Here is a 57,671-nt window from a genome sequence, read left to right on the forward strand (position 1 = left end):
GTCGATGGCGGCATCACCAGCATCGATCTGCCGACGACGGTCAAGGCCTTCAATCTGAGCCCTGATGGCAAGCTGGCCGGCGTGCTGCATGATGGCGTGGTCAGCCTCGTGGACCTGGTCGCCGGCACCGTGCTGAAGTCGACGGGCACCGGCGGCACGCAAACGGAAGTATTCGTCACCAACGACGGCGTGGTCTTTCTCTCGGGCCAGACGCTGTCTTCCTCGGCGCGGCCGGCGGTCGCCGTGATCAATGCCCGCACGGGGCAGGCTTTGCCTGCGCTCGATTTCGGCGCCGGCGGCGGCTTCTACGGCGTCCTGCGCGGCGCGTTCGCCGTATCGAAGAGCAAGGTCTTTCTCGCGCCGGCTGGCAGCTCCAGCCTCTCGTATTTCACCTTCGATCCGCAAACGAATGCCATCCTGACCAGCGGCAATGTTTATAGCGATTACTACATGACGTCGCCGTTCTTCCTGTCGCCGAAGGAAGATCTGCTGTTTTCCGCAAACGGTTCGTATTTCAATACCGAAACGCTGAAATATGTGGGGCACTTCATCCTTGGTAATGGCAACAGCGGCCAGAGCAACACCATGCTGTCGATGAGCTATTCGCCCACCACGGCGGAAGTGCTGCTGATGGAAAGCTCGCTTGAGTACGTTTCTTCGGGCTACGATACGACGTACCAGACCAGCTACAAGAAATATAGCGGCGAATTGCTGTTCCCTGCAGGCAGCGTCAGCCTGCCCGTGATCGGCGGCGAAGCCAGCTATGGCCTTGGCGTCTTCCATACATCGGCCGGCGAGTCGCTCGCGGTGGTGCAGACGGGCGGCGCGCAGAAGGGTTACGCGCGCGCCAAGTACTACCTCGTGTATCGCTGATCGCATGCAAACGGCGGCGCGTCCGCCGTGCAAGATGTGATATTTTAGAAGGCGGCGGGATGGCCAACACCATCCCGGCCGCCTTTTTTCATATAGACAGGAGAACTCCGGATGCCAACCATCAAGCGCACACGCCTTGCCACCGCCCTGCTGCTGGGAGCCTTCGCGGCCTCGGCCATGCCTGCCCACGCCGAACTGCAAGCCACGGGCGAGCCGCCCGCCGCGAAACAGCAATGGAAGGCTGTCACGGTGGCCGAGGGCGTGCGCCAGCCATGGGGCATCGCCTGGCTGGGCGAGGGCCGTGCGCTGGTCACCAGCAAGCAGGGCACCTTGCATCTGCTGAATGGAAAGACTTTTACCGACGTGGCGCTGGAGGGCATGCCCAAGGTGTTTACGGGCGGGCAGGGCGGCTTGCTCGATATCGTGCTGCACCCGCAGGATGCGGCCAAGCCGAACCCGCGCGTCTATATGACGGTGTCGACAGGCACGAATGACGCCAACCGCACGACCCTCGTGCGCGGCGTGTTCGACGGCAAGAAGGTGACGGGCATCCAGACCCTGTTCAAGGTGGCCACGGACAAGAGCGGGGGCCAGCATTTCGGCTCGCGCCTGCTGTGGCTGCCGGACGGCACTTTGCTGATGAGCGTGGCCGATGGCGGCAATCCGCCGCTGCGCATCGGCGACCGCCTGGCGCGCGAGCAGGCGCAAAATCTGGCCACGCACCAGGGTTCCATCCTGCGCCTGACGGAAGACGGCAAGCCGGCACCGGGCAATCCGCTGGCGGCCAAGGGCGCCTTGCCGGAAATCTGGTCGTACGGCCACCGCAATGTGCAGGGCCTGGCGCTCGATCCCGTCTCCGGCCGCGTGTGGGCCACGGAACACGGTCCGTATGGCGGCGACGAGCTGAACCTGGTGGTAGCGGGCGGCAACTACGGCTGGCCCCTGCAAAGCTACGGCGCCGATTACACGACGCACGAACCCGTGGGCAAGCATGAGGTGGCGGGCATGATCAATCCGAGCGTGGCCTGGGTGCCGTCGCCGGCGCCGTCCGGGCTGGCCGTCTATACGGGCGACAAGATTGCCGCCTGGCGCGGCAGCATCTTCAGCGGCGGCCTGGCGGCCAAGGATATCCGCCGCATCGCCGTCGATGCGAACGGCAAGGTGACGGGGCAGGACCGCCTGGCCATCGGCGCGCGCGTGCGCGACGTGCGCCAGGGGCCGGATGGCTACCTGTATGCGCTGACGGACGAAGACAATGGCCGCTTGCTGCGCATCGTGGCGCAGTAGCACGGCAGGCGCCGTCTTCCTTTAAGATGGCGCCTTTATTCAAGACAAGGTGGCGGCATGGCCCGTGATACTTATGCATACCGGCACGTTGCCGTCGAATCGCGCGCCATCCATGGCCGTGTGGAAATCCGCCCCGTGCCGGGCCAGGCTTTTTCGCCCGAACTGGCCGTGCAGTGCTCGCGCCGCCTGGCCGACCTGCAGCGCTATCCGCTGGGCAGCCGCTTTTTGCTGTTCGCCAAGCTGACGGACCGCCTGGGCGGCACACCTTTCCTGTATGCGTATCACGGCGATGCGGACGTCCTGATGACGCCGGCCGAAGTGACGAAATTCCTTGGCGAATTTCGCCGCGGCCGTATCTGAGCCAGCTTTTTCGCTAGGCCTTGCAGGCAGCGCTGCCTGCCGCCAACTGCGGCGCGGTGCGCGGCTTGCCGAAGACGGCGATCGTCACGGCGCAGCCCAGGGCGAACAGGCCGCCCACCACCATCGCGCTGGCTACGCCCAGCCGGTCGACGGCCATGCCGCCCAGCAAGGCGCCCGACGCCAGCGACACCTGCACGATGGCGACAAACAGCGCGCTGCTGCCTTCCATCAGTTCCGGCGCCGCCTTGAACATCCACGTTTGCACGGCGATCGGCATGGCGCCGAAACCGAAGCCCCAGATGGCCACCAGCAGCATGGCCGTGACCGAGTGGCTGCCGAACGCGGCCAGGGCCAGGGTGGACAGGCCCAGCACGGCGCCCGTCACCATCAGCGCGGCCCGCTCGTAGCGGCCGGCGGCCCAGCCGCCCACGAGGTTGCCGATGAAGCCGGATGCGCCATAGACGAGCAGCATGGCGCTGACCGTGCCGGCGGCCAGGTGCGAAATCTGCGTGAGGAAAGGCGCGATATACGTGTAGGCAGCGAACTGGCCCGTGAACAGCATGGCCGTGGCGATCAGGCCCAGCCTGGCCTTGCGGATGCCGAAAATCATCGGCAACTGGCGCAAGCGGATGGCTTGCGTCGGTGGCAGTTTGGGCAGCAGCAACAGCTGGCCGATGAAGACCAGCACGGCAATGGCGCTGGCCGCGCCGAAGGCGACGCGCCAGCCCACGAGATCGCCCACGAGCGCGCCGGCCGGCACGCCCGCCACCGTGCCCAGCGAGACGCCGGCAAAGATGATGGACATGGCGCGCGACGCATGCTGCGGCGCCACCAGGCGCGGGCCGATGGCGCTGCCGATGGCCCAGAAGCCGCCCACGCCCACGCCCAGCATGGCGCGGCCCAGCAGTATCCAGCCAAACGAGGGCGCCAGCGCCACCAGCAGGTTCGACGCGACCAGCAGCGCCGTGAGCGCCAGCAGCACGATGCGGCGGTCGAGGCGGCCCGAGCCGACGGTGACGAAGATGGCGGCAAATGCGGCAACGATGCCGGGCGTGGTGATCATCAGTCCCGCCTGGCCCTTGGTGATGGCCAGTTCGGCAGCCATGGCGGGCAGCAGGCCGACGGGCAAGAATTCGGACGTGACGAGGGCGAACGCGCCGATGCCGACCGACAGGACGGCCAGCCAGGGCGCGACGGTGGTATCGTCGCTGGGGGCCGCCGTGGCGGATGGGGAAGCAGGTGGTGTGTGCATGGTGGGTCCTGAAAAGCCGAGAGGTTTTTAACCGGTCGGTATATAATCAGGGAAGGCAGACATTGTTGTCAATAATTTTTTACCGAACGGTATGAAACAAGATAAAAAAGACGAAACCGTCAAGGCGAAAACGGGCCGTCCACGCACCTTCGATGCGGACGAAGCGCTCGATTGCGCCATGAAGGTATTCTGGGAAAAGGGCTATGAAGGCAGTTCCCTGCCGGAATTGACGAAAGCCATGGGCATGAACCGGCCCAGCCTGTATGCCGTCTTCGGCAACAAGGAGCAGTTGTTCCACAAGGCGATCGAGCGCTACAGCGACACGCGCATGCAGTTTTTCGACGCGGCGCTGGAGCAGCCGACGGCGCGCCAGGTGGTGGAAGCCCTGCTGACGCAGTATGTGGATGCGCAGACCATGCCGGACGGTCCGCACGGCTGCATGGGCGTGAATGCGGCGCTGGCCTGCAGCGACGACGCCTTGCCGATCCGCGATGAATTGTTCGCGCGCCGGCTGCGCGGTGAAATCAAGTTGCGCGACCGCTTGCGGCGCGCGAAGGAGGAGGGGGACTTGCCGCCCGATTCCTGTCCCGAGCAGCAGGCGCGCTTTGTCGTGACCCTGTCGCAGGGCATGGCCATCCAGGCGGCGGCGGGCGTATCGCGCGAGCAATTGCAGCAGATGGTGGGCTTGTTGCTGCGCAATTGGCCGCTGTAGCTAGCCGCTGGGGGCGATGGTCTTGGCCAGGTCGCTGGGCGCCTTGCGCCGCCAGGCGGCCGTCAGGGCGGCGGCCAGCATGTCCAGCTCGGCATCCGCCAGGCGCACCGTGATGCCGGCCAGCCGTTCGCCCCACCACAGCTTTTCGCAGCCGGACGGCGTGATGACGGTGGCGATATGCGCCGCTTCCGCATCGAGCAGCACGTTGATGTGCTCGTCGTCGGGCAGGGTGGCAAAGATCTTCCCGCCCACGCGGAAGGCCGGACGGTCGTGGTGTTCTTCCTCGGTGGCGTCGGGAAACGACAGTGCCAGATAGCGTAGTTCTTCCAGGTCGACCATTCCTCTTTCCCCCAGTTCGGATAGATAGCAGCGTGACTACATTTTGCCATGCTGTTTCGCCCCGTGGTGCAGCGGCATGCGAAAAGAAATGCGCAAGATGCGACAACGGCACGCCCGGTTGTGGTGCTTGCGCGACAGGTGCGCAGGCGCGTTCAGGGCCCTGGCGCCCGTGCGGCGCGGCCGTCCAGGCCGTTTTTCCCGCTTGTCGCGCGATTGTCATAAAAATATCTTACATGGCTAAAAGAAAAATACTTTTCTTCCAAGGAATTTAAGATAGAATAGACTCAACGTTTCACCTGACCCGTCAATTGTCTGGCCTTGTCCCGGGAACCCGAACCCTTTCCAGGACGCTTGCAGTGCCGCCATGGCACGCCGCAAGTCCGCGCAGTTTTGCGGAAGCCACGCCCCCGACCGCTCATTCCTGCACTTTCCCGCGCTATGCCGACACGCCTCAATGCAGCGTGTATTCAGCTCAAGCGCTCTCACGCCTGCTGCGCCCGTTGAATACTTACTGATTGGATATCCATCATGAAAAACTTGCCTAAAATCGCTTTGTCCCTGATCGCCGTTGGTGTGTTTGCCCACGCGAACGCCAGCACCATCACCGTCTCCACCGGCTACTCGAACGCAGGCGCGCAAGCTTCCGCCGCCGCCTACCAGTCCGTGGTGAATGCCGCCGTGGCCACGCCGGGCGCCGGCTATGGCACGACGACGATTGCCAGCTACAACAATGTCACGAATAGCAGCCTGTTCGGCAGTGGTTCGAACGTCGCCTTCAAATCGGTGATCAACTTCGGCGTTAGCGCGGCCAATGCCGGCGCCTGGAGCTTCCGCAGCGGCGTCGATTTCGGCAATGGCGGCGCCCTGTTCCTCGATGGCGTGGCGCTGGACTTCAAGAGCAGCGACCTGTGGTGGGCCGGTAACTACAATAGCAGCAGCCAGTTCCTCGCCGGTTCGAGCACCCTGTCGGCAGGCAACCATACCTTGAGCATCTTCGGCCTGGAAGGCTGCTGCGATGGCGGCCAGCAAGTCCAGTTCAAGGCAGGCAACGGCAATTTCACCAGCTTTTCCAGCACCGATGGCCTGGTGTCGGCCGTGCCGGAACCGACCACCTACGCCATGCTGCTGATCGGCCTGGGCCTGCTGGGCTTCACGGCGCGCCGCAAGCAGGAAGCCAAGTTCTAAGCGCAGGTTCCATGCAGCGATATTGCGCGCGCCGCTCGGCGCGCGTGAAAAAGCCCGCCGCTCCGTCAGGATGCGGCGGGCTTTTTTTTATGTGCGCACTGTCAGTCGCCGCTGTCGTCGTCTTCGTCGGCGCCCTTGGCCGCCTTGCCGCGCTCGGCGTCGACGGCGCGCTGCAGGCTGGCCGCATCGCGGAAGAAGGCTTCCGTCGTGTGATTCGGGCTCAGGCGCAGTGCGGGCGGGTAGATCACGGACATGTAGGCCTCGTCGGCCAGGCGGCCGCTGATCTGCAGGTTGCTCAGCAGGATCAGGGTCGAGCCCACGATGGCCAGCACGACGGCCACGAGGCCGAAGCGGCGCGGATGCTGGGGTTTGATCGTGCACAAATGGTAGTAGATCATCACGCAGACAATGACGATGAACATATGCCGTCCGTAGCGCGTCAGCATTTCCAGCGACAGCGCATACGCGGCCACATTGCTGCCCAGTTCCCACACTTCCATGGCCAGCAAGCCGCAACCGATGATGAACAGGTGGCGGCCGAAGCGCGCCACATGGCCGAACAGGCGGTTTGCCACGGCCCAGATCGACGCCCACACGAGGCCGCCGGCCAGCGCGTAGGCGATGATCATCAGGTAGGAAATCGGGTCGAACGCATCCGCGTCGCCCAGCCAGTTGCTGAAGGCGGCCGAGGCGCCGATCATGGCCAGGCCGGCGATGGCGGGGCGCAAGCCTTCCCAGTCGTGCCGGGTGGTGTCGCTCAGTTCGGGCGCCACGCGATGGTCGCTGGCGCGCACGCGCAGGCGCGTATGGCCCAGGCGCACGATGCTGTTGCCGCTCAAGGCCACTTGCAATTGCCGCTGGCCCCGGTGGATCACGCCATTCTGGCTGCCCAGGTCGCGCAGCAGCAGGCCGCCCGCACCGTCGTCCTCGACGATGGCGTGGCGGGCTGCCGCATGCGCATCGTCGAGGATGAAGTCGTTGTCGTAGCCGCGCCCGATGTGGATCGGCAGCGCATCGATGCGCTGGCGCTGCTGCACCTCGCCATTCTCGGCCAGGATTTCAAGGTAGTAGGGCGGCTTCATGGCTTGCGCGCGCCGGTGGTGGCGGGCGCGCGCGACAGCGCCTCGAGGAAGGTGCGCGTGACGCGCATGCCGTTGGCGTAGGACACGCCGCGCGCGTCGATGCGGCTTTGCAGGCTCATGAGTGGCTCATCGGTGCTGGCGGCCAGCAGGGCAAAGTCGTACAGGCCGGTAAACTTGCGGTAGGCGCGCACGCACAGCACGGCGCGCAGGGGCAGGGTGGCGTTCTTGACGAACTGTTCGGTGCAATGGGGCCCCGTCAGGTGCACGCTTTTATAGCTGCCGAAACTTTCATTCTTGAACGAGGTACTGGCCAGCTCGGAGAAGCGCAGCGCGCCCAGTTCGCTGCTGCGCAGGAATTCGTGGCGCATCGACACTTGCCCCGTCTGCAGGGCGCCGGAGATGAAGATGGCCGATTCCATGGCGCAGCTGGTGTTGTCGAGCATATAGGGTTTGTCGGACTTGACGTTGGAGCGGCCCCAGCAGCGCATCTGGTCCGATTCGCGCACGGGCACGCGGTACGGTCCCATGGCTTTCAGGCTCAGGGGCGTGTCGAGCAGGCGCGCCAGCATGACTTCCTGGTGCGCCAGCAGCTGCGCCGTCACCAGCGGCTTGAAGTCTTTCGGCGGCTTGCCTTGCTGGGCCACCCTGGCCAGCAATTGCTGGGCATAGCGGGCCGGCACGAGAAAACTGACCAGTTCGCCATCGAGGCGCTTCGACACATTCACGCCGGCCACGTCGCCGCTGGCCGTCACGCTGGGGCCGCCGCTCATGCCGGAATTGATCGGTCCCGTAAACATCAGCTGGTCATAGAAGCTGCGCGTGACGACGCCGTTGTACGAGCCTTCCGAGATGGCGAAGCCCAGGTCCAGCGGATTGCCCATCGAATACAGATACTGGCCCTGGGTCAGGGGCGCCAATGGTTCCGGCATCTTGAAAAAGCCCGTGCCATGGCGGTTCACGCGCAGCACGGCCAGGTCGTGCAGCACGTCGACGGCCAGCAATTCCACATTGCCGCGCTGGCCGCCCGTGTCGACCCATTCGCCCACGTAGGTGTCGGGATCGAGGGCGAATTGCGACACGACATGATAGTTGCTCACCACCAGGTCGCCCGTGCCGATCAGGAAGCCGGAACCCACGGACGATTGCGTGCGGCCATTTTTCAGCAGCACGCGCACTTGCAGGATGTCGGCGCGCGCGGCCGTGTACAGCTTTTGCGCGGCAGACGAGGGCGGCGGCAGGGCCGCATGTTCGGTGGCGGCGGGCGCGGCGGTGGCCGGCGGCGGCTTGATGGGGGGAGTCGAAGCGGTGGTGGCCGCGGCTGGCGAAGGCGCCGGGGCCGCGTGCGCGCCTGCGGCAGCGCACAGGCTGGCCAGCAGGAAGGCGAAGTTAGATAATTTCATGCATCCTTTGTGCGTGGGCAGGAGCGGGGCCGGCGCGGCGCGGCATCGCGCACGCGCCAGCCCGGGGGATTACAGGGCGCCGTCTTCCAGCGCCGGCGCCGTCTCCGGCGTCATCATGTGACCGAGCTTGCTTTGCTTGGTGTTCAGGTAGTGCTGGTTGAAGGCGTTGCGGTTGACCAGCAGGGGCACCCGTTCGGCCACCGTGATGCCCAGCGCTTCCATGGCGGCGATCTTGCGCGGGTTGTTCGTCATCAGGCGCAGGCTGTGGATGCCGAACTGGGCAAACATGGGCTTGCACAGGGTGTAGTTGCGCGCATCGGCCTTGAAGCCCAGCTGTTCATTCGCCTGCACCGTGTCGGCGCCCGCCTCTTGCAGGCGGTAGGCGCGGATCTTGTTGATCAGGCCAATGCCGCGCCCTTCCTGGCGCAGGTACAGCAAGATGCCGCGGCCTTCCTCGGCGATGCGTTTCAGGGCGCCTTCGAGCTGGGCGCCGCAGTCGCAGCGCTGGGAAAACAGCACGTCGCCCGTCAGGCACTCGGAATGCACGCGCGCCAGTACCGGTTCGCCGTTGCCGATATCGCCCAGCACCATGGCCAGGTGTTCCTTGCCCGTGGCGTGCTCGACAAAGGCGTGCAGGGTGAACTGGGCCCACGGCGTCGGCAGTGCGCAGGAAGTCGTGTAATCCAATTCGCCTGTCGCCAGGAGGTCTGCGCCGCTTTGCATGGTTGTGCTCATATAGGTAATTGTCAAAAATAAAAGGCGCGCCTGACCACTCCGGTGCCGGCGCGCCCTGTCATCATACCAAAAAGCAGGAGAAGCCATTTCCCCTGGCTGAGATTTGAAGGCTGGAATGCCTGGTGATATTCCTCTAATTGCGGCCGGATCCGCCTTTTGCAAGGCGGCTGGCCTTGCCGAAGCCCCGCTCCACCAGCAACAGCATGCCGCCGAAGATGGACAGGTTCTTCAGGAAATTCGTCAGCTGGTCCTGGATGTGGGCCGCGTCCGCGCTCCAGAACGCGTGGAAGATCACGGTGGTCGGAATCAGGAACAGCGCCAGGGCCAGCGCCGCCCAGCGCGCCTGCCAGCCCGTGATCAGCAGCAAGCCGCCGCCCACTTCCAAGGCGATCACGCCGACCAGCAGGATGTTTGCCAGCGGCAAGCCCTGGCTGGCCATGTAGCCGGCCACGCCCGCAAAGCCGCCGATTTTCAGCAAGCCCGAGACAAAGAACAGCACGCCAAGGGCGGCACGGCCCAGGGGCAACAGGATATCGGTATTGTTTTTCATGATGATTTTCTTTTTCTTTATTTGATTGATGCATTATTTAGGCAAGTCGAACAGCAGGAATTCCGCATCTTCCGCCTGGGTCAAGGTCACTGCCGCTTCCTGCGTCAGTTTCAGCGCATCGCCCGCTTTCAGTGGCGTGCCGTTGACCACCAGGCTGCCGCGGATCAGGTGCACATAGGCGAGGCGGCCTTCTTCCAGCGCATGTTTGGCCTGTTCGCCTTCCTGCAGGATGCTGGCGTAGATGGCCGCATTCTGGTGGATCAGCACGGAACCCTGGCGGCCGTCGCCCGAAGCGATCAGGCGCAGCTTGCCCCGTTTGCTGTCTGGCGAGAAATGCTTCTCTTCATAGCTGGGCGGAATGCCCGTCACGTTCGGCTGGATCCAGATCTGCAGGAAGTGCAAGCCATCCGTGTTCGAATGGTTGAACTCGCTGTGGCGCACGCCGCTGCCGGCGCTCATGCGCTGTACGTCGCCGTAGTGCAGAACGGAACCGGTGCCCATGCTGTCCTTGTGTTCGAGCGCGCCGTCGAGCACATACGAAATGATTTCCATGTCGCGGTGGCCGTGCGTGCCGAAACCCTGGCCGGGAGTGACCCGGTCTTCATTGATCACCAGCAAGGGGCCAAAGCCCATGTGCAGCGGATCGTGGTAGCTGCCGAAGGAAAAGCTGTGGTGGGAATTGAGCCAGCCGTGGTTGGCGGCGCCGCGTTCTTCGCTGTGACGAATCTGTAACATGGTGAACTCCGTTTCTGGTAAGTGAATGTGCGATAATTTCGAAGGACCGTTGCCTGGCACTTGCCGTGGCGCTGATTCTGCCCTTCGCTGTATGATGGAGAAAGTATAGGCGCCCCTGTCCAGAAAGAAAAACGGAAAATCTACCGTACTATGATCGAAAAAATCGAATGTTAAGACTGAGCCTGGAAGCCTTGCAAATCGTCGACGCCATCGACCGCCGCGGATCGTTCTCGTCGGCCGGCAAGGAGCTGCATAAAGTCCCGTCCACCATTTCCTATACGGTGGCCAAGCTGGAAGACGACCTGGGCGTGCAGGTGTTCCAGCGCAACGGTCCGAAAGTCATGCTGACGGCGGCCGGGCAGGAATTGCTGAAAGAGGGCCGCTATCTGCTGAAGGCGGCGCAGGACCTCGAGCACCGCGTGCGCAGGGTGGCGTCCGGCTGGGAAACGGAATTGTCCATCGGTATCGATTCCATGTTTTCCGCCGTGGCCCTGGCCGACGACGTGCGCGCTTTTTACGCGGTGGCGCAGCAGACGCGCTTGCGCCTGTCGCAAGACACCCTGTCGGGCACCTGGGAAGCGCTGCTGGACCGGCGGGTCGACTTGCTGGTGGGCGCGCCCGGCGACGGGCCCGCGGGCGGCGGCTATATCGCGCAGCCGATCGGCATGCTCGACTTCGTGTTCACCGTGGCGCCCACGCATCCGCTGGCGCAGGTGGCGGAACCCCTGTCGCGCGGCCACCTGCAGCAGTACCGGGCCGTGGTCGTGGCCGATTCGGCGCGCCAGATGGCGCCGCGCACCGTGGGCTTGTTGCTGGGGCAGGACGCCTTGAGTGTGCCCAACATGCAGGTCAAGTTCGACTACCAGGTGCTGGGGCTGGGTTTTGGCTTCCTGCCGGGACCGTGCGCGCGCGCCGCCATTGCGCGCGGCTTGCTGGTGGAAAAGGCCGTGGAAGAGCCGAAACCGTCGGAAACGTTTTACCTGGCGTGGCGTGTGGGCGAGGATGGCGCCGCGCTGCGCTGGTGGATGGCGCGCATGCGCGAACCGGATGTGTTTGCCCGCCTGGCGCTGCATCTGCCGGGCCGTGCCTGACGCCGCACCCAGCCATTCTGCGTAGGTCTTAAAATGTTGACATACGCCAACATTTTTAAGTTACCATATTCACAGTATTTCCAGTCTTTCCCGCCCGACCTCCATGCCCCATAGTGGGATTTTGATGATTACACACACTGCAGCGCTCCTGATATGTTCCCCCGACCTGGTCCTGGCGTGGGGTTGCCATGCTTGAGGCGAAGGTTGCGCTGTGCCTGCGCCTGGCCCAGGATGCCCGTGAACAGGCGGGGCCGCAGCAGGCCGCTACCCTGGCGCGGCTGCAGGAAGAGCTGGAACGGCTGCGCGGCGCCAGCCGGCCCGTGGTGCGCGTGGCGCCGCCCGACGCCTTGCTGGAAATCGACCCGGACGGCTTCCTGATTGGCTGGAACCATGGCGCCGAACAGATGTTCGGCTATTCCGAACTGGAAGCGCTGGGCCAGCACATCCTGTTTTTGTATCCGGAAGACGACGCGGAAGCGAGCGTGCTGGAGCTGCATTTCACGCAGGGCGACGTGGCCACCGACGTGCGCCGGCGCAAGAAGTCGGGCATGGTGACGTGGCTGCGCATGCACCGCCACGTGATCCACGACCAGGCAGGCAAGGGCTGCGGCATGGCCGTGCGCCTGTCGGCCATGAGCGAACCGCTGTCCGACGTGGACAAGGTGAGGTTGCACGCGCGCATCATCGAAGACAGCGAGCAGGCCGTGCTGATCACGGATGCGGAAGAGCGCATCGTGTCCATCAACAGCTCGTTTAGCCGCATCACCGGCTATTCGCCGGCCGAAGCCATCGGCCGTACGCCGGATTTGCTGCGTTCGGGCGTGCACGATCCCGATTTCCGCGCCAAGGTGCGCGCCGCCATGCGGGGCCACGGCTCCTGGCGCGGCGAGATCATCGGCAAGCGCAAGAATGGCGAGCTGTTCCCGCAAGACGTCACCATCAGCGTCGTGCGCGATGAATTCGGCGAAATCAGCCATGTGTTTTCCCTGTTTTCCGATATCTCCGTGCACAAGGATGCCGAGGCGCGCATGCAGCGCATGGCCAACTACGACAGCCTGACGGGCTTGCCCAACCGCTGCCTGCTGAACCAGCTGGTGGACCAGGGCCTGGCCGAAGCGAAGCGCCAGGGCACGCATGGCGCGCTGATGGTCATCGACATCAGCCGCATCGGTTCCATCAGCGACACCCTGGGCCATGAAGTGGGCGACCAGCTGGTGATCGCCATCGGCCAGCTGTTCCGCGGCGCCCTGCGCGACGCGGACATCCTGGCGCGCGTCGACAACAGCAAATTCGTCGTGGCCCTGCTGCATATCGAAAAGCGCGAGCACGCGGCGAACGTGGCGCAGAAACTGCTCAACCTGTTAGAGGCGCCGATCAATATCGATACGCACGCCCTGCACGTGGGCGCCAGCATCGGCATCACCGTGTATCCGGAAGACGGCCTGGAAGCGCCGGCCCTGTTCCGCTTTGCCGACGTGGCCGTGGCCAAGGCAGGGCAGACCATCGAATCGACCTTCCTGTTTTACCGCGAAGACATGAACCGGCGGGCCAAGGAGCATTTGCGCCTGGAAAGCGAAATGCGCCTGGCGCTGGGCGACAAGGAGCTGGAATTGCATTACCAGCCCAAGGTGAGTCTGGCCAGCGGCCGCATCGTGGGCGCGGAAGCCTTGCTGCGCTGGAAGCATCCGATGCGCGGCATGGTCTCGCCCGGCCTCTTCATTCCCGTTGCCGAGGAAACCAGTCTGATTCTGGAACTGGGCACCTGGGTGCTGGACGAGGCTTGCCGCCAGATCCGCAGCTGGGAAGACCGGGGCCTGCACATGCCGGCCATCGCCGTCAACCTGTCGGCGCGCCAGTTCGACGAGCAATTGCCGGCGCGCATAGCGGCCGTGCTCGAACGCTACCAGGTGCGGCCCGAGCAGATCATGCTGGAAATCACGGAAAGCCTGTTGATGCGGGGCGCCGACAAGGTGATCGACATCATGAACCAGCTGGTGGCCATGGGCCTGGCGCTGGCGCTCGACGATTTCGGCACCGGCTATTCCAGCCTTGCCTACCTGAAGAAATTCCCCATCAGCACTCTGAAAATCGACCGCTCCTTCGTCATCGGCTTGCCCTTCGAGGAAAACGATTGCGCCATCGCCCGCGCCATCGTCACCATGGCGCAGCAGCTGCGCCAGGAAATCGTCGCCGAAGGGGTGGAAACGGCCGAGCAGATGCGTTTCTTGCGCGAACTCGGTTGCGACCAGCTGCAAGGCTATCTGTTCAGCCCGGCCGTGCCGGCGTCGGAATTCGAAGTGATGCTGGGCGAGGGCCGGCAGCTGCGCCTGGAAGCGGTGGCGTAGCGCCTGGCAGCCTGGCCACGGCGCTGGCGCCGCACGACGGCGCGCTAAATGCGCAGCATCCCGCGAAAGCCCCGGCCCGCGTAATACGATTCGGCGCCATTGTGATACACGAATACCTGCTCATAGCGGCGGTCGCAGAACAGGGCGCCGCCCAGCGCCCGGATGCTGGCCGGCGTGGCTATCCAGCTCGAGGTTTTCCGGTCGAACGGTTCCAGTTCCTGCAGCTGGCGGTACTGCGCCTGCGTCAGCAGCTCGATGCCCATCGCTTGGGCCATGGCCATGGCGCTGCCGGCCGGCTTGTTGGCCTTGCGCGCGGCCAGGGCCGCCGCATCGAAACACAGGCTGCGCCGGCCGATCGGGCTTTCTGCCGAGCAGTCGCAAAACGCGATGGCGCCCGTGTCGCTGGCGTGCGCGATGACGTCCGGTTCGCCGCCCGTGTCTTCCATCTGCTGCAATACCGCCAGGCTGGCGGGGTGAAGGGCCAGCCGCGCCAGCACGCTGTCCCACGTCCAGCCCGGATGGCGGTGCATGTGGCGGCCGAAGCGCGCCTGCAAGGTGTGGATCAAGTCATCATGCATGGCGCGGCTCCCTGAAAGTGCAACGATATCGACGATATGGCCGATTATAGAACGCGATGCGTGCCAGCGGCGCTCATCCCAGCTTCACCTTTTCCAGCAGGTAATCGAGCATCACGCGCACCCTGGCCGGCACTTGCAGGCCCGGCCCCACGAAGACGGCGTGCACGAGTTCCCGGTCGCCCGGATTGTAGTCCTGCAGCACGGGGAGCAAATCGCCGTGCTCGATGTCGCGCAGCACGTGCTGGCGTGAAAAACGTCCCAGTCCCATGCCCGCCAGCACCAACTGGCGCATGCTTTCGCCATCGCTGACGCAGGTATTGCCCTGCGGCGCCACCTGCAGCGCTCCGCCCGCGCCATCGAGGAAGGGCCAGGTTTCGTTCTGGCAGCGGAAATTGAAGGCCAATAAATTGTGTCCGGATAATTCCTGCGGCGTGCGGGGCAGGCCGTGCTGTGCCACGTAGGCGGGCGACGCCACCACCAGCATCGGCTCTTCGCCCAGCTTGCGCGCCACCAGGTTCGATTCCTTCAGCTTGCCCGTGCGGATGGCGATGTCGGTGCGGTCTTCCAGCAAGTCGACGACGGCGTCGCTGACCACCACGTCGAGCACGATGTCGGGGTAGCGGCGGGCGAACTCGGGCAGGATGGGCAGCAAGTGGCGCACGCCGAACGGCACGAAACAGTTGATGCGCAAGCGTCCGCGCGGCGCCGCACCCTGCGCCGCTTCGCGCTCGGCCCCGTCGATATCGTCGAGGATGCGCTTGCACTGGATAAAAAAGGCGTCGCCCTCAGGCGTGGTATGCAACTGGCGCGTACTGCGCTGCAGCAAGCGTGTGCCGAGCCGCGCTTCCAGCCGGCTGACCAGCTTGCTGACGGCCGACGGCGTCAGGGCCAGGCGGCGCGCGGCGGCGGAAAACGCGCCCGTTTCCACCACGGCCACGAAGACGCCCATCTCGAATGAACGGTTGATGTCTTGCCGCGCCATTATTGAATCCATTTCACAGGTGTTTCCATTATTAGAGTCTATATCAAAAGTACTTCGCTCGATACACTGGCTGGCTTGAACCATTGCTGGAGCCACCATGACCACCATCACCCCTGATTCCACCGCCGCGGGCAAGATGCCGCCCGGCGTACTGGCGCTGGCCGTCGGCGCCTTTGCCATCGGCGTTACCGAATTTATCGTCGTCGGCATCCTGCCGGCCATCGCGAAGGATTTGCATATTTCCATCGAATCGGCCGGCTCGCTGGTCAGCCTGTATGCGCTGGCGCTGGCCATCGGCACGCCGCTGCTGGTGCTGCTGATGTCGCGCCTGCCGCGCAAGACAGCCTTGCTGGGCCTGATGAGCGTGTTCCTGGCCGGTAACCTGCTGGCCGCCTTTTCCCACACGTTCGAGCTGTTGCTGCTGGGACGAGTCATCACGGCCGTGGCGCACGGCACCTTCTTTGCCATCGGCGCTACCGTGGCGGCCAGCCTGGTCAGCAAGGAGCAGGCGGGCAGGGCGATTTCCGTCATGTTTGCCGGCTTGACCCTGGCCATGGTGATCGGCGTGCCCTTCGGCAGCTTCCTGGGCAACCTGATGGGCTGGCGCTTGCCCTTCTTTGCCGTGGTGGTGCTGGCCGCGCTGGGCCTGGCGGCCATGGCGCGCTGGCTGCCCGCTGGCTTGCAGCAAGGCAAGGGCGGCAAGGCCATGACGCAACTGGCGGCGCTCGGCAGCGGCCCCATCCTGACCATGATGGCCGTCACCACGTTCGGCTTCGGCAGCAGCTTTGCCGCATTTACCTTCATCACGCCCATCCTGACGGATGTGACGGGCTTTTCCGCCACCATGGCCAGCGCCTTGCTGATCGTGTTCGGCATCGCCACCTTTGCCGGCAACCTGGCGGGCGGCTACCTGACGAGCCACCTGGGCTGGCAAAAGGCCTTGCGCGTGATGCTGCTGTTGCTGGCCGCCACGCAAGTGGGCGTGGCCCTGAGCATCAGTTCGCAGTGGATGATGACGGTGATGCTGTTCGTGTGGGGCGTGTTCGCCTTCGGCCTGTCGCCCGCCCTGCAAGCCGGCATGCTGGCCACGGCCGAGCGCTACACGCCGCGCGCCGTCGATTTCGCCTCGGGCCTGAATATTTCCGCATTTAATCTCGGCATTTCACTCGGTTCCATGCTGGGTGCGCTGATGGTGTCGCGCCAGCTGATGGCGTCGTCGCCGTGGGCCGGCGTGGCCGCCGCGCTGCTGGCCCTGCTGCCGCTGGCCTGGCTGGCGCGCCGTAACCTGGCGTCGCACGTGGCTGGCGCGGCCGTGCATTGAGATTCAGGTATGCACGGCGGCGGCTGGCGCCGTGTTCTTCATGCGCTGCGCCATGTAGGAACTGCCCATCGATGCCGCCATGATCATGGCGATGGCCAGCCATTGCGCAGTGTCCAGGCGTTCGTCGAGCAGGATGAACGCCAGCATGGCGGCCACGGCCGGTTCCATGCTGCTCATGATGCCGAACGCTTGCGGCGTCAGCCGCTTCAGGGCCACCATTTCCAGCGAGATCGGTATCGCGCTGGAAATGAGCGCGACACCCAGGCCCACGGCCAGCACGACGGGCGAGAGCAGGGCGGTGCCGCTGTGCGCCACGCCCACGGGCACTACCACCAGCGCGGCCATGGCCAGACCCAGCGAGACGGAGTGTCCCGCATGCAAATGGCTGGCGCGCTTGCCGAAGATGATGTAGGTGGCCCAGCAGACGGCGGCCGCCAGCGCAAACAGCACGCCGGTGGGGTCCAGGTTGCTGATGTCGTGGCCTAGCGGCAAGAGCAGCGCCAGTCCCGCCACGGCCAGGGCCACCCAGACGAAGTCGAGCGGACGGCGCGAGGCCAGCAGCGCCACGGCCAGCGGGCCGGAAAATTCGATGGCCACGGCGATGCCGAACGGTATCGTGCGCAAGGCCATGTAGAAGCACAGGTTCGTCAAGCCCAGCGCCCCGCCGTACAGGGCCACCGTGCGCAGGTCGGCGCGGCTCAGCTGCCAGCGCCACGGGCGCCAGAACAGCAACAGCAGCAGCGCGGAAAAGCCCACGCGCACGGCCGTCGTGCCTTGCGCGCCCACCAGCGGAAACAGGCTGTGCTTGGCCCACGACGTGCCCAGACCCAGGCAGGTGACGGAGCCGAGGATGGCCAGCAGGGGAATCAGCGAGGAATAGCGGCGTAATGGCATGGTGATAAAAGGCTTGATATCGGAATGGTGAAAGTTTATTGTGTCTGATCCGATATTTGCACTCCATTTTGACCATCATGACGCAACTTTCGCTCACGCCTGCCCCCGCCCTCGATGCCTTCGACCTGGCCATCCTGGACATCTTGCAGCGCGATAACACGACGTCGCAGCGCGAAATCGCCCAGGCCGTGCACTTGTCGGCGCCGGCCGTGCAGCGGCGCATCCGCCGCTTGCGCGAAAGCGGCGTGATCCGCAACGAGGTGGCCGTGCTCGACGCGAGCCGCCTGGGCCGTCCCCTGATACTGACGGTGGAAGTGCATTTGCACGACGAGCATCCGCTGCGCACGGCCGGCATGCGCGCGCGCATCATGGCCGAACCGGCCATACAGCAGTGCTACGGCATCACGGGCGAGGCCGATTACCTGCTGGTGATCACGGCCAGCAGCATGGCCGAATACGAGGCGCTGACGGAGCGCCTGTTCGGCGGCGACGACAATATCCGGCGCTACCGCACTTCCGTGGCATTGACCTGTCTCAAGATGGGCTTGCACGTACCGTTGGTATAGCGCAAAGGCCACGCAAATGACCATCTCCAAAAAAACACTGGCCGCGGTGACGGCAGCCATGCCCGCCAGCATGGCTGCCGCCGTGGCCGGTCATGGCTGGGTGCGCGCCGACGGGGGCGCATCGGATGCTGCCGTCTACCGCCTGCAGGGCCAGGGCGCTGCGCCCGACCTGTACCTGAAGCATGGCGTGGAGGCGGCCGCCGCCGACATCGCCGATGAAATGGCGCGGCTGCGCTGGCTGGCGCCATACCTGCCCGTGCCGGCTGTGCGCCAGTTCGCCCGCGTGGCAGACCCGGAGCAGGCATGGCTGCTGATGACGGCCATGCCGGGCACAACGGCGTCCGCAGTGCTGGAAGCGAACCCTGCGCTGGGGCCCGCCGTGGTCGACGCGCTGGCGGCATTCCTGCGCCGCATGCACGCGGTCCCGGTGCGCGACTGCCCCTTCGATGCGGGCCATGCCCTTCGGCTGGCCCAGGCGCGCCAGCGCATCAATGGCGGCCTGGTCGATGCGGACGATTTCGATGCCGAACGGGCAGGCTGGACGGCGGAACAGGTGTGGGCGGCGCTGCACGGATCTCTGCCCTTCGTACCCGACCTCGTCGTCACGCATGGCGACTTCTCGCTGGACAATATCCTGATGCAGGAAGGCGCCATCGCCGGCTGCATCGACGTGGGCCGGGCCGGTGTTGCCGATCGTTACCAAGACCTGGCCATCGTCTGGCGTAGTCTCGGTGAGTTGGACGCCTCGCTGCAGCAAAGGTTGTTGCGGGCCTATGGGATCGTTGATGCCGATCAAGGCAAGCTGCAGTTTTACTTGCTGCTGGACGAGCTGTTCTGAGGACGAGCCGGCAGGCAGCCGCTTGCGCTCTGGCATCATCGGCGGGAATGAATCTGGCATATCCAGTTACCGTATTCGACGGCAACGATGACGTGAGGCGGGGAAGCGCGCTGCCGCGGCGTGGGCGCCGGGCGGCCATGTCACTGGTCGGATTCGTCGCGCCCGGCGTCGCGTTCCCGGCAGCTCAATGAGGCGTAATGGCCCTTGGGCAGTCTGGTCTGGATGGCAACGTCGTTCAGTGCACGCCGGATATCGACGGGGTCGGTCACGGTGCAGCGCTGGGCGCGGGCAAACGCCTGCAGCTTCTGCGTGCTGCCATGCACCTTCACGGTGACGCCGGCGCCGGGGCTGACGCAGCAGCCTATGTATTGCGTGATGTATTCTTCCTCGATGAGCACCAGTTCATGTCCCATGAAGCTGGCGGGCTTCTTGAGCAGGTAGTAATCGGTGTAGTCGGCGCGCTGGTCGGGGCGCTTGCCGATGTAGCCTTCGCGCATGTAAGCCTGGATGGCCTTGCCGGAAGTGCCCACCCGCTGCGTCGTGCCCTTTTTCAGGTGCAGCGCCTGGAGCAGGCCGCTTTCGAGCCCAGTATCGGTAACGGCAGCAGTGGCTGCGGCGAAGGCGCTGGCGCAGCAGGCGGCCAGTAAAAGCGAGCCGGTCAGGCGGCGCGTGCGTTTCCATTCAGTCATGGGAGTAGTGATTCCTTGCATACATTGCATACGTGAAGAGACGGGAAGCGCAGTGTAGCCCACGCCGGCCTGGACGCGTGGCACAATGCGTGATCCGCACGCCACGTGCCACTCACCACAGGATTTTCATGACCCGCGCCATCCTCGACGAAAGCCAGATCCATCCCGCCGCCCGCCCCTTGATCGGCAGCAGGCATGCGGACATCGTGCGTGCAGTGCAGACGGCCATTGCCGCGCACCAGGTGGTGGTGGTCGGCATGGCGCTCAACCCGTTTCCGCGCAAGGCGCGCAAGATCCTGGACGTGCTGGGCACCCCTTACCAGTACTTGCAATACGGCAGTTATTTGAGCCAGTGGCATCGCCGCAATGCGCTCAAGATGTGGACGGGCTGGCCCACGTTCCCCATGATTTTTGTCAACGGCGTGCTCATCGGTGGCGCCAGCGAGCTGCAGACGCTGGTGGAAAATGGCCAGTTCAGCGCCATGCTGGCGAAGAAAGTGCGCGAGTTTTAAGCGCTGCCTTACTCGCCCGGCCGCCACGGCGACTTGCGCGTGCGCAAGGGATCAAGCAAGCTGCGCAAATCGTTGTGGTCGAGCTCATACATCAGGGCAATCAGACTGCCCAGTTCGCCCGAGGGAAAGCCCTCGCGCGCGAACCAGCCCAGGTAGTGGCCGGGCAAATCGGCCAGCAGCCGTCCCTGATATTTCCCATATGGCATTTCGCGCGTGACCAGCAGCGCCAGTTTTTCTGAATTCATGGTGGTGACCCCGTGTTGATCGGCCCAGTGTAGCAGATCAGTAAATTGTTGACTTTGGCGCAATTATCTTCTGCCTGATGAGGTATTTTTCGTCACAAAGAAAACCCCGATACTGCATGCCAACATCTTTTATCGGAGTTTGCCATGCCCATTGCCTTGCTCGCGCTGACCCTCAGCGCATTTGCCATCGGAACCACCGAGTTTGTCATCGTGGGGCTGTTGCCCACGATCGCCGCGGACCTGGGCGTCAACCTGCCGTCGGCCGGCCTGCTGGTCAGCCTGTATGCGCTGGGCGTCGCCGTCGGCGCGCCCGTCCTGACTGCCTTGACGGGCAAGATCCCCCGCAAGACTCTGCTGCTGTCCCTGATGGTCTTGTTTACCCTGGGTAACTTGCTGGCCTGGAAGTCGCCCGGCTACGAAACCCTCGTCATCGCCCGCATCCTGACGGGGCTGGCGCATGGCGTGTTCTTTTCCATCGGCTCGACCATCGCCACCTCGCTGGTGCCGAAGGACAAGGCGGCCAGCGCGATTGCCATCATGTTTACGGGCTTGACCGTGGCCCTGGTGACGGGCGTGCCGCTGGGCACCTTCATCGGCCAGCATTTCGGCTGGCGCGAAACTTTCCTCGCCGTCTCTGCGTTGGGGTTGATCGCCTTTGTCGGCAGCCTGCTGTACGTGCCCTCGACCATCCAGCACAGCAAACCGGCATCCCTGCTGCAGCAAGTGCAGGTGCTGGGCCAGCCCCGGCTGCTGCTGGTGTACGCCATGACGGCCGTCGGTTATGGCGGCTCCTTCATCGCCTTTACCTACCTGGCGCCGATCCTGCAGCAAGTGTCGGGTTTCAGTGCCGGCGCCGTGGGCGTGGTGATGCTCGTGTATGGCGTCTCCGTGGCCTTCGGCAATATCTGGGGCGGCAAGCTGGCCGACAAGAAAGGTCCTGTCAGCGCCCTGAAACTGATCTTTTTGCTGCTGGCGGCCGTGCTGCTGCTGTTGACCTTCACGGCGCCGCATCCCGTCCTCGTCGTCGTGACCGTGCTGCTTTGGGGCGCCGTGGCCTTCGGTAATGTGGCAGGCCTGCAAGTGTATGTCGTGCAGCAAGCCGAACACTTCACGCCCCGCGCCGTGGACGTGGCTTCGGGCCTGAACATCGCTGCTTTTAATCTGGGCATCGCCGGCGGCGCCTGGGGCGGCGGCCTGATCGTGGAGCACCTGGGCCTCGTGCACACGGGCTGGATCGGCGCGCTCGTCGTGCTGGGTGCATTCGGCTTGACGGCCCTGAGCGGCCGCCTGGACCGTCTCAATCCCATTCCCGTGCGCACGGGCGGCGAAAAGTCGCTCCATGCCGTGGGCCACTAAGCTGGTCTGAGATTGGCCGGGGCCGCAGCGTCCCGGCTGGCCTGGTCTGTAAATAAGTTGCTGGCAGAAAACAGCAGAACGGATGAGCACAGGGTTTAGAATAGGGCTCACCTTCCTCCAGCCCATATTCCTCATGTCCGAAACCGCCACTTCCCCCTTGCGCCTGCGCACCGATATCAATCCGAAACCGCTGGGCGTTGCCCTGTTGCTCATCGTGCTGGGCGCATGGTACCTGGCGCAAACGGTCGGCATCAACCAGGCCGCGCTGTACGTGGTGGGCGCCTTGCTGGGCATCACCTTGTATCACGCGGCCTTCGGTTTTACGTCCGCCTGGCGCGTCTTCATTGCCGATGGCCGCGGCGACGGCTTGCGCGCGCAAATGCTGATGCTGGCCGTCGGCGTGGCGCTGTTTTTCCCCGCGCTGTCGGCCGGCACCCTGTTCGGCACGCCCGTCGCGGGCCTCGTCTCGCCGGCCGGCACTTCCGTGATCTTCGGCGCCTTCATCTTCGGCATCGGCATGCAGCTGGGCGGCGGCTGCGCTTCCGGCACCTTGTACACGGTGGGCGGCGGCAGCACGCGCATGCTCATCACCCTGGCCGCCTTCATCGTGGGTTCTGTGATCGGCACGGCGCACATGCCTTTCTGGACGTCCTTGCCGCAACTAAAACCCATTTCCCTCGTCACGACCCTGGGCCTGGCGCCCGCGCTGGCGCTGAACTGGATCGTCTTCGCATTGATCGCCGGCATCACGGTGTGGGTGGAAAAACGCCGCCATGGCAAACTCATCACCCCAGCATTGCGCCCGGCGCACGCGTCGCCCTGGCTGCATGGCCCATGGCCGCTGGTGGCGGGCGCCATCGCCCTCGTCGTGCTGAACTTCGCCACCCTGGCGCTGTCGGGCCGCCCATGGGGCGTGACGTCCGCGTTTGCCCTGTGGGGTGCGAAAGCGGCGTCCGTGGTCGGCATCGACACGGCCAGCTGGGCCTACTGGTCCACCAAGGCCAACGCTGCCGCGCTGGCTGCGCCGTTGACGCAAGACAAGACTTCCGTGATGGACATCGGCATTGTGCTGGGCGCCATGCTGGCAGCGGCGCTGGCCGGCCGCTATGCGCCCGTGTGGCGCATCCCGCGGCGCTCGCTGATCGCCGCCATCGTGGGCGGCTTGCTGCTCGGCTATGGCGCGCGCCTGGCCTACGGCTGCAATATCGGCGCGTATTTCAGCGGCATCGTCTCGGGCAGCCTGCACGGCTGGCTGTGGCTGGTCTGCGCCTTCCTCGGCAACGTCCTCGGCACGCGTTTGCGTCCGTGGTTCGGCCTGGAAGTGGAAAAAGTCAAGCCGAGCGGCTGCTGAGGCCGGCGTCAACAGGGGCTTTGCTGTATATTTCTGCCCCTGTTCATCTTTGCCGCCAGCGCAATACCCATGTCCCCCACCATCCTGTTTGCCGTCGTCCTTGCGTATTTCCTGATCCTGCTGGGCGTGGCATGGCGCACGTCGCGCCATGCCACCAACGACAGTTTTTTCATCGGTAACAAGGACAGCAACTGGATGCTGGTGGCCTTCGGCATGGTGGGCACGACCCTGACGGGCGTGACCTTCATCAGCGTGCCGGGCGCCGTGGGCAGCAACGGCTTCGGCTATATCCAGCTGATGATCGGCTATGTGCTGGGCTACCTGGCCATCACTTTCATCCTGCTGCCGCTGTACTACCGGCTGCAGCTCACGTCCATTTACCGCTACCTGGAATTGCGCCTGGGACGGCGCTCCTACCAGAGCGGGGCGGCGTTCTTCATCGTCTCGCGGCTGCTGGGCGCCACGGCGCGCTTGTACCTGGTGGTCAATATCCTGCAGGCCACGATACTCGACAGCTTCGGCGTGCCGTTCTGGCTGACGGCGTGCGTCGTGCTGCTGCTGATCCTGCTGTACACGTATGACGGGGGCGTCAAGACCATCGTCTGGACCGATACCCTGCAAACGGCGTGCATGCTGGCCGGCCTCGTCATTTGCAGCGTGTTCTTGCTGCGCGAGATGGACCTGTCCCTCGTCGACAGCCTCGAGCGCATGCGCGCACAGGGCCTCACGCGCATCTTCACCGTGGACCCGGACAGCCCCGCCTATGTGTGGAAGCATATTCTTGCCGGCATGTTCATCACCATCGCCATGACGGGCATGGACCAGGAAATGATGCAAAAGAATATCTCCGTGCGGACCTTGCGCGACTCGCAAAAGAATATGCTCAGCCTGACCGTGGTGCTCACGGGGGTGCTGCTGCTGTTCCTCTTCCTGGGCGGCTTGCTGCACCTGTATGCGCCGCTGGCCGGCGTGACGGCCACGGGCGACAAGCTGTTTCCCACCGTGGTGCTCGGGCACTTCCCCGCCGTGGTGCAGCTGATCTTCTTCATCGCCCTCATTTCCGCCCTGTTTCCCAGCGTGGACGGGGCGCTCACGGCCTTGACGTCCACCTTCTGCATCGACATCCTGGGCCTGCAGCGGCGGGCGGATTTGAGCCCGGCCGTGCAGATGCGCTGGCGCCGCAAGGTGCACCTGGGCTTTGCAGCGCTGTTTCTGATCCTGATCATGGCTTTCAAGTGGCTCGATGATCCCAGCATGATAGGCGTGATCCTGAAGCTGGCCAGCTATACCTATGGTCCGCTGCTGGGCCTGTTTGCCTTCGGTCTGTTGAGCAAGCGGGGCGTGCGCGACCGCTGGGTGCCCCTGGTGGCCGTGGCCGGACCGCTGCTGTGCGCGCTGGTCGAGCAGGAGCAGGCACGGCTGTTCGATCACTACCGCATCGGCCTGGAATTGCTGATCCTGAACGGCGCCCTCGTGCTGGGCGGCCTGTTCCTCATTTCCACGCCGCCGGGGCCGGCTGGCCGGGGCGCGCAATACTTGTCAAAATAAGACGAATCCCAAGACGATCGTGGCCATTTTCAGCTATATTGGTTTCCTTTAGGTACATAACCTCACGGAGCATCAATGTCACTCAACCCCTTTCCGCCGCTGCGCCGCGGTTTCGGCGCATTCTGGCGCGCGCTGGACGCCACCCGCCGCGCGGTCATCAACCTGATTTTCCTGCTGATCGTCATCGCCATCCTGATCGCCATCTTCGGCGGCGGCGCCAAGCCCCTGGCGGACAAGACCACCCTGGTGCTGGACCTGCAAGGCCCGCTGGTCGAGGAAACCCCGGGCGGCGTGCGCGAGGCCGTGCTGGCCAATGTCAGCGGCGAAGTCAAGAAAAGCGTGCAGCTGCGCGACGTGCTGGCGGTGCTCGACACGGCGTCCAAGGACAAGAACATCGGCTCCATGGTGATCCTGCTCGACGAGCTGCAGGGCGGCGGCCTCGCTTCGCTGCGCGAAGTGGCGGCCGGCGTGGAGCGCTTCCGCGCCACGGGCAAGAAGGTCACGGCCTGGGGTTCCAGCTACAACCAGCGCCAGTACCTGGTGGCGGCCAAGGCCGACGAAGTGTTCGTGCACCCGATGGGCGGCGTCATGCTGGAAGGCTTTGGCCGTTACCGCAATTACTACCGCGATGCGCTCGACAAGGTGGGCGTGACGGTGAACCTGCTGAAAGTGGGCACGTATAAAAGCGCGGCCGAGCCTTTCATCGCCAACGGCCCGTCCGACGCGGCGGCCGAAGCGGACCGCTACCTGAACAGCGGCCTGTGGACGACGTACACCACCGACGTGGAAAAATCGCGCAAGCTGCCGGCCGGCGCCATCATGCAGACGATCGACAACCTGCCCGCCATGATGACGGCGGCTGGCGGCGACCTGGGCAAGCTGGCCCTGGACGGCAAGCTGGTCGACGGCTTGAAGACGCGCGATGAACTGCGCCAGTTCATGATGGCGCGCGGCGCCAGGAATACGGAAGGCACGAACTTCCGCCAGGTCAATTACATGGACTATCTGGCGCGCCTGCGCCCCGTGCACGTGGGCGACGCCGTCGGCGTGGTCATCGCCTCGGGCGAGATCGGCGACGGCATCGCGCCACCGGGCGCCATCGGCGGCCTGTCCACCTCGCGCCTGATCCGCCAGGCACGCGAAGACAAATCGATCAAGGCCGTCGTGCTGCGCATCGACTCGCCGGGCGGCAGCGCCTTCGGCTCGGAACTGATCCGCCGCGAACTGGAACTGACGCGCGCTGCCGGCAAGCCGGTGGTCGTCTCGATGGGCAACGTGGCCGCTTCGGGCGGTTACTGGATCAGCACCTCGTCCGATGAAGTGATCGCCGATGCGGCCACCATCACCGGTTCCATCGGCGTGTTCGCGATTCTGCCGACGGCCGACAAGGTGGTGGAAAAGCTGGGCATCCACACGGCCGGTTCGCCCACCACGTGGCTGGCCGACGCGGGCAACCCCTTGCGTCCGCTCGATCCCCGTTTTGCGCAAGTGATCCAGGGTTCGATCAACCACGTGTATGGCGACTTCCTGAGCCTGGCCGCCAAGGCGCGCAAGACCACGCCGGAAAAGATCAATGAAGTGGCGCAGGGCCGCGTCTGGACGGGCTTGCAGGCGAAAGACCGCAACCTGGTCGACCGCATCGGCAGCTACGGCGATGCGCTGGCTTCCGCCGCCAAGCGCGCCAAGCTGGGTGCCGACTACCGCGTCACCTACCTGGAACAGGAAACGTCGAACGTGGACCGCCTGATCGGCATGTTCGGCTCCAAGGCCATGGCTTCGCTGGGACTGGGCGAGCACGTGAAGCTGGGCCTGGCCAGCACGGGCTTGCCGGCCGACGCGGCGCTGGGCATGGCGCGCGACCTGAGCTGGCTGTCGGGCATCACGCGCGAACAGAAGCCGTTCATGGCCCTTACGCACTGCCTGTGCGAGGTGCCGCTGGGCGGTAAGTAACACCTGACCAAATCTGCTGCGCTCGATGATTTGCGGCCTGCGATGCTCACTGTGCTCAAGCACAGTTCCGCTTCTCGGTCACAACTCATCGTCGCTCGCGACGATTTTGTCAGGCGTTACACGGCAATATGGATGACACCCCCAAGCCGGCTTCGCCCGGCTTGTTTCATATGCAGGACAGAGATGAGGAGCAAGGCATGGCAAGCGACATGAGCGGAGAAACTGGCACGGCGATCACCATCCGCCCCTGCGTGAAGGGCGACGAGCAGGCGCTGGCGCTGGTGGGGCAAGCGACCTTCCTGGAAGCGTTTGCCGGCATCCTCGATGGCGCCGACGTCATCGCCCATTGCCAGCGCCAGCACGATGCGCAGTTGTACCGCGACTGGCTGGCGCTGCCGGCCATGCGGCTGTGGCTGGCCGAGGCCACACCGGGCGGCGCGCCCGTCGGCTACCTGGTGCTCAGTCCCGCCAGCCTGCCGGTGGCGGACCCGCGGCCGGACGACCTGGAAATCAAGCGCATCTACCTGCTGCACCGCTTCCAGGGCCAGCGCGTGGGCCAGCGCCTGATGCAGGCGGCGCTGAGCCAGGCGCGCGCCAGCGGGGCGGGAAGGGTGCTGCTGGGCGTGTACGCGGAAAACCGCGATGCGCTGGCGTTCTATGCGCGCTGCGGCTTTGCGCCGCTGGGCCGGCGCACCTTCCGCGTGGGCCGCACCGACTACCAGGACGTCATCCTCGGCATGACCGTGTAAAACCGGGTAAGGAATTGCTGCCATCCGTTTCTGCCCGGGTACCCGCGCGGCGCCAGTGTCAAGGCCGCCAGCAGGATTTTTGTAGCGAGTTTGTATCGACATGCCAGCCGCCCGCCGTGTGCCGCGGCTGCGCCCCCCGGCCCCGCAAGCCTGATTTTTCCTCCGTTCCCCCTTGGCTGCCGTGCCGCGTCCGCCTGCGGGCCGCCCGCGGCCCTTGGGGGTGCCTGTGTAATTGTTTCAAATGGAAATGAAACAGAAACATGACTATGCTAGAGTCGTTTCACGATGGGAGCGTGGCTTTTTCAGCTGATCTTCAGCTCTTGACTCCCTGACGCTTTGTAGCTGTATCACCCCCGAAAAACGGCCGTCCGGCCTGAGTGTGTTCCACCTCGGCCGGCGCCACAGACTCGCCGTGCCAGCGGCCTATAAAAGGATAAGCGATGGATTCGCAGACAGCACCCAATACCCCACGGCGCAGCCGCCGCTCGAAAATCGTCGGCAGCGTCATCGCGCTGGCAGTGATGGCCGCGCTGGGCGGCGGTGCCTGGTATCTGACCCATTCGGGCGCCAGCGCGCCGGGCGGCGCCGGCATGGCCGGACCCGGCGGCCCTGGCGGGCCCGGTGGCGCCGGCGGGCGCCGCGGCGCGCCCTCGACCACCGTTGGCGTGGCCACGGCCGTGAAGTCCGACCTGCCCGTGGTGCTCGATGCGCTGGGCACCGTGACGGCGGCATCCACCGTGACGGTGCGCCCGCAGGTGTCGGGCATCCTGAAGGAATTGAAATTCAAGGAAGGCGGCATGGTCAAGGCGGGCCAGGTGGTGGCGCAGATCGATCCGGCCCAGTTCGAGATGGCGCTGATGCAGGCCACGGGCCAGCGCCAGCGCGATGAAGCGCAGCTGGAAAACGCGCGCCTGACCCTGAAGCGCTATCAAACCCTGCTGGGCCAGGACTCCATCGCGCGCCAGGACGTCGATACGCAAGCCGCGCTGGTGAAACAGCTGGAAGGCACGGTCATGACGGACCGCGCGGCCGAAGGCACGGCCAGGCTGAACCTGGGCTACACCAAGGTGGTCTCGCCGATCAGCGGCCGCGCAGGCCTGAAGGTGGTCGATATCGGCAACCTGGTGAACACCAGCGACGCGGGCGGCGTGGTGGTGGTGACGCAGCTGTCGCCCATCGACGTGCAGTTCTCCGTGCCGCAGGATAAGGTGCAGACCATCCAGGAACGCCTGAATGGCGGCACGGCCCCGGCGGCGCTGGCGCTGGACCGCACGCGCACGCACACGCTGGACACGGGCAGCCTGAGCGCGCTCGATAACCAGGTCGACGTGCAGACGGGCACCGTGCGCGCCAAGGCCCGCTACGCGAACGACAAGATGGCCCTGTTCCCCAGCCAGTTCGTCAACGTGCGCCTGGAACTGGGCAATATCACGGGCGCCGTGCTGGTGCCCGTGACGGCCCTGCGCCACAGCAATAATGGCGATTTCGTGTATGTGCTCAAGGCCGACAAGACCGTCACCGTGCGCATGGTCACGCGGGGCCAGGCCACCACCGACATGGTGGAAATCCGCGCCGGCCTGGAAGCGGGCGAACAAGTCATCACGGAAGGTGCCGACCGCCTGAAGGAAGGCGCGAAAGTCACCCTGGCCGGCGACAAGCCGGCCGGCGCGCGCGGTGCCGGCGCGGGCGGCGCCACGGGCGCGAACGGCGAACGCCGCCACCGCCGCCAGCAGGCTGACGGCGCGGCCAGCGCATCGGCTTCCGCTTCCGCACCGGCATCCGCGCCAGCGGCGGCGCCGGCGAAGGGCGCAGCGCAATGAGTCCATCGACTCCGTTCATCAAGCGCCCCGTCGCCACGGCGCTGCTGATGCTGGCCATCGTGCTGGCGGGGCTGGTCGGCTTCAAGTTCCTGCCGCTGGCCGCCTTGCCGCAGGTGGACTTCCCCACCATCCAGGTGCAGACCCTGTACCCGGGTGCCAGTCCGGAAGTGATGGGGCAGACCGTCACGGCGCCGCTGGAACGCCAGTTCGGGCAGATGTCGGGCTTGCAGCGCATGAGCTCCACCAGCGCGGCCGGCGTCTCCATCATCACCTTGCAGTTCACCCTGGGCCAGACCCTGGACGTGGCCGAGCAGGAAGTGCAGGCGGCCATCAACGCGGGCGGCTCGCTGCTGCCCACTGACTTGCCGGCGCCGCCCGTGTACGCGAAGATCAACCCGGCCGACGCACCCGTACTGACCCTGGCCATCACCTCGGACACGATGCCGCTGACGCAGGTGCAGAACATCGTCAACACGCGCCTGGCCCTGAAGATCAGCCAGGTCAACGGTGTGGGCCTGGTGTCGCTGTCGGGCGGCCAGCGTCCCGCCGTGCGCATCCAGGGCGACACCAAATTGCTGGCCTCGTACGGCCTGGGCCTCGACAGCCTGCGCACGGCCATCGCGGCGGCCAACGTCAACAGCGCCAAGGGCAGTTTCGACGGTCCCACGCGCTCGTTCACCATCAACGCGAACGACCAGCTGGTGACGGCGGAAGACTACAAGCGCCTGATCATCACCTACAAGAACGGCGCGCCCGTGCGCCTGTCCGACGTGGCCAATGTCGTCGACAGCGCGGAAAACACGCGCCTGGGCGCCTGGTCGGGCAAGCAGCCGGCCATCATCCTGAATGTGCAGCGCCAGCCTGGCGCCAACGTCATCAAGACGGTCGACGCCATCAAGGCCCTGCTGCCGGAGCTGCAATCGAGCCTGCCGGCCGCCATGAAGCTCGACGTGCTGAGCGACCGCACGACGGGCATCCGCGCTTCCGTCGAACACGTGGAAATGGAACTGCTGCTGTCCGTGCTGCTGGTGGTGCTGGTGATCTTCGCCTTCCTGCACAGCCTGCGCGCCACGGTGATCGCCAGCCTGTCCGTGCCGATTTCGCTGATCGGCGCCTGCGGCGTCATGTATCTGCTCGGCTACAGCCTGAACAACCTGTCGCTGATGGCGTTGACGATCGCCACGGGCTTTGTCGTCGATGACGCCATCGTCATGATCGAAAACATCGCGCGCTACATCGAAGAGGGCGAAACGCCGATGGCCGCCGCCCTGAAGGGCGCGTCGCAGATCGGCTTTACCATCATCTCGCTGACGGTTTCCCTGATCGCCGTGCTCATTCCCCTGCTGTTCATGGGCGACGTCGTGGGCCGGCTGTTCCGCGAATTTGCCATGACCCTGGCCATCACCATCCTGATTTCCGCCGTCGTCTCGCTGACCCTGGTGCCGATGATGTCGGCGCGCTGGCTGAAGAGCCACGCCGACGAGAAAATCAGCGCCACGGGCCAGCGCATCCAGGCCTTCCTCGATAAGGTCATCCATCAGTACGACCATGCGCTGGTGTGGGTGCTGAAACGCCAAGGACTGACCCTGCTGGTGGCCCTGGCCACCCTGCTGCTGACCGTCATCCTGTACATCACCATTCCGAAGGGCCTGTTCCCCACGCAGGACACGGGCCAGCTGCAGGCGCGCATCGAAACCTCGCAAGCCGTCTCGTACGAACGCATGGCCACCCTGCAGCAGGCGGCGGCCAGCGCGCTGCTGGAAGACCCCGATGTCGATACCTTGAGTTCCCTGGTCGGCGTCGACGCGGCCAACAACACCATGCTGCACACGGGGAGCATGCTGATCAATCTCAAGCGTTCGCGCAGCGATAGCCAGGACGACATCATGGAGCGCCTGCGCAACCGCGTGGCCAAGGTAGCCGGCGTGACCCTGTATCTGCAGCCGACGCAGGATCTCACCATCGATGCGGAATCGGGCCCCACGCAATACCGCGTCTCGCTCGAAGGGGCCGACACGGCCACCGTCACCGAGTGGGCCGGCAAGCTGGCGGCGCGCATGCGCGAAAAATCGCAGCTGCGCAACGTGGTCACGGACGCGGGCGCCACGGGCGCCGCCGTCGTCGTGGCCATCGACCGCGACAGCGCCGCGCGCATGTCCGTCACCACGGCCACCGTCGACGACGCGCTGTACAACGCCTTCGGCCAGCGCATCATCTCGACCATCTTCACGGAAACCAACCAGTACCGCGTGATTCTCGAAGCGCAGCCGGGCATCGTCACCACGCCGGCCGACCTGTCGGACCTGCAGGTGCGCACGGGTTCCGGCAAGTCGACGCCGCTGTCCGCCTTTGCCAGCGTCAGCGAAAAACAGGCGCCGCTGCAGATCACGCACGTGGCGCAGTACCCGGCCACGACGCTGGGCTTCGATACGACGCAGGGCGTGGCGCTGGGCAGCGCCGTCGACGCCATCCGCCAGGCGGCGAAGGACATCGCCTTGCCGCCATCGGTGAGCCTGACCTTCCTGGGCGCGGCCGGCGCATATGAAAACTCGCTGTCGAACCAGCTGTGGCTCATTCTGGCCGCCGTCGTCTGCGTGTACATCGTGCTGGGCGTGCTGTACGAAAGCTACATCCACCCGCTGACGATCCTGTCGACCCTGCCGTCGGCCGGCGTGGGCGCCTTGCTGGCGCTGATGATTTCCGGGCAGGACCTGGGCGTGATCGGCATCATCGGCATCATCCTCCTGATCGGCATCGTCAAGAAGAACGCCATCATGATGATCGACTTCGCCATCGAGGCCGAGCGCGACGAGGGCAAGAGCCCGCAGGAAGCCATCCACCAGGCGGCGCTGCTGCGTTTCCGCCCCATCCTGATGACCACCCTGGCGGCCCTGTTCGCGGCCGTGCCGCTGATGCTGGGCTGGGGCGAGGGCGCCGAGTTGCGCCGCCCGCTGGGCCTGGCCATCTTCGGCGGCCTGATCGTCAGCCAGGTGCTGACCCTGTTCACCACGCCCGTCATCTACCTGGGCTTCGACCGCCTGGGCCAGCGCTTTGCGGGCAAGCCGAAGCCCCCTGGCGTGAACCTGGACAAGCCGGCCGATAATGCGGGGAGCGCCGCGTGAACCTGTCCGAACCGTTCGTCAAGCGGCCCATCGCCACCGTGCTGCTGACCATCGGCATCGCGCTGGCGGGCATCGGCGCCTTCTTCGTGCTGCCCGTCTCGCCGCTGCCGCAGGTCGACTATCCGACCATTTCCGTCAGCGCCAGCCTGCCCGGCGCCAGTCCCGTGACCATGGCCACCTCGGTGGCCACGCCGCTGGAGCGGCGCCTGGGCGTGATTTCTGGCGTCAACGAGATGACATCGTCGTCGGGCACGGGCTCGACGCGCATCAACCTGCAGTTCGACCTGAACCGCAAGATCGATTCGGCCGCGCGCGAAGTGCAGGCGGCCATTTCCGCCTCGCGCGTGGACTTGCCGGCCACCTTGCGCAGCAATCCCACCTACCGCAAGGCCAATCCGTCCGACGCGCCCGTGATCATCCTGGCGCTGACGTCGAAAACACGCACGCCGGGCCAGATCTACGATGCCGTATCGAACCTGGTGCAGCAGAAAGTGGCGCAAGTCAAAGGCGTGGGCGACGTGGAACTGGGCGGCGGCTCGCTGCCGGCCGTGCGCGTGGAACTGCTGCCTTACCAGCTCAATCACTATGCCGTGTCGATGGAAGACGTGCGCGCGGCCATCCAGGCCACGAATGCCAACCGGCCCAAGGGCGCGATCACGGGCGACGAACGCAGCCTGCAGATCTACTCGGGCGCCAGCACGGCTTCGGGCGGGCGCAGCGCGGCCGACTACCGCAGCCTGGTGGTGGCCTGGCGCGACGGCGCCGCCATCCGCCTCGACGACGTGGCCGAAGTGGTCGACGGCGTGGAAAACACGAATACCCTGGGCCTGTTCAACGGCGACCCGGCCGTCATCGTGCTGATCACGCGCCAGCCGGGTGCCAACGTCATCGCCACGGTGGACGGCGTGCGCGCGCTGCTGCCGCAACTGCAGGCGCAGCTGCCGGGCGACATCAAGCTGCAAGTGGCGTCCGACAGCACCAATTCCATCCGCTCGTCGCTGCACGAGATCGAATTCACCCTGATCCTGTCCATCGTGCTGGTGGTGCTGGTGGTCAGCGCTTTCCTGCGCAGCGTGCGCGCCACCATCATCCCGGCCGTGGCCACCATCGTTTCCCTGCTGGGCACGTTCGGCGTGATGTACATGCTGGGCTTTTCCCTGAATAACCTTTCCCTGATGGCGCTGACCGTGGCCACGGGCTTTGTCGTCGATGACGCCATCGTGGTGCTGGAAAATACGCAGCGCCACATCGAGGCGGGCATGGACCGCTTCAAGGCGGCCCTGCTGGGGGCGCGCGAAGTGGGCTTCACGGTGCTGTCGATCAGCCTGTCGCTGGTGGCCGTCTTCATCCCGCTGCTGTTCATGGGCGGGCAGGTGGGACGCCTGTTCCGCGAATTTGCCGTCACCCTGTCGGCCGCCGTCATGATTTCGCTGGTCATTTCGCTGACCACCACGCCGATGATGTGCGCCTGGCTGCTGAAGAGCGGGCAGCAGCACAAGCCGCCCGGCGCCGTCGCGCGCTGGTTCGAACGGGGTTTCGAGCGCATGCTGAAAGTCTATGAGCATTGCCTGGACTGGGCCTTGTCCAGCGCCGCGCTGGTGATGACCATCCTGGTGTTCGTCGTCGGCCTGAACGTGTACCTGTTCGCGGCCGCGCCCAAGGGCTTCTTCCCGCAGCAGGATACGGGCCAGATCAACGGCGGCATGCGCGCCGACCAGAGCATCTCGTTCCAGGCCATGCAGGGCAAGCTGCGCCAGCTGGTCAACATCATCAAGGACGATCCGGCCGTCGCCACCGTCGTGGGGTTTACGGGCGGGGGCAGGGCAGGGGGCGGCTTCATGTTCATCGATTTGAAACCCGCTTCGCAACGCACGGACAAGGGGCAGGCCGTGATCGCGCGCCTGCGCCCGCAGCTGGCCAAGGTGACGGGCATTTCGCTGTTCCTCAACCCCGTGCAGGATTTGCGCATGGGCGGGCGCTCCAGCAATTCCACCTACCAGTACACCCTGATCAGCGACAACCAGGCGGACCTGAAGAAATGGGCGGCGAAACTGGCCGACCAGATGAAGCTGCAGCCGGCCCTGATCGATGTCGATACGGACCAGGCGGAAAACGGCGTGGAAACCTTCGTCTCCATCGACAAGGACCGCGCCACGGAACTGGGCGTGCAGGTGCGCGACATCGACAATGCGCTGTACAACAGCTTCGGCCAGCGCCAGGTGGCGACCATCTACGATGAGCTGAACCAGTACCACGTGATCATGGAAGTGGCGCCCCGCTATGCGCAAAGCCCGGAAGCGCTGCGCTCCGTGTACGTGCCGGCATCGAATGCGGCGGCCGTCGCCGCCACCGGCGCGACGGCCACCACCAGCGCCGTCGCCGCGACGACGTCGAATACGACGGCGGCGCGCGATCCGTCCAGCGGCACGGCGCTCTCGACCTCGCTGGCGACGATGGTGCCGCTGTCGTCGTTCAGCAGCTTTGCCGAAAGCTCCACGGCGACCTCGATCAACCACCAGGGCGGCGAGCTGGCCACCACCGTGTCGTTCAATCTCAGCGACGGCTATCCGCTCAGCGACGGGCAGGCGGCCGTGGCCCAGGCCGAGTCGGAAATCGGCATGCCGGTGAATGTGCGCGGCAGTTTCCAGGGTTCGGCAAAGAGCGCGCAGGACAGCAACAAGGAGCAGCCGTTGCTGATCCTGGCGGCCATCGTGGTGATCTATATCGTGCTGGGCATCCTGTACGAAAGCCTGGTGCATCCCGTCACCGTGCTGTCGACGTTGCCGTCCGCGGGGGTGGGCGCCGTGCTGGCATTGCTCCTGTTCCGCATGGAGTTTTCCATCATCGCCCTGATCGGCGTGTTCCTGTTGATCGGTATCGTCAAGAAAAATGCTATATTGATCATCGACTTCGCGCTGGAAGCCGAGCGTTCGCGCGGACTGACAGCGGTGGAGGCGGTGCGCGAGGCTTGTTTGCTGCGTTTCCGCCCCATTCTGATGACCACCCTGGCGGCGGCGCTTGGCGCCTTGCCGCTGGCGATCGGTTTCGGCGAGGGGTCGGAGCTACGCCAGCCCTTGGGGGTCGCCATCATCGGCGGCCTGATTGCCAGCCAGTTACTCACATTGCTGACCACCCCGGTGGTCTATATCCTGCTCGACAAGCTGCGCACGCGCAGCGCCGACGAGCAGCAATTGAGCCGCATTCCTGGGCCAGATAACCCGAGCACACAATCATGAAGCAAGTAAAACCTGTCGTATCCGCCGTTCCCGCCCGCCATTTGCTGGCAGTGGCAACGGCCACCGCTTTCCTCCTGCTGGCTGGCTGCGCCGTCAGCCCCGCGTATGAAACGCCGACGGCCGCCGCGCCGCAAACGTTCAAGGAGGCGGCCGGCTGGCAGCCGGCCGTGCCCGCCGACACCCTGGAGCGGGGCCCCTGGTGGACCCTGTTCGGCGACGCGCAGCTGAACCAGCTGGCCGACAGCATCGACATCTCGAACCAGAACGTGGCGGAAGCCGTTGCCTCGTACGAGCAGGCGCGCGCGCTGGTGCGCGAACAGCGCGCCTCGCTGTTCCCCACCGTGAGCCTGACGGGCAGCGGCGCCCGTTCCGGTGGCGGCGGCGAGCAGCAGACGAACAACAACTTCAAGGCCGCCATCGGCGCCTCGTGGGAACCGGACATCTGGGGCCGCCTGCGCGCCGGCGTGACGGGGGCGGACGCCAGCGCGGCCGCCAGTGCCGCGGACCTGGCCGCCGCGCGCCTGTCGGCGCAGGGCGAGCTGGCCACCAATTATTTTTCGCTGCGCCAGAGCGATGCGCAGATCGCGCTGCTCAACGCCACCATCGACGGCTACAAGCGCGTGCTCGACATCACCAGCAACCGCTTCAATTCCGGCATCGCCGCCAAGTCCGACCTGCTGCAGGCGCAGACGCAGCTGGCCAATGCGCAGATCGACCTGTCGAGCCAGACGCGCGCGCGGGCCCAGCTCGAACACGCGATTGCCATCCTGCTGGGCAAGGCGCCGTCTGACTTCAGCCTGGCCGTGGCGCCGTGGACCCTGACCGTGCCCGAGGTGCCGCTGGGCGTGCCGTCGACCCTGCTGCAGCGCCGTCCCGACATCGCCGCCGCCGAACGCCGGGTGGCCGTGGCCAACGAGCAGATCGGCATTGCCCGCTCGGCCTACTATCCCAGCCTGAACCTGACGGGGTCCTACGGCTCGGGCGCCAGCAAGGTGGGCGATTTGTTCAATGCGTCGTCGAGCCTGTGGTCGCTGGGCGTGTCGGCCGCGCAAACCTTGTTCAACGCGGGCGCCACCACGGCCAGCGTGGATGCGGCCAAGGCGGGGCATGAGGCGGCCGTGGCCCGCTACCGCCAGACGGTGCTGTCCGCCTTTGGTGCCGTGGAAGACCAGCTGTCGGCCACGCGCGCGCTGGCCGAACAGCTGGCCTTGCGCCAGCAGGCGTCGGCGGCGGCCGACCAGGTCGAGCAGCAGATGCTGAACCGCTACAACGCGGGCCAGGTCGGCTATACGGACGTGGTGACGGCGCAAGTGACGGCCCTGTCGGCGCGCCGCTCGCTGGTGCAGGCGCAAGCGGACCGCCAGACGACGGCCGTGGCCCTGATCCAGTCGCTGGGCGGCGGCTGGCATACGCCGCAGCCGCAGTAGCGGGGCAGGCTGGCGCAGGGGGAAACCTGCGCCACATTCGCGTTTTTCCGCGCATCTTGAGTGCTAGAATGCAAGATTATCAATTCCCAGCCTGACGGTCTTGCCGTGGCTGCTATCTTGCAGACGATGACACGCAGTAAACACAGCAATGCCTCCGTCCCTGAAGTGGCCACCATCGTTTTCCCCGTGGTGGCCATCGGCGCTTCCGCCGGCGGACTCGATCCCATCGTCGCGTTCCTGGCGAACGTGCCGCAGGAAAGCGGCATTGCGTATGTGGTGATCCAGCATCTGGACCCCACGCAAAAGGCCATGCTGCCGGAATTGCTGCAGCGGGCCACCAGCATTCCCGTCACGGAAATCACGCACCAGGCGGAATTGCGCCCGAACCATATCTATGTGATACCGTCGAATGCGGACCTGGCTCTGTCCAAGGGACGTTTCGTGCTCAGCGAGCCCGTGCAGCTGCGCGGGCACCGCCTGCCCATCAATGCCTTTTTCGAGAGCCTTGCAAGCGAACTGGGCGAACTGGCTGTGGGCGTGATTTTTTCCGGCATGGGCAGCGACGGCACGCGCGGCTTGCAGGCGATCAAGCAGGCGGGCGGCCTGACCCTGGCCCAGTATCCCGATACGGCCAAGTTCGACATGATGCCGCAGAGCGCGATTGCGGCCGAAGTAGTGGACCTCGTCGATTTCCCCGACAAGATGCCGGACAAGATCATCACCTATCTGTTCCGCAGCAGTTTCCTCAGCCTGCCGGGCCACGAGCCGAACGGCCGCAACTCGCTGCAGGAAATCGTCGCCCTGCTATCCGAGCACACGGGCAACAGTTTTACGGATTACAAGATCAACACGGTGCTGCGCCGCATCGAACGGCGCATGAGCTTGTACCAGATGGCGTCGATGGAAGAGTATGTTCCCTATCTGCGCGACAATCCGGCGGAAATCGACTTGCTGTTCAAGGAATTGCTGATCGGCGTGACGAGTTTTTTCCGCGACCCGAAAGTGTGGGAATACCTGAAGATGGTGGTGGTGCCGCAAATGCTGGCGGCCCATCCGGACGGCCGGGCCTTCAAGGCCTGGGTGCCCGCCTGTTCCACGGGCGAGGAAGCGTATTCGCTGGCCATGGTCTTCCATGAAGTGGTGGCCAGCAGCAACCCGCCGTCGAAATACAGCCTGCAGATCTTTGCCACCGACCTGTCGGCCGACGCCATCGACCGCGCGCGCCAGGGCCGGTTTCCGCACAGTATCAACAGCGACGTGTCCGCCGAACGCCTGGGGCGTTTCTTTTTGCGTGACAAGAACGATTACCACATCAAAAAAGAAATCCGCAACACGATCATCTTTGCCCAGCAAAACATTATTTCGGACCCGCCGTTCACCAAGCTTGACATCTTGTGCTGCCGCAACCTGTTGATCTATCTCAATGCCAAGCTGCAGCAGCGCCTGATTCCCCTGTTTCATTACGCCTTGAACCGCGACGGGATTCTGCTGCTGGGCAGCGCCGATACGCCCGGTCATTTTTCCGACCTGTTTTCGCCGCTGACCACGTCGACCCGGCTGTACCGCCGCCTCGACAACCTGGCGCGCCAGCGCCTGCCCACGTATTTTCCCACCAAGGTATCGTTGGCATCCCCTCCCACACCTAGCGACACGAGAGAAGTCAGCATGACTGGAAAGATTCAATCCCATGTCGAGCAATTATTGCTCCAGAAGTATTCCCCGGCGGCCGCGCTGCTGAACCAGGATGGCGACATCCTGTACATCAATGGCCGCACGGGTGCCTTCCTGGAACCGGCGGCCGGCAAGGCCAACTGGAATATCCATGCGATGGCGCGCGAAGGCTTGCGCTACGAGCTGGCGGGCTTGATCAAGCAGGCGCTGCAAAGCGAAAGCGTGGTGCGCCTGAAGGGCCTGGTCGTCAAGGACCACCTGGGGCAGTCGCTGGGCGTGGACCTGAGTGCCGAAGCGCTGAGCCAGCCCGAATCCTTGCGCGGCATGGTCTTCGTCACGTTTTCCAGTGCGCCCCTGGTAGCCGAGACGCGCCGCGGCCGCTCGCCCAATCCCAAGGTGCTGGAACTGGAGCAGCAGCTCAGCCAGGCGCGCAATGAAATCCAGGCCGTGCGCGACGAGATGCAAACTTCGCGCGAAGAACTCAAGTCGGCCAATGAGGAATTGCAGTCAACCAATGAAGAACTGCAATCGACGAACGAGGAGCTGACCACCTCGAAGGAAGAGATGCAGTCGCTGAACGAAGAGCTGTACACGGTTAATGCCGAACTGCAATCGAAAGTCGATGATCTGTCGTTGGTCAATAGCGACATGAAGAATCTGCTCAATAGTACCGATATCGCCACCATTTTTCTCGACAGCGACCTGCGCATCCGCCGCTTCACGGCGCCAGCCACGCAAATCTACAAACTGATCCAGACTGACTTGCGCCGTCCGCTCAGCGACATCGTCAACGACCTCGATTATCCTGGCCTGGAAGGCGATGCGCTGGAAGTGATCCGCAGCCTCGTGTTTTGCGAGCGGCAAGTGGAGACCAAGACGGGGCGCTGGTACAACGTGCGCATCATGCCGTACCGCACGATTGAAAACGTGATCGATGGCGTGGTGGTGACCTTTATCAACATTACAGAATCGAAGCTGCTGGAAGCCCAGCTGCGCCAGATCCAGTCCGGCGCCGTGGCAGATGGGAAAGCAGGAGAAAGCGCGTCATGAGCGAACCATTCGACAGCGGTACCGGCCCTGCCAGGCTGAGGGAGCAGGCCGAGCAAATGGCAGCGGAGCAGCGCCAGCCCGTCGCGCCGCCGCAGTCGAATGAAGAGGTGATGCGCCAGCTGCATGAGTTGTATGTCAGCCAGATCGAGCTGGAAATGCAGAGTGCGGCCCTGGTCGAGCTGGAACAGCTGAAGAATGAATTTGAAAGCAGCCGCGACCGTTATGCGCAGCTGTATGAACAGGCGCCCGTCAGCTATTTTTCGCTGGCGCGCGAAGGTGTCATCACGCGCGTCAACGTGGCGGCCTGCGGCTTGTTGGAACGCGACAAGAACCAGCTGCTGGGACGGCGTTTCGAGCAATTCGTCGCACCCCAGGCGCAGGGCGGCTTCCGCCGCTTCCTCGACGCCGTGTTTACCAGCGGCGCGCGGCAAGTGCTCGAAGCGCAATTGTTCGAAGGCGAAGCGGGCGGCGTGGGCGGCATGGTGCGCATCGAAGCCAATTTCGATGCCGCCAGCGCCACGGCGCGCATGCTGGTGACGGACCTGGGCGACGAGCACGCGCGCGAATCGGCCTTGCGGCGCGCTTTCGTCATCCTCGACAGCATACGCGAAGGCGTGCTGGTGACGGACAGCGGCAACCGCATCATTTCCGTCAACCCCGCGTTCACCACCATCACCGGTTACCAGGCGGAGGAAGCCATCGGGCGCGATCCCTCCTTCCTCGGCGGCGGCACGCATTTGCCGCAGTTCTATGAAGCCATGTGGCGCAGCCTGCACCAGGATGGCAGTTGGTATGGCGAACTGGTGAACCGGCGCAAGAATGGCGAGCGCTTCGTCGAATCGCTGTCGATCACGCCCATGCGCAGCCCGGACGGCGCCATCAGCCACTTTGTCGGCGTGTTTTCCGATATCACCGAACGCAAGCTGGCCGAGGCGGACTTGCGCGAACTGCACCGCGAGCTGGACCAGCGCGTGGTCGACCGCACGGCCGAATTGCTGCGCGCTAACCAGCACCTGCAGCTGGAAGTGCACCAGCGCGAGCGGGCGCAGGAAGCCCTGCGCGATGCGGAACGCTTCTTTCACGCCACCATCGATTCGCTGACGGACCGGGTACTGGTGCTGGACCGGGCGGGCAGCGTGGTGCATGCGAACCAGGCTTGCCTGGCCTTCGTCGGGCAAACGCCGCAGCCGCTGCAGTACCTGGATTTCTGCGACACGGACGTGCGCTGGCAGCGCAGCGCGGGACGCGAGCTGGCCGCCGGCATCCGCTCCGTCATTGCCGGCCGGGCCGACACGTTTGCGCTCGAGTATGAATTTGCCACGCGCGCAGGTCCGCGCTGGTCGCAGGCCAGGGTCAGCCGTTTTCTCGGCGAAGGACCGCTGCGCGTGGTGGTGGCGCATACGGACATCACGGAACGCAAGCTGATGGATGGCGCCTTGCGCCAGTCGCACGCGCAGCTGCGCCAGCTGGCCTTGCACCTGGAAACGGCCAAGGAAGACGAACGCAAGCGCATCTCGCGCGATATCCACGATGAACTGGGACAAAACCTGCTGGCCTTGCGCATCGATATCTCCATGCTCAGCGCGCGCACGGAAGGCTCGCACCCGCGTTTGCACCGCCGGGTCGGCGCCGTACTCAGCAATGTCGACACCACCATCAAGAGCGTGCGCGGCATCATGAACGAGCTGCGCCCGATGGCGCTGGATCTGGGCTTGCAGGCCGCCATCGAATGGCAGGTGGGCGACTTCCGCAAGCGCAGCGGCGTCGCGTGCCGCCTGCTGATACGCGACGAGGCGCTGTTTGCCGCCATCGGCAGCCAGGTCGAGATCGTGCTGTTCCGCATCGTGCAAGAGGCGCTCAGCAACGTCATGCGCCACGCCCAGGCCAGCCAGGTCGAGATCGAGCTGAGCTCGGATGCCTGCGCCGTGTACCTGGCCATCAGCGACAACGGCATCGGCATCACGCCGCAGCAGCAGCGCAAGAAACAATGCTTTGGCCTGATGGGCATCGCCGAGCGGGTGACGGCGCTGGGCGGGCATTTCGAGGTGGGCATGCCGGCGTCGGGTGCCGGTTGCCGCCTGTCGCTGCAGATTCCCCTGCCGGGAGCGGGGCGGCCGGCCGCCTGATGCAGAAATTGCAATAGGTTAATTTTTGGCGACCCGGGCGGCCTGGACAGGCTATACTTTCGCCTGCTTTTTATGGAGGGGCATATCTTGTTCAAGACAATCGTACTACCAGTCGCCTTGATGGGCGCGTTCGCCGGCGCACACGCCGACGAAGGGCAGTGGCAACCACATCAGCTGCCACAGCTGAAAGCCGAACTCAAACGGGTCGGCATCGAAATTCCTGCGGAAAAACTGGCCGACCTGAGCAAGCACCCGATGAGCGCCATCGTGTCGCTGGGCGGCTGCTCGGCCGCCTTCGTCTCCGACGCGGGCCTGGTGGTGACGAACCACCACTGCGCGTATGGCGCCGTGCAGCGCAACTCCACGCCGGAACACAATTACATCACCAACGGCTTTCTGGCCAAGACGCGCGCCGCAGAGCTGCCGGGCGGTCCGAACAGCCTCGTGTACGTGACGGACAAGGTGGAGAACGTCAGCGACCGCGTACTGAAGGGCTTGACGGCCGACATGAGCGGCCGTGCGCGCCACGAAGCCGTGGAAAAGCGCATCAAGGACCTGATCGCCGAATGCGAAACGGACAAGATGTACCGCTGCTCCGTGCCCGCCTTCCACCGCGGCCTCGAGTACTACCGCATCCGCCAGATGATGATACGCGACGTGCGCCTCGTGTACGCGCCATCGGACAAGATCGGCAACTTCGGCGGCGACATCGACAACTACGAATGGCCGCGCCACACGGGCGATTACTCGTTCCTGCGCGCCTACGTGGGCAAGGATGGCCGTCCGGCCGACCCGTCGCCCGACAACGTGCCCTATAAATCGAAGGATTTCCTCGTGGTCTCGGCCGAAGGCTTGAAGGCCGGCGACGGCATCTTGCTGGCGGGCTACCCCGGCCGCACCAGCCGCTACAAGCTGCCGGCGGAAATCCGCTTCGCGCGCGATACGGCCTTCCCGTTGAAAGTAGCCGAACTGCAAGCCGACCTGGCCGTGATGGCCGACTCGACGAGTGGCGACGCGGCCGCGGCCGTGCGCTATGCGAGCGTGGTGAAAAGCATCAACAACGTGCTGAAGAAAACCCAGGGCTTGCTCGACGGTTTCGCCCGCAAGGACATCGCCGCCATCAAGGACGTGCAGGATGCCGAGTTCCGCGCCTGGTACGCGAAGCAGCCGAACGTGTCGGCCACCCTGCTGGCCGAACTGGACGCGGCGATCGCCAGCGACATGGCCCTGAGCGAAGAAGAGTTCGCCTGGAGCGTGGCCACCAACAGCGATTTGCTCAAGAGCGCGCGCACCATCTACCGCCTGTCGCTGGAGCGCCAGAAAGCGGACGCCGAGCGCGAATCGGGCTTCCAGCAGCGCGACCTGGCCTTCATCAAGGCCCGTCTGGCCCGCCTGGAACAGTCGTATGTCAACAAGGTCGACCAGGCGCGTTTCGAAGCCGGCCTGAAGCGCTACGCGCAGCTGGCGGCGAAGAGCCATCCGCAAGGCCTGGATGCGCTGCTGCCGGCGCCAACGGCCGTGGCGGCCCTGTACCAGCAGACGCAACTGGCCGACACGGCCAAGCGCCTGGCCTGGCTGGAAAAGGACCAGGCTGCTGTTGCCCAGTCCGACGATGCCTTCATGGCGCTGGCCATCAAGCTGCAGCCCGTCGAGACGGCGCTGGAAGAGCGCCGCAAGGAAATCGACGGCAACCTGGAACGCGTGATTCCGCAATACATGCAAGCTGTGATTGCCTGGAAGAAGTCGCAAGGCAAACCCGTCTATCCTGACGCCAACTCGACCTTGCGCGTCACCTACGGCACGGTATCGCCGTACTCGCCGCGCGACGGCATCACCAAGGGACCGTTCACGACCGTGGAAGGCATCGTCGAGAAAGTCACGGGCAAGGCTCCGTTCGAAGCGCCGCAAGGCTTGATCGACGCCGTCAAGGAAAAACGCTACGGCCAGTTCCGCGATCCGGCCCTGGGCACGGTGCCCGTCAACTTCCTCACCAGCGCCGATACCACGGGCGGCAATTCCGGCTCGGCCGTGATGAACAAGCGTGGCGAACTGATCGGCCTGAACTTCGATTCGACGTATGAATCGATCACCAAGGACTGGTACTTCGACACGGCCATCACGCGCGCCATCCACCTCGACATCCGCTACATGCTGTGGGTGATGAAGGAAGTGGACCACGCGGACAACTTGCTGCAGGAAATGACCATCAAGTATCCGAAGCCAGTGAAAGCTGCCAAGAAGTAAGTATCAGCTTCAACTTCAGCTTGCGTTAGCATAAAGCCGCATCCGCCGCAGGGCCGATGCGGCTTTTTTTATGCCGGGATGCCGCCCGCACCGTACACGTCGCCACCCGACTTTTCGGAGGCGCCACGTATAATTTCTCTCCCTATCCACCACTCTTCTTTTCCGACAGGTCCCTATGCCCCCGACTCCCGCTTTACCACTTGATTGGCAGACATTTGAAACGGCCCACGACGTCGAAGCAACCTGGTTCAGGCTGGCCAGCGCATCGCTGGCGTTGCTGGGCGCGTCCGCTTTCAAGGAGCAGGCATTTTCTGCCTTTGCCTTCAATGCCGTCTCGTTTCCATCTATTTCGCTGAGCTTTGACACCGATCCCGGCAACCGCGAGCGCGGCCATTACCCGCCGGACTGGTCGAACGAGTGCATGGAAGCCGACGTGCCGGCAATCGGGCAATTGTGGGAGGAGGGCCACGCAGGGATAGAAGACGCGCTGGCCGAGCTGATCGACGCCGCCGATGACGAGCTGCTTGAAGCCATCGAGGCCGGCTATCTGCACAGCCTGAGGAAAACGATGGTGCGGCTGGAAGCATCCGATGCTTTCGGCCAGATCAAGACCTGCCCCCGTTTCTGGACCGTGGTCACGCAAGTCGACGCCGATACGGACGACGAGGAACGGCTGCTCGAGCAGGTGCGCCTGGCGCCGCTGCCTGGCCAGGCGTGACGGCGTGGGGCGCGGCGCATCGCGCGCCGCGCATGGCCCTGCGCCCTAGGCGGCGCCGGCGATCTGCCCCTGCGGCGTGGCCGCGGTCCGTACGTTGAGCATCCGCCACAGGCGCGCCGGCAGCGCGCTGATCGGCCGCTCGCGCACGGGAATGTCGATCCAGCAGGCGTACAGCAGATGGCCATTCACGCGCATCGGCGGTCCGGCGCGCTCCGTCGAAAAGCCGCCTTGCCGCAGCAGCCGCTCGATGCCGACGGGGGAGACGGAAATGATACGGCGCGCGCCCAGGGTTGCCGCCGTGGCGATGGCCTTGCGCAGCAGGCGGAAAGTGTCTTCCAGCGTATTGCGGTTGTCGTGCAGATCCATCGACGTGAAGCGGGACAGTTCCCAGATGTCGTGATGGCGTGGCGGCTCCTGGCCGGCCATCAGCTGGGGAAATACTTCCCCCAGTAGGTATTGACGGTCGGTGGGCAGGAGACGGGCGCAGCCGTTGATGCGGCCCTCCTCATCCCTTGCGATGACGTAGTACGTATCGTCATGATCGAACTGGTCCGTTTCCCTGCCATCCCTGGATGGCAGGTCCCATCCCAGGGTCTCCACGAAAACCTTGTAGCGATAGCGCTCCAGTTCGGACTTCAGGGTATTGCAAAGCGCATCAGATTTGGCTGAAAGGAATTTCATAATTATCTACGGCAGTGACGGGATGGCTATTACAGTGTAATTGTGGCCGCTGCAAAACTGTAAGGAACCACAGGTGGGGGTGCCGATTTATGTTGCTGGCGGTGCGTTTTGGTGAGAATTTGAAGCAGACTTTGCTATACCATACGCCGACTCGTTGACGTGTCATTTTTTTATCATGCGCGACGAACCCTGCGGCAAATCCATCCCCTACAAAGGACTTCTATGTTCGCTTACAACGCCCCAAAAACGCGTATCCCGGCAGCAGAATGGAAACAAGGTGTGATCGAAAGCCTGGCTGCCACCCACACGCCGGATGACATATTCGAGGTGCTGGCGGGCGTGGCCGGCGACCTGGGGTTTGAGTATTGCGCCTATGGCCTGCAAGGCCGCCTGCCGATGTCCAATCCCAAGGTGTTTACCGTTAATAATTATCCAAGTTCCTGGCAGCGCCGCTATTCCGAGCAGGCGTATATGCGTTCCGACCCGACCGTCAGCCGCGCCAACCGCTCCTTGCAACCCATCCTGTGGGGGGACAAAATGGTGGAAGAAAATCCCGAGTTCTGGGAAGACGCCCATGCCCATGGCTTGCGCTACGGCTGGGCCCAATCGTCGTGCGACATGAGCGGCCAGGTCGGTCTGCTGAGTTTTTCCCGCTCCAGCAAGCCCCTGACGGAGCGGGAAATTGACGTCTTGTCCTTTCGCGTGTCCTGGCTGGCGAATGTCGTGCATGAGCATTTTGCCGACGCCATTGCCGTGCCGGCCAAGGATGCGCCCAAAGTCCAGCTGACCGAACGCGAGGCGGAAGTGCTGCGCTGGTGCGCGGACGGCAAGACCTCGGCCGACATCAGCGAGATCCTGAACATTACGGAGCGCACCGTCACCTTTCACATCAGTAACTCCCTGCAAAAGCTCGACACGGTCAACAAGACTGCCGCCGTCATCAAGGCGATGGCCTTACGCCTGCTGTAGGCGGGCGGCCTCGGGCGGCGCGGCAAAGATCAGCGCGGCATTGGTGCCGCCAAAGCCGAAGGAATTCGACAGCACGTGGCGGATCGGCCGGGCGTATGCCTTGCCGGCCACCAGGTCGATGCCCTCGCATTCTGCGGCGCGGTTTTCCAGGTTGAGGGTCGGCGGCACGATCTGGTCGCGCAAGGACAGCACCGACAGGATGGCTTCCACGCTGCCGGAGGCGCCAAGCAGGTGGCCCATGGCCGACTTGGTCGAGGAGACCGAGACGCCGCCCTGCAGGTGGGCGCCGAAGACGTGCCGCAAGGCGGCGATTTCTGCCAGATCGCCGGCCGGGGTCGATGTCGCGTGCGCATTGATGTAGTCGATGGCCTCTGGCGCCAGGCGGGCGCGCCGCAGCGCCGCCTGCATGGCCCGTGCCGCGCCATTGCCGTCTTCCGGCGGCGCCACTGCATGGTAGGCGTCGCCCGACATGCCGTAGCCGATCACCTCGGCGTATATCCTGGCGCCGCGCGCGCGCGCGTGCTCGTATTCCTCCAGCACCATGACGCCGCTGCCTTCGCCCATCACGAAGCCGTCGCGGGCGCGGTCCCACGGCCGCGAGGCCCGTTCCGGCGCGTCGTTGAACGCCGTGGACAGCGCGCGGGCGGCGCAAAAGCCCGCCACGCCGAGCTCGCAGATGGTGCCTTCGGTGCCGCCGGCCACCATGACGTCGGCGTCGTCGAGCGCGATCATGCGCGCGGCGTCGCCTATGGCGTGCGCGCCCGATGCGCAGGCGGTGACGGTGGCGTGCGCGGGCCCGCGCAGATGGTGCTGAATGGCAATGTGTCCCGCCGCCAGATTGATCAGGTTGGACGGGATGAAGAACGGCGACAGGCGCCGCTGGCTGCCATTTTCCAGCGCCCTGGCCGCTGCCTCGATGCCGGGCAGGCCGCCGATGCCGGAACCGATCATCACGCCGCTGCGTTCCTGTTCCGCCAGTGCGGCCGGCGCCCAGCCGGCATCGCGCAGCGCTTCGGTGGCGGCGGCGATGGCGTAGACGATGAAGGGATCCATTTTCTTCAGTTCCTTGCGCTCGACCCAGTCTTCCGGACGAAAGCCGCCTTCCTCGCCCGCCGCCGGCAATTGCCCGGCAATGCGCGCCGGCAGGTGGGCGGCCGGGAAACGGTCCAGCACGCCGATGCCGCTGTGGCCCGCCAGCAGCCGCTGCCAGGTGCGCTCGGCGCCAACGGCCAGCGGGGTCAGCATGCCGATGCCGGTGACGACCACGCGGCGCAGGCCGAGCGGGTGGGGCAGAGCGTAGTGGGACGAAGACATCGCAGTCCTTTCAGCAAGTTAAACAAAGCCGAAATGTATCAGCAATCGCCAGCCGTATACCCCTGTAGGAAATGACAGGTCGGGCGCGGCTCATTTGGCGGTGCCAGGCAGCAGCTGGCGCTGGCGCGCGACGAGCATGCACGCCACCCCGGCGAGCAAGACCAGGGCGGCCACCACGATAGGCAGCAGGGTCGACAGGGGCTGCAGGGCCGCCGTGATCAGCGGCGCCACGCCCCAGGCCAGCGCATTGATCGCCGAGATCAAGCCCATCAGCTGTCCCTGGCGCTCCGTCAGCGTGCGGTTGGAGGCGATGCTGAGCAGGCAGACATAGGTCGTGGCGACGGCAATCGCCAGCGGGCCGGTCAGCAGCCACAGCACGGCCGGCGCATTGCCCAGGGCCGCCGCGGCGACCAGCGGCGGCTGGATGGACAGGCTGAGGAGCAAGATGCGCTCCAGCGCGAAACGGCGCGTGGCCCAGGGCACGATGAACAGCATGGCAACGGCAAAGCAGGTGGAGTAGTACGCCAGCAGCTGGGCTTCCTGCCAGGCGTCAAAGCGGTAATGCAGCAGCGCGAACGCGGCCATGTAGTTGAAATACATGTAGTAGCCGAGCAGGAAGATGGCCAGCAGCAGCAGGGGCTGGCGCAACTCGGGACGGCACAGCATGTGCCACAGATTGCGCCACGGGTTGGCGTTGTCGTCCGACAGCGTGCGGGTATCCGCGTAGCACAGCAGGACCAGGACGGCGCTGGCCAGCGGCAGCAGCGCCGCCCACAGATAGGGGAGCCAGAGCGCCGCGCCCTGCTGGTGCATGATGCCGCCCAGCAGCGGGCCGGCAACGAAACCGATGCCGTTGGCGGCCGTCACCAGCGCGAGGTTGGCGGCCTTGCTGTCTGCCGTGCTGAGGTCGATGATGGCCGCTTGCGCCACCGGCAGGCTGGCGGCCGTGATGCCGGCCAGCGCCCGCCCGCAGCAGATCAGCTCCAGGCTGCCCTGCCAGACGCCGAAGGCGGTCAGCGCCATGCCGCCGGCGTTGCCAAGCAAACACAGCAGCAAGACCGGTTTCCGGCCCTTGCGGTCCGACAAGGCGCCCAGCCAGGGCGAGCCCAGGCACATCATCAGCGGATAGATGGCCAGCATCAGGCCGTAGATGGCCGAGCGGAAGGCCGGCCCCTGGCTGCTGTCGAACAGCGGCGACGCATCGCCCAGCAGCAGCGGGGTCAGGGTCGGGTAGACGATGCCGATGCCGGCGGCGTCGGCGAAAATGGTACTGAACAGGGCGAGGTAAACCAGTCTGGATTTCATCTTGGACTCATCAAAATTGGCCGGGACACAGCTGCGCCCCGGCCGGAAAGGCATTAATCGGAAGCCTGGGCCAGGCGGCGCAGGCTGCTGACGGCAAAGTCGTGCAGCGTGGCCGCGTCGCGCACCTCGTCCAGCTCCAGCTGCCCCAGTTCGCGCAGGAACTCCGCATTGGCCACTTGCCGCGGCGGCGTCTGCGCGGGCTGGGGCTGGCCGAGGTCGGCGTACAGCGGCAGCAGGCGGAAGAAGGGATCGCGTTCCGCCGTCTCCTGCCTGCTGCGTTCGACCCAGCGTGCCGCGGGCGTGGCTTGCAGCGCGGGCCGGAGCGCCGCGGCGAGGGCGTCGAACGCCAGCGGTCCGAGGCTCAGGTTGCGCACGCCCGAGGCCGTGCCCAGCTTGCTGCGCCTCGCCACATAGCGCGCCACCAGCGCCGTCGGCAGCAGCGTGACGGGCATCGGCACGTCCGGGTAGGCATCCATCTGCAGGCACTTGACGGCCAGCGCGACAAAATGGTTTTGCGTGTACAGGCGGCTGTCGCTGTCGTCGAACATCAGCGGCAGGCGGTAGACGGTGGCCGGATAGCCCATGGCGATGGCCTGCGTCACCTGCAGCTCGGCCGCCAGCTTGGACTGTTCGTAGCCGGAAGCGATGGCCTCCAGGCTGGATGCGGGCAGCGGCGCCTCCGGCAAGTCGGCCAGTTCGGTGAACTGGGTCGACATGTGGTGCACGTGGGCGGCGCCGGCCTGCGCCGCGAACAGCAGCACATGGCGGGTGGCAACCACGTTGCCGTCGCGCATGGACGCATAGTCGGCAGCGTGATTGACGTGCGCCGCCGCGTGGATCACCTGGCCGACGCTGGCGCAGCATGCGGCGTAGTCGGCGGCCGACATGCCCAGCGAAGGCTGCGTCAGGTCGGCCTGGAGCACGCTCAGCCGCAGTGGCGGCAAGTCCGCATGGAAAAGCTGCCGGTAGCGCGCCGCCAGGCGCGCCATGCCGTCGTCCCCGCGCAGCGGCAAGACGATGCGGGCCGCACTTTCGCTCAGCAGCGCGTGCAGCAGGTGCATGCCCAGGTGGCCGCTGGCGCCCGTCAGCATCACGGCCTTGCCCTGCGTGATGCCGGCAGGGAAGGGCGGCAGCTCGCTCATGCGCTCCAGGTCGGCCTGGTAGGCGCGACCGGGAGACGCCGTGTCGTCGGCGGCATCGGCCGCCAGCAGGCCGTTGATGGTGGGATTGCCCACGAAGCGGCCGAAATGGATGCGCAATCCCAGCGAGCGTTCCACGGCCAGCACCATGCGCGTCAGCACCAGCGAATCGCCGCCCAGCTGGAAAAAGTTCTCGTCGACGTCCACCACTGGCACTTGCAGCAATTCCTGCCAAAGTGCGCAGAGGCGCTGCTGCAACGGCGTCAGCGCCGCGGCGGCGGCAGGCAGGCGCTGCTCGCGCTGCTGTGCCAGCCGCTGCGCCAGCAGGGCGCTGAGCGCGGCGCGGTCGACCTTGCCGCTGCTGTTGAGCGGGAAGGCGTCGAGTTGGAACAGCTGCGATGGCAGCATGTATTCGGGCAGGCGCTGGCGCAACTGCTGCAGGAGCGCGGCATCGGCCGGCGTGCGCGCGATCACGGCCGCCATGATCTGGCGCGTCGTGGCGCCGGGCTGGCCCACTTCCATCACCAGCGCGCACGCATGCTGCACGCCGGCCTGCGCCAGCAGCGCGTGCTCGATCTCGCCCAGCTCGATCAACTGGCCGCGCAGCTTGATGCGGAAATCGTTACGGCCTACGTAGTCCAGTTCGCCATCGGCCGTCCATCTGACGATGTCGCCCGTGCGATAGATGCGCCGCTGCGGCGTTTGCAGCGGATTGCCGTAGAACGGATCGGGCTGACGCACCGTGCCGATGTAGCCGCGCGCGACGCCGCTGTCGCCCAGGTACAGTTCGCCGGCCACGCCCACGGGCACGGGGCGTCCCAGCTTGTCCAGTACCCAGCAGCTGACACCGGGACACGGTTTGCCGATCAGCGCGCCGCTGCCGTGCGGCAAGGCGCGGCAGGCGTGGAAGGTGGCGTAGATGGTGGCTTCGGTCGGCCCGTACAGGTTGTGCAGCACCGTTGCCGTGCCCGATGCCAGCCATTGCTGCACGACGGGCCGCATCAGCGCCTCGCCGACGGAAATGACGTGGCGCAGGCGAGGGCAGGCAGTCAGCTCGCTCACCAGCAGGTTGAGCAGCGACGGTACCGTGCTCATCATGGTAACGCCGTGCGCCCGGCAGGCGGCCACGTGCGCGCTGCCGGCGGGACCCTCCGGCAGCAGCACCACGGTGCCGCCGCAGATCAGCGGCAAACAGTATTCGGGTACGGAAATGTCAAACGTCAGCACCGTGCCCTGCAGGAATTTGTCGCCGGGGCCGAAGCCGAAATACTCGGCCATCCACGCCAGGCGCTCGCTCAGGCCCGCATGCTCGACCAGCACGCCCTTGGGCATGCCGGTACTGCCGGAGGTGTACAGCACATACGCCAGATGGCCGCTGCCGTCGGCATACGGGCTGTTCGGTTCGAGCCGCCGGGCCGGCGGCACGACGACGGCTTGCCGCACGCGCACCTCGAGCGACTGGCCCAGGGCGATTTCCAGCACGCCCAGTTCCGCCTGCGCCCGCAGCAGCGCCTGCATTTCCTCGGCGGGGCGTTCGCTGCTGGTCAGCACCAGCGCGCAGCGCGCCGTCTGCAGCATGTACAGCGAGCGCTGCGGCGGATGCTGCAGGTCCAGCGCGACATAGGCGGCGCCGCATTGCCACAGCGCGAGTATGGCGATCACCGATTCCGGACAGGCGGCGCGCGGCATCATCAGGCCGACCGTGTGTTCCTTGCCGATGCCCAGCGCCGCCAGCTGCGTGGCCAGCTGCTGCACGTGGTGGCGCAGCTGCGCATAGCTGAGGCCTTGTTCGCCCCATTCCAGCGCCGGCGCCGTGGGATGGCGCTCGGCCTGCAGCAGGAATTGCTCGTGCACGGGCAGCGTTCTCGCGCCGACCGGCATGGCGGCGGCGAGCGGCGCCGTGCCCGGGCCCTGGCCGCCCAGCAGGCAGCGCTGTTCGGCGGCCGACAGCATGGACAGCTGCGCCACGGTCTCGTCGCCGCCGCCCGCCAGCTGCGCCAGCAGCGCGGCATAGTGCGCCGCCATGCGCGCCATGGCGGGCTGGCTGAAGGCGCTGCAGCGGAACTTGAGCAGCATGTCCCAGCGGCCCTGGTACTGCGTGATCCACAGGCTCAGGTCGAACTGCGCCAGCTGCTGCGGAATCGTCAGCGGCGTCAGCGTCGCCGCGCCGGCTTCCAGGTGCATTTCCGCGGCATCGAAGAAATTGAAATAGCTTTGCAGCGGATCGTGGCCCTGCACTGCCGCCTTCAGCCGTTCGTCGCGCATCAGCTGGGCCAGCGGGATGTCCTGGAACTCCAGCAGCTCGAACAAGGCGGCCGAGACGCCGCGTTCCAGCGCCGTGCCGCTGACGCCTTCGTCGATGTCGACGACCAGCGGCAGCACGTTGACGAAGTGGCCCACCGTGTGGCGCCAGCGCTGCTGGGTGCGGCCATTGAACGCCACGCCGGTCAGCACCCGCTGCTGGCCGCTGTAGCGCGCCAGCAGCAACAGCCAGGCCGCCAGGCATACGCTGGCGCGGCGGCTGGCCGGCAGCGCGCGCAGCCGCTCCATGGCTGCCGGCGACAGCGGTATCGCCACGCTGTCGCCCGCGGCGGCCGGCGAGGCCGTGCGCTCATACGGCAGGTCGAGGCGCAGCAGGCTGCCATCCTGCGCCAGCAGCTGCGGCGCGATGTGGCCGGCGGCCCGCGCCACGGCGTCCGCGCCGAGCTGGCGCTGGCTGGCGGCAAAGTCGCGGTATTGCGCCACCGTGCCCGGGCTGTCCGATGGCGGCAGGCCGCACAGGGCGGCCGCCAGCTGCTGGCCCACGTAAAACATGGCGCTGGCATCCATCAGCACATGGTTGGAGCTCAGGACCAGGTAGCCGGTGCCGTCGTGCGCACGCAGCAGCGTCACGCGCGTGGCAAAGCTGTCGTGCAGCGATGGCGCCGCGGCCAGCATGTCCGCTATCTGGGCCAGCGCCGCGGCTTCGTCCTGCACCGGTTGCTGCCGGATGGCGCTGGCCGCCTGCGCGGTGGCTGGCGCATGCACGACATAGGCGGGGCCTGTTTCCTGGTCGTCGCCGTCCACCGTCGCGCGCAACAGTTCATGCGCGGCGATCAGTGCGTCCCAGCGGGCTTGCAGGGCGGCGATGTCCAGGCCCGTGCCATCGATGCGCCAGCCGATGGCGCACTGATAGGCGTTGCCGGCATCCTGGCGCTGCTGTTCGTACCACAGTGAGAATTGCCCGGGCGACAGGGGAATGCGCTGCGCGGCCGTCACGGCGGCCGGGGCGGCGTCGGCCGCCTGCACGGGCGCAGCTGGCTGCAGGCCCGCCAGGCGCTGGCGCAGCTCGGCCAGCGTGCCGCCTGCCAGCAGCAGCGCGACGGGAATGCTGCGGCCCAGCTGGCTTTGCAGCTCGCTGCGGATGCGGATCAGACCCACGGAATCGAGGCCCAGCTGCTCCAGCGTTGCCTGCTCATCCAGCGCGTTGGCGGCATGGCCCGTTTCGCTGGCGATCAGCTGGGCCAGCAGGTCGCCGCCCGCGTCGTTGGGGCTGGCCGTCGGGGATGGCAGGGCCTGGCTTGGCGCGGCGGCGGGCGCCAGCGCGTACACGGCGTAATGGCCGTGGCGTGCGGGGCTTGCCAGCAGCGCGGCGAGCGTGGCGCAGCCCCGTGCCGGGGCCATCGGCGCCAGCTGGCGCAGCGCGCGCGACCGTTTTCCCTGCGCCAGGCTGCGCATCATGCCGGCGCCGTCCCACGGTCCCCAGTCGATCACGGTGGCGGGCAAGCCCTGCTGCCGGCGCTGGTCCGCCAGCAGCTGCAGTCCCGCATTCGCGGTCGCGTAGCTGAACTGGCCGGGCGATTCCAGCAGCGCGGCCAGCGACGAGAACAGTACGAAGTGTTCGAGCTCCGCATGCCGCGCGGCGTGCCGGTGCAGCAGCCATGCGCCGCCCAGCTTGGCGCCGAGCACCCGCTGCAGCTGCGCGGCGTCGATGTCGCCGATGGGCCGGTCGTCCAGGCTGCCGGCCAGGTGGAACAGGCCATGCATGGGTGCGCTGCAGGAGGCCAGGACGGCGCTGGCTGCCGCCGCATCGTCCAGGTCTGCCTGCAGCAGTTGCAGTGCCACGCCGTGCGTGACCAGCTGCCTGAGCCAGGCCTGCTGTTCTTCCGTCGGCGCGCTGCGGCTGATGAGCACGAGGCTGCGGCAGCCGCCGTGCTGTACCAGATAGTCGGCCAGGTGGCGGCCTATGCCGCCGAAAGCGCCGCTGATCCAGTAGGTGCCGTCGGCGCGGCAGCAGGGCTGGTCCGGCGCCGCGGCCAGCGCCACGCGCACCGTGCGCCGCTGCGCCAGGGTGCCGGCGCGCAGCCGCCACAGGTTGGCGGCGATGCTGCCGTCGGCCAGCCCCGCCGGCTGCGCGCGCACGGCGATGGCTGCGGCGGCGATGGCGCCGCCGCCGGCGTCGCTGTCCACCCAGCTGACGTCGAGCGCCGGCAGTTCGCTGCGCAAGTTCGTTGCCAGCGCCTGCGCCAGCGCGCGGCGCGTGTGCGCGGCTTCGTCATCGGCATGGATGGCGATCTCGGCGAGACATAGCTGCAAGGGCTGGCCCGGCTGCCGGTCCAGCAGCACTTGCAGCGCCTGGCGCCAGCTGCCCACCCAGCGTGCCAGCGCGGCGGCATCGGCCGGCTGCGGGTGGGCCGGGTCCAGCAAGATCAGGATGGTGCGCAGCGGGGCCGCAGCCGATTCCGCGCCATGCAGCCTGCCATCGGCATCCCACTGGGCATGGCGCGTATGCACGTCGGCTTCGGCCAGCCATTGCACGCATGCGGCGGGCAAGGTGCTGCTGGCTGCGGCGGCCACCAGCCACTGTTCGCCGGCTGCCGCGCGGGCCGGCTCGCCCGCAGGGACAGGGTGCGCCACCCAGTCGACCGCATGCAGCGGCAGGGGGGCAGGCACGTCCGGCGCGCCCAGGCCCAGGGCCGCGCAGCTGACTTCGCCCAGCACGCCGATGCAGCGGCCCTGCTCGGAATACAGCCGCAGTTCGCCATCGAGGAAGCCGGCGGGCGCTGGCCGCAGCACGGCCTGGCAGAAAATGGTGGCATTCCAGAGCGCGCCGGCGTCGAACCAGGCGCTGCCGACCGAGACCGGCACATAGGCCTGCGCCGGATCGCCGGCGCAGATGCCCAGGGCATGCAGGCAGTTGTCGAGCAGGGCCGCATGCCACACAGGCAGGCTGGCCGCGGGCGCGTCCGGCGGCAGGATGCGGACCCACAGCTCGCCGTCCGATACCCGGTGGCTGGCCTGTACCCGCTGGAACAGGGGACCGTAGCTTACGCCGCGCTCGCGGTAGTGCGCATAGAAGGGCGCGGCATCGTCCCACCGCGCCGCCGCGCCCGGAGCGTCCGCGCCGACGGGGCGCTGCGCCGCGCTCCAGCAGGCCCGCACTTCCGCGTGCAGCGCCCGCGCCTGTGCGGGCGCGCTGTAGCGCAGCTGATACGCCTGCCTGGCATCGGGGCCGCCGATTTCCACCGTCAGCGGGGTAGCGGTGTCGGCCGCCAGCGCCAGCGGCTGGTGGATCAGCAGATCCTGCAGCGTCAATTGCGGCGCGGCGGCGCCTGCCGCCTGCGGCAGCCAGCGTTGCGCCAGGCTGAAGGCGCTGGACAGGTAGTACATGCCGGGCAGGACGGCAGCGCCTTGGATGACGTGCTGCTGCAGCCAGCTGTCGCCGGCCTGGGGATCAAGGCTCAGTTCATGGCGTATCGCCAGCGCCGCGACCGGCGGCACTGGCGCCGTTGCAGCGGCACCCTGGACGGGCAGGCCGGCATGCCACGAGGCCGGCTGGAAGTGCTCGCGCTGGAATGGATACAGCGGCAGGCCGTCCTGCACCGGATGTTTCTCCTGGGCGGCGAATTGCTGCATCGCCTGGCGCGGATCGAGCGCGCCCTGTTCGTTCAGGATGCCCATTGCGCGCAGCACGGTGGGGACGTCGTCGTGGCGGATGTCCAGGCTGGGCAGGCAGGGGATGGCGCGGCCGGCCAGGTGCGCGGCGCTGGCTGCCAGCGGGGTCAGCACGGCGCGCGGGCCGATTTCCAGCACCAGGTCCGGCGCGTCCGCCAGCAGGCGCGCGATGGCGCCGGCAAAGTCGACGGGCGTTTGAATCTGCCCGCTCCAGTAGCGCAGCTGGTCGACGCCGTGTTCCAGCGCGGCCGGATCGTCACTTTCCACCGAGCTGTAAAACCGTATGGCGACGCTTGGCGCGTGCAGCGCCGGCACCATCGCCGCACAGCTGGCAGTGAACTGTTCTGCCGCCGGCGCCATCAGCGGCGTATGGAAGGCGCCCCGGGTGGCCAGCGGCGTGCAAACCAGGCCGGCGTCCGTGGCGGCCTGCGACAGTTGCGCGAGCGCCGCAGCGTGGCCCGCCACCACCACCGATTGCGGGCCGTTGCGCACGGCGATCCAGAGCGCCGGTTCCGCGGCGCAGATGCGTTCGAGCAGCGGCGCCAGCTGCTGCGGCGTGGCGGCCACGGCCAGCATGGCGGAGTCGCTGGCGGCGCAGGCCGCCTCCATGGCGTCGGCCCTGGCCAGCAGCATGCGCACGGCCACGTCGAAGTCCATCACGCCGGCCACGCAGGCCGCGGCGTATTCGCCAACGCTGTGGCCCAGCACCGCTACCGGCCGCAGGCCCAGCGCGCGCCAGAATTCGGCCAGCGCATACTCGATCAGGAACAGCGACAGCTGGGCGCTGCGCTGACGTTCGCGTCCGCTCGGCTGGCGCAGCTCGGCGGCGCCGGCAAACAGGGTGTCGAGGATGGGCGTAGCGTCGCCCGCCAGGCGGTCGAGGCGGGCGGCCAGCGGATCGAGCAGCGAGCGGAACAGGGTGTTTTGCAGGTACAGCTGGCGCGCCATGTTGGTGTACTGGCTGCCCTGGCCGGTGAACACGAGGGCGACCCTTGCCTTGGCCGGGCGCGCCCGCAGCGGCGTGTCCAGGCGCCGCAGCAGCTGCGCCGCCAGATCGGCGGCATTGTCGCCGGTGACGCACAGGCGCGCCTGGTTCCACAGCTGCCGATGGAACAGCGCATGGTGGCAGACGGCTGCGGCGGAAGGCGCATCCGCGCGCGCCAGCCAGCCGGCATAGTACTGCACCAGCGCCTGCAGTGCGTCGGTGCTGCGGGCCGACAGCTGCAGCAGCTGCGGGCCGTCTGTCATGGCCGGCGCCGGCGTATGGCCGGTTTCGCCGAGCAGCACGTGCGCATTGCTGCCGCTCATGCCGAAGGAGCTGACGCCGCCGATGCGGCGGCTGTCGCCGGGCCAGGCCAGCGCTTGCGCGGGCAGGACGGCATGCGGCAAG

41 protein-coding genes (2 of these 41 cut by a window edge) are annotated in these 57,671 nt (G+C 65.9%); 25 read left to right on the forward strand and 16 right to left on the reverse strand.

Annotated elements, in window-relative coordinates:
• The 3 genes from VPH41_RS07145 to VPH41_RS07155 all read left to right on the forward strand — a co-directional run.
• Positions 1-873 carry the 3' end of a PKD domain-containing protein gene (locus tag VPH41_RS07145; RefSeq protein WP_328569417.1) on the forward strand. 1,167 nt of this gene lie to the left of the window's left edge, so the window shows 873 of its 2,040 coding nt (coding positions 1,168-2,040); its start codon lies beyond the left edge, outside the window; the stop codon is at positions 871-873.
• A 111-nt stretch (positions 874-984) separates the two neighbouring features.
• Entirely contained in the window at positions 985-2,160 is a 1,176-nt protein-coding gene (locus VPH41_RS07150) for a PQQ-dependent sugar dehydrogenase (protein WP_328569418.1), read from the forward strand.
• A 57-nt stretch (positions 2,161-2,217) separates the two neighbouring features.
• Complete coding sequence (locus tag VPH41_RS07155) at positions 2,218-2,520, forward strand: hypothetical protein (RefSeq protein WP_328569419.1); 303 nt, start codon at positions 2,218-2,220, stop codon at positions 2,518-2,520.
• Between the two features lie 13 nt (positions 2,521-2,533).
• Here the strand turns inward: VPH41_RS07155 and VPH41_RS07160 are convergent, their stop codons facing one another.
• Entirely contained in the window at positions 2,534-3,772 is a 1,239-nt protein-coding gene (locus tag VPH41_RS07160; RefSeq protein WP_328569420.1) for an MFS transporter, read from the reverse strand.
• Between the two features lie 91 nt (positions 3,773-3,863).
• Here VPH41_RS07160 and VPH41_RS07165 point away from each other — a divergent pair, with 91 nt between their 5' ends.
• On the forward strand, positions 3,864-4,484 hold the full coding sequence (locus tag VPH41_RS07165) for a TetR/AcrR family transcriptional regulator (protein ID WP_152257071.1): 621 nt from the start codon (positions 3,864-3,866) through the stop codon (positions 4,482-4,484).
• Here the strand turns inward: VPH41_RS07165 and VPH41_RS07170 are convergent, their stop codons facing one another.
• Positions 4,485-4,823, reverse strand: coding sequence for an MmcQ/YjbR family DNA-binding protein (locus VPH41_RS07170; protein ID WP_152283168.1), 339 nt, complete (start codon positions 4,821-4,823; stop codon positions 4,485-4,487). It abuts the gene before it with no gap.
• Between the two features lie 528 nt (positions 4,824-5,351).
• Between VPH41_RS07170 and VPH41_RS07175 the strand changes: the two genes are divergently transcribed.
• A complete protein-coding gene (locus tag VPH41_RS07175) occupies positions 5,352-6,008 on the forward strand; it encodes a CCXG family PEP-CTERM protein (RefSeq protein WP_152283169.1) in 657 nt (218 codons plus the stop codon).
• 101 nt (positions 6,009-6,109) lie between these two features.
• Here the strand turns inward: VPH41_RS07175 and VPH41_RS07180 are convergent, their stop codons facing one another.
• From VPH41_RS07180 to VPH41_RS07200, 5 genes are all read right to left on the reverse strand, one after another.
• The gene (locus tag VPH41_RS07180) at positions 6,110-7,090 is read right to left on the reverse strand and encodes an FHA domain-containing protein (protein ID WP_328569421.1); all 981 of its coding nucleotides are present in this window, start codon (positions 7,088-7,090) and stop codon (positions 6,110-6,112) included.
• Positions 7,087-8,490, reverse strand: coding sequence for a S1 family peptidase (locus VPH41_RS07185; RefSeq protein WP_328569422.1), 1,404 nt, complete (start codon positions 8,488-8,490; stop codon positions 7,087-7,089). The genes VPH41_RS07180 and VPH41_RS07185 overlap by 4 nt, the downstream gene beginning before the upstream one ends.
• 69 nt (positions 8,491-8,559) lie before the next feature.
• Complete coding sequence (gene ribA / locus VPH41_RS07190) at positions 8,560-9,213, reverse strand: GTP cyclohydrolase II (RefSeq protein WP_070224093.1); 654 nt, start codon at positions 9,211-9,213, stop codon at positions 8,560-8,562.
• 145 nt (positions 9,214-9,358) lie between these two features.
• The gene (locus VPH41_RS07195) at positions 9,359-9,775 is read right to left on the reverse strand and encodes a DoxX family protein (protein ID WP_328569423.1); all 417 of its coding nucleotides are present in this window, start codon (positions 9,773-9,775) and stop codon (positions 9,359-9,361) included.
• 33 nt (positions 9,776-9,808) lie between these two features.
• Positions 9,809-10,510 carry a pirin family protein gene (locus VPH41_RS07200; RefSeq protein ID WP_328569424.1) on the reverse strand — a complete coding sequence of 234 codons (702 nt, stop codon included), beginning with the start codon at positions 10,508-10,510 and terminating at the stop codon, positions 9,809-9,811.
• A gap of 167 nt (positions 10,511-10,677) precedes the next feature.
• Here VPH41_RS07200 and VPH41_RS07205 point away from each other — a divergent pair, with 167 nt between their 5' ends.
• Both VPH41_RS07205 and VPH41_RS07210 read left to right on the forward strand, forming a co-directional pair.
• Positions 10,678-11,601 carry a LysR substrate-binding domain-containing protein gene (locus VPH41_RS07205; RefSeq protein ID WP_287773142.1) on the forward strand — a complete coding sequence of 308 codons (924 nt, stop codon included), beginning with the start codon at positions 10,678-10,680 and terminating at the stop codon, positions 11,599-11,601.
• 188 nt (positions 11,602-11,789) lie between these two features.
• Entirely contained in the window at positions 11,790-13,946 is a 2,157-nt protein-coding gene (locus VPH41_RS07210) for a putative bifunctional diguanylate cyclase/phosphodiesterase (protein ID WP_328569425.1), read from the forward strand.
• 44 nt (positions 13,947-13,990) lie between these two features.
• On the opposite strand, the gene VPH41_RS07215 is transcribed toward VPH41_RS07210, so the two are convergent.
• Both VPH41_RS07215 and VPH41_RS07220 read right to left on the reverse strand, forming a co-directional pair.
• The gene (locus VPH41_RS07215; protein WP_328569426.1) at positions 13,991-14,524 is read right to left on the reverse strand and encodes a DUF4256 domain-containing protein; all 534 of its coding nucleotides are present in this window, start codon (positions 14,522-14,524) and stop codon (positions 13,991-13,993) included.
• Positions 14,525-14,597: 73 nt separating this feature from the next.
• Complete coding sequence (locus tag VPH41_RS07220) at positions 14,598-15,518, reverse strand: LysR family transcriptional regulator (RefSeq protein WP_328569427.1); 921 nt, start codon at positions 15,516-15,518, stop codon at positions 14,598-14,600.
• Between the two features lie 85 nt (positions 15,519-15,603).
• Here VPH41_RS07220 and VPH41_RS07225 point away from each other — a divergent pair, with 85 nt between their 5' ends.
• Positions 15,604-16,827 (forward strand): MFS transporter, encoded by a 1,224-nt coding sequence (locus VPH41_RS07225; protein WP_328569428.1) that lies wholly within the window; start codon positions 15,604-15,606, stop codon positions 16,825-16,827.
• A gap of 3 nt (positions 16,828-16,830) precedes the next feature.
• On the opposite strand, the gene VPH41_RS07230 is transcribed toward VPH41_RS07225, so the two are convergent.
• Positions 16,831-17,721: a DMT family transporter gene (locus VPH41_RS07230; protein ID WP_328569429.1), complete on the reverse strand. Its 891-nt coding sequence runs from the start codon at positions 17,719-17,721 to the stop codon at positions 16,831-16,833.
• A 77-nt stretch (positions 17,722-17,798) separates the two neighbouring features.
• Here VPH41_RS07230 and VPH41_RS07235 point away from each other — a divergent pair, with 77 nt between their 5' ends.
• Both VPH41_RS07235 and VPH41_RS07240 read left to right on the forward strand, forming a co-directional pair.
• Complete coding sequence (locus VPH41_RS07235; protein WP_328569430.1) at positions 17,799-18,287, forward strand: Lrp/AsnC family transcriptional regulator; 489 nt, start codon at positions 17,799-17,801, stop codon at positions 18,285-18,287.
• Between the two features lie 16 nt (positions 18,288-18,303).
• Positions 18,304-19,125, forward strand: coding sequence for an APH(3') family aminoglycoside O-phosphotransferase (locus VPH41_RS07240; protein WP_328569431.1), 822 nt, complete (start codon positions 18,304-18,306; stop codon positions 19,123-19,125).
• Between the two features lie 140 nt (positions 19,126-19,265).
• Here the strand turns inward: VPH41_RS07240 and VPH41_RS07245 are convergent, their stop codons facing one another.
• Entirely contained in the window at positions 19,266-19,814 is a 549-nt protein-coding gene (locus VPH41_RS07245; RefSeq protein ID WP_328569432.1) for a hypothetical protein, read from the reverse strand.
• Between the two features lie 128 nt (positions 19,815-19,942).
• Between VPH41_RS07245 and VPH41_RS07250 the strand changes: the two genes are divergently transcribed.
• Positions 19,943-20,326, forward strand: coding sequence for a glutaredoxin (locus VPH41_RS07250; RefSeq protein ID WP_152283181.1), 384 nt, complete (start codon positions 19,943-19,945; stop codon positions 20,324-20,326).
• A gap of 8 nt (positions 20,327-20,334) precedes the next feature.
• On the opposite strand, the gene VPH41_RS07255 is transcribed toward VPH41_RS07250, so the two are convergent.
• Positions 20,335-20,571 (reverse strand): DUF3820 family protein, encoded by a 237-nt coding sequence (locus VPH41_RS07255; protein ID WP_034749909.1) that lies wholly within the window; start codon positions 20,569-20,571, stop codon positions 20,335-20,337.
• A 144-nt stretch (positions 20,572-20,715) separates the two neighbouring features.
• Between VPH41_RS07255 and VPH41_RS07260 the strand changes: the two genes are divergently transcribed.
• The 13 genes from VPH41_RS07260 (at position 20,716) to VPH41_RS07320 (ending at position 44,939) form a co-directional block, all read left to right on the forward strand.
• Entirely contained in the window at positions 20,716-21,927 is a 1,212-nt protein-coding gene (locus VPH41_RS07260; RefSeq protein ID WP_152257057.1) for an MFS transporter, read from the forward strand.
• Between the two features lie 133 nt (positions 21,928-22,060).
• Positions 22,061-23,278 carry a YeeE/YedE family protein gene (locus VPH41_RS07265; protein WP_152283184.1) on the forward strand — a complete coding sequence of 406 codons (1,218 nt, stop codon included), beginning with the start codon at positions 22,061-22,063 and terminating at the stop codon, positions 23,276-23,278.
• Positions 23,279-23,347: 69 nt separating this feature from the next.
• Complete coding sequence (locus tag VPH41_RS07270; RefSeq protein WP_328569433.1) at positions 23,348-24,826, forward strand: sodium:solute symporter; 1,479 nt, start codon at positions 23,348-23,350, stop codon at positions 24,824-24,826.
• A 75-nt stretch (positions 24,827-24,901) separates the two neighbouring features.
• Positions 24,902-26,776 carry a signal peptide peptidase SppA gene (gene sppA, locus VPH41_RS07275; protein ID WP_328569434.1) on the forward strand — a complete coding sequence of 625 codons (1,875 nt, stop codon included), beginning with the start codon at positions 24,902-24,904 and terminating at the stop codon, positions 26,774-26,776.
• A 209-nt stretch (positions 26,777-26,985) separates the two neighbouring features.
• Positions 26,986-27,525 carry a GNAT family N-acetyltransferase gene (locus tag VPH41_RS07280; protein WP_328569435.1) on the forward strand — a complete coding sequence of 180 codons (540 nt, stop codon included), beginning with the start codon at positions 26,986-26,988 and terminating at the stop codon, positions 27,523-27,525.
• Positions 27,526-27,965: 440 nt separating this feature from the next.
• Positions 27,966-29,345 (forward strand): efflux RND transporter periplasmic adaptor subunit, encoded by a 1,380-nt coding sequence (locus tag VPH41_RS07285; RefSeq protein WP_328569436.1) that lies wholly within the window; start codon positions 27,966-27,968, stop codon positions 29,343-29,345.
• Positions 29,342-32,467, forward strand: a complete 3,126-nt coding sequence (locus VPH41_RS07290) for an efflux RND transporter permease subunit (protein ID WP_152283189.1) — start codon at positions 29,342-29,344, stop codon at positions 32,465-32,467. The genes VPH41_RS07285 and VPH41_RS07290 overlap by 4 nt, the downstream gene beginning before the upstream one ends.
• Complete coding sequence (locus VPH41_RS07295; RefSeq protein ID WP_328569437.1) at positions 32,464-35,703, forward strand: efflux RND transporter permease subunit; 3,240 nt, start codon at positions 32,464-32,466, stop codon at positions 35,701-35,703. Before VPH41_RS07290 ends, VPH41_RS07295 begins: the two co-directional genes overlap by 4 nt.
• Positions 35,700-37,130, forward strand: a complete 1,431-nt coding sequence (locus VPH41_RS07300) for an efflux transporter outer membrane subunit (RefSeq protein ID WP_328569438.1) — start codon at positions 35,700-35,702, stop codon at positions 37,128-37,130. Before VPH41_RS07295 ends, VPH41_RS07300 begins: the two co-directional genes overlap by 4 nt.
• Positions 37,131-37,256: 126 nt before the next feature.
• Positions 37,257-39,851 (forward strand): chemotaxis protein CheB, encoded by a 2,595-nt coding sequence (locus VPH41_RS07305; protein WP_328569439.1) that lies wholly within the window; start codon positions 37,257-37,259, stop codon positions 39,849-39,851.
• On the forward strand, positions 39,848-41,977 hold the full coding sequence (locus VPH41_RS07310) for a sensor histidine kinase (RefSeq protein WP_328569440.1): 2,130 nt from the start codon (positions 39,848-39,850) through the stop codon (positions 41,975-41,977). The genes VPH41_RS07305 and VPH41_RS07310 overlap by 4 nt, the downstream gene beginning before the upstream one ends.
• An 87-nt stretch (positions 41,978-42,064) precedes the next feature.
• Positions 42,065-44,221 (forward strand): S46 family peptidase, encoded by a 2,157-nt coding sequence (locus VPH41_RS07315; RefSeq protein ID WP_442906226.1) that lies wholly within the window; start codon positions 42,065-42,067, stop codon positions 44,219-44,221.
• Positions 44,222-44,396: 175 nt separating this feature from the next.
• Positions 44,397-44,939 (forward strand): hypothetical protein, encoded by a 543-nt coding sequence (locus VPH41_RS07320; protein ID WP_328569442.1) that lies wholly within the window; start codon positions 44,397-44,399, stop codon positions 44,937-44,939.
• A 45-nt stretch (positions 44,940-44,984) separates the two neighbouring features.
• On the opposite strand, the gene VPH41_RS07325 is transcribed toward VPH41_RS07320, so the two are convergent.
• Entirely contained in the window at positions 44,985-45,620 is a 636-nt protein-coding gene (locus VPH41_RS07325; protein WP_328569443.1) for an acyl-homoserine-lactone synthase, read from the reverse strand.
• A 279-nt stretch (positions 45,621-45,899) separates the two neighbouring features.
• Here VPH41_RS07325 and VPH41_RS07330 point away from each other — a divergent pair, with 279 nt between their 5' ends.
• On the forward strand, positions 45,900-46,589 hold the full coding sequence (locus tag VPH41_RS07330; RefSeq protein WP_193317518.1) for a LuxR family transcriptional regulator: 690 nt from the start codon (positions 45,900-45,902) through the stop codon (positions 46,587-46,589).
• Here the strand turns inward: VPH41_RS07330 and fabF are convergent.
• The 3 genes from fabF to VPH41_RS07345 all read right to left on the reverse strand — a co-directional run.
• Positions 46,575-47,903: a beta-ketoacyl-ACP synthase II gene (fabF, locus tag VPH41_RS07335; protein ID WP_328569444.1), complete on the reverse strand. Its 1,329-nt coding sequence runs from the start codon at positions 47,901-47,903 to the stop codon at positions 46,575-46,577. The two genes, VPH41_RS07330 and fabF, sit on opposite strands and share 15 nt — an antisense overlap.
• 90 nt (positions 47,904-47,993) lie before the next feature.
• Entirely contained in the window at positions 47,994-49,208 is a 1,215-nt protein-coding gene (locus VPH41_RS07340) for an MFS transporter (protein WP_328569445.1), read from the reverse strand.
• Positions 49,209-49,261: 53 nt separating this feature from the next.
• On the reverse strand, positions 49,262-57,671 hold the 3' portion of the coding sequence (locus VPH41_RS07345; protein WP_328569446.1) for a non-ribosomal peptide synthetase/type I polyketide synthase. It continues 1,154 nt past the right edge of the window; only the last 8,410 of its 9,564 coding nucleotides appear in the window; its start codon lies off the right edge, out of view; its stop codon occupies positions 49,262-49,264.

Source organism: Janthinobacterium sp. P210006 (genome assembly GCF_036231885.1).
GTDB classification, from domain to species: Bacteria; Pseudomonadota; Gammaproteobacteria; order Burkholderiales; family Burkholderiaceae_D; genus Janthinobacterium; species Janthinobacterium violaceinigrum.

Excerpts from the sequence above, each read along its gene's own strand:
- VPH41_RS07220 (WP_328569427.1), bottom strand. The coding sequence starts at position 15,518 with ATGGATTCAATAATGGCGCGGCAAGACATCAACCGTTCATTCGAGATG.
- VPH41_RS07300 (WP_328569438.1), top strand. The coding sequence starts at position 35,700 with ATGAAGCAAGTAAAACCTGTCGTATCCGCCGTTCCCGCCCGCCATTTG.
- VPH41_RS07245 (WP_328569432.1), bottom strand. The coding sequence starts at position 19,814 with ATGACTGAATGGAAACGCACGCGCCGCCTGACCGGCTCGCTTTTACTG.
- VPH41_RS07165 (WP_152257071.1), top strand. The coding sequence starts at position 3,864 with ATGAAACAAGATAAAAAAGACGAAACCGTCAAGGCGAAAACGGGCCGT.
- VPH41_RS07185 (WP_328569422.1), bottom strand. The coding sequence starts at position 8,490 with ATGAAATTATCTAACTTCGCCTTCCTGCTGGCCAGCCTGTGCGCTGCC.
- VPH41_RS07235 (WP_328569430.1), top strand. The coding sequence starts at position 17,799 with ATGACGCAACTTTCGCTCACGCCTGCCCCCGCCCTCGATGCCTTCGAC.
- VPH41_RS07290 (WP_152283189.1), top strand. The coding sequence starts at position 29,342 with ATGAGTCCATCGACTCCGTTCATCAAGCGCCCCGTCGCCACGGCGCTG.
- VPH41_RS07310 (WP_328569440.1), top strand. The coding sequence starts at position 39,848 with ATGAGCGAACCATTCGACAGCGGTACCGGCCCTGCCAGGCTGAGGGAG.
- VPH41_RS07250 (WP_152283181.1), top strand. The coding sequence starts at position 19,943 with ATGACCCGCGCCATCCTCGACGAAAGCCAGATCCATCCCGCCGCCCGC.
- VPH41_RS07195 (WP_328569423.1), bottom strand. The coding sequence starts at position 9,775 with ATGAAAAACAATACCGATATCCTGTTGCCCCTGGGCCGTGCCGCCCTT.
- VPH41_RS07325 (WP_328569443.1), bottom strand. The coding sequence starts at position 45,620 with ATGAAATTCCTTTCAGCCAAATCTGATGCGCTTTGCAATACCCTGAAG.
- VPH41_RS07340 (WP_328569445.1), bottom strand. The coding sequence starts at position 49,208 with ATGAAATCCAGACTGGTTTACCTCGCCCTGTTCAGTACCATTTTCGCC.
- VPH41_RS07280 (WP_328569435.1), top strand. The coding sequence starts at position 26,986 with ATGAGCGGAGAAACTGGCACGGCGATCACCATCCGCCCCTGCGTGAAG.
- VPH41_RS07175 (WP_152283169.1), top strand. The coding sequence starts at position 5,352 with ATGAAAAACTTGCCTAAAATCGCTTTGTCCCTGATCGCCGTTGGTGTG.
- VPH41_RS07150 (WP_328569418.1), top strand. The coding sequence starts at position 985 with ATGCCAACCATCAAGCGCACACGCCTTGCCACCGCCCTGCTGCTGGGA.
- VPH41_RS07210 (WP_328569425.1), top strand. The coding sequence starts at position 11,790 with ATGCTTGAGGCGAAGGTTGCGCTGTGCCTGCGCCTGGCCCAGGATGCC.
- fabF (WP_328569444.1), bottom strand. The coding sequence starts at position 47,903 with ATGTCTTCGTCCCACTACGCTCTGCCCCACCCGCTCGGCCTGCGCCGC.
- VPH41_RS07270 (WP_328569433.1), top strand. The coding sequence starts at position 23,348 with ATGTCCCCCACCATCCTGTTTGCCGTCGTCCTTGCGTATTTCCTGATC.
- VPH41_RS07170 (WP_152283168.1), bottom strand. The coding sequence starts at position 4,823 with ATGGTCGACCTGGAAGAACTACGCTATCTGGCACTGTCGTTTCCCGAC.
- VPH41_RS07240 (WP_328569431.1), top strand. The coding sequence starts at position 18,304 with ATGACCATCTCCAAAAAAACACTGGCCGCGGTGACGGCAGCCATGCCC.
- VPH41_RS07285 (WP_328569436.1), top strand. The coding sequence starts at position 27,966 with ATGGATTCGCAGACAGCACCCAATACCCCACGGCGCAGCCGCCGCTCG.
- VPH41_RS07205 (WP_287773142.1), top strand. The coding sequence starts at position 10,678 with ATGTTAAGACTGAGCCTGGAAGCCTTGCAAATCGTCGACGCCATCGAC.
- VPH41_RS07180 (WP_328569421.1), bottom strand. The coding sequence starts at position 7,090 with ATGAAGCCGCCCTACTACCTTGAAATCCTGGCCGAGAATGGCGAGGTG.
- VPH41_RS07265 (WP_152283184.1), top strand. The coding sequence starts at position 22,061 with ATGTCCGAAACCGCCACTTCCCCCTTGCGCCTGCGCACCGATATCAAT.
- VPH41_RS07200 (WP_328569424.1), bottom strand. The coding sequence starts at position 10,510 with ATGTTACAGATTCGTCACAGCGAAGAACGCGGCGCCGCCAACCACGGC.
- VPH41_RS07255 (WP_034749909.1), bottom strand. The coding sequence starts at position 20,571 with ATGAATTCAGAAAAACTGGCGCTGCTGGTCACGCGCGAAATGCCATAT.
- VPH41_RS07260 (WP_152257057.1), top strand. The coding sequence starts at position 20,716 with ATGCCCATTGCCTTGCTCGCGCTGACCCTCAGCGCATTTGCCATCGGA.
- VPH41_RS07230 (WP_328569429.1), bottom strand. The coding sequence starts at position 17,721 with ATGCCATTACGCCGCTATTCCTCGCTGATTCCCCTGCTGGCCATCCTC.
- VPH41_RS07155 (WP_328569419.1), top strand. The coding sequence starts at position 2,218 with ATGGCCCGTGATACTTATGCATACCGGCACGTTGCCGTCGAATCGCGC.
- sppA (WP_328569434.1), top strand. The coding sequence starts at position 24,902 with ATGTCACTCAACCCCTTTCCGCCGCTGCGCCGCGGTTTCGGCGCATTC.
- VPH41_RS07320 (WP_328569442.1), top strand. The coding sequence starts at position 44,397 with ATGCCCCCGACTCCCGCTTTACCACTTGATTGGCAGACATTTGAAACG.
- VPH41_RS07215 (WP_328569426.1), bottom strand. The coding sequence starts at position 14,524 with ATGCATGATGACTTGATCCACACCTTGCAGGCGCGCTTCGGCCGCCAC.
- ribA (WP_070224093.1), bottom strand. The coding sequence starts at position 9,213 with ATGCAAAGCGGCGCAGACCTCCTGGCGACAGGCGAATTGGATTACACG.
- VPH41_RS07225 (WP_328569428.1), top strand. The coding sequence starts at position 15,604 with ATGACCACCATCACCCCTGATTCCACCGCCGCGGGCAAGATGCCGCCC.
- VPH41_RS07160 (WP_328569420.1), bottom strand. The coding sequence starts at position 3,772 with ATGCACACACCACCTGCTTCCCCATCCGCCACGGCGGCCCCCAGCGAC.
- VPH41_RS07305 (WP_328569439.1), top strand. The coding sequence starts at position 37,257 with ATGACACGCAGTAAACACAGCAATGCCTCCGTCCCTGAAGTGGCCACC.